We start from the raw sequence: 56,405 nt of genomic DNA, 5'->3' as shown, positions 1-56,405 counted from the left end.
CGTGCGACTGGAGCGCCCGCGCTGAAGCCGCCGCGAGGCCAGGGCCTCGCCTGTTAGGCTTGCGCCCCATGACGCCCGAGCCCGCGCCGCTGTCCGACGCCACCGCCCCGCCCTCATCCGCCTCGGCCCAGCCGGGCATCGCGCCGCAGGAGGTCCTGCTGCTCGCCAGCGTGTTCGTGATCGCCGCCTGCGGCCTGGTCTACGAGCTGGCCGCGGGCGCACTGGCCAGCTACCTGCTGGGCGACTCGGTGCTGCAGTTCAGCACCATCATCGGCGCCTACCTGTTCGCGATGGGCCTCGGGTCCTGGCTGTCGCGCTATGTCGAGCGCCAGCTGGTGGCGCAGTTCCTGAAGATCGAGCTGCTGGTGGGCCTGATCGGCGGCCTGATGCCGGCCGCGCTGTTCACCGCGCACAGCCTGCTGCCGCCCGACCAGTTGGCCGGCTTCCGCGTGCTGCTCTACGGCCTGGTGCTGCTGGTCGGCACCCTGGTCGGCCTGGAGATCCCGCTGGTGATGCGCATCCTGAAGCGCTTCTTCAGCAAACGCTACGCGCTGAAGGACCTGGTCTCCCAGGTGCTGACCTTCGACTACCTTGGCGCCCTGCTGGTGGCGCTGGCCTTCCCGCTGCTGCTGGTGCCGCAGCTGGGCCTGGTGCGCACCGGCGTGTTCTTCGGCATCCTCAATGTCGCGGTGGCGATCTGGGCGCTCTGGCTGTTCCGCGCCGAGCTGCGCGCCTTCCCGGCGCATGCGCTGGCCTGCGCGCTGAGCCTGGCCCTGCTGATGGCGGCCATGCTGGGGGCGGAACGCCTGAGCAGTTGGGCCGAGGACCGTTTCTACGGTGAGCACATCGTGCTCAAGCACCACAGCGACTACCAGCGCATCGTCGTGACCGACGGCCGCGCCGGCACGCGCCTGTTCCTGAACGGCAATCTGCAGTTCCATTCGCGCGACGAGTACCGCTACCACGAGGCCCTGGTGCACCCCGCGATGGCCGCCCATGGCGCGCCCAGGAAGGTGCTGGTGCTGGGCGGCGGCGACGGCATGGCGGTGCGCGAGCTGCTGCGCTATCCGACGGTGGAGACGATCACCCTGGTGGAGCTGGACCCGCAGATGACGCAGCTCTTCACGCACACGCCGCTGTTGCGCCGCCTGAATGCCGACGCGCTGGCCTCGCCAAAGCTGAAGATCGTCAACGCCGATGCCTTCGGCTGGCTGGAACGCAGCGAGGAGCGTTTCGACGTCATCATCATCGACTTCCCCGACCCCAGCAATTTCGCGCTGGGCAAGCTCTACACCGCCAGCTTCTACAAGCTCGTGGACCAGCACCTGAGCGCCGCCGGCTTCGCGGTGGTGCAGTCCACTTCGCCGCTGATCGCGCGGCGCAGCTACTGGACCGTCGTGACGACGATCGAGTCGGTGGGCCTGACGGCGACGCCCTACCACGCCCATGTGCCCAGCTTCGGCGAATGGGGCTTCGTGCTGGCCGGCCGCCGGCCCTGGCAGCCGCCGCGCGCCCTGCCCGAGGGCCTGCGCTTCCTGAGCCCGAACGGCATGGCCGCGCTGCTGGACTTCCCGCCCGACATGGCGCGGGTGCCGGCCGAGGTGAACCGCTTGTCGAATCAGGTTCTCGTTCAAGAGTTCGAAGCCGAATGGGGCAAGGTGCATTGATGCCCCTCCCCCTGCGCGCTTCCTCAAGGGGGCATGTCCGCAGGACCGGCAAGGCCGGATCCTCGGACGTCACTCGATCAACGAGCTTTTCCTGTCACGACTGGTTTTTCGTCCCATGCTGAGCCGGCGCGGACTGCTGATCGGCACTTCGGCAACGCTTCTCGGCGCTTGCAGCGACGCGCCGGTGCCGCTGCAAGGCGGCTGGGTCGGCGCCGGCCACGCGCGCGGCCATCGGCTGCGCGCGGCCCTGCCCGCGCCGGGTGACGGCCCGCTGCGCCGGGCCGAGGTGCTGATCGTCGGCGGCGGCATCGCCGGCCTGGCCTGCGCCCGCGCACTGAACAAGGCCGGCATTGATGACGTCGCACTGCTGGAGCTGGAGGACCAGGCCGGCGGCAATAGCCGTGCTCACCAGATGAGCGGCATGGCCTGTCCGCTCGGCGCGCATTACCTGCCGCTGCCCGGGCCGCAGGACCACGAGGTGGCCGAGTTGCTGGCCGAACTGGGCCTGTCGCGCCAGGAGCTGGGCCGCACCGTCTATGACGAACGCCATCTCTGCCACAGCCCGCAGGAGCGGTTGTTCTACCAGGGCCAGTGGCACGAGGGCCTGCTGCCGCCGGCCGAGGACGCCGCCACGCTGGCGCAGTACCGGCGCTTCGCAGGCCGGGTGGACGAGGCCGGCCGCACACTCGGCTTCGCGCTGCCGACGCGGCGCGCGCCCTGGAGCGCCGGCCATGCGGCGCTCGACGGCCAGACCTTCGCCGCCTGGCTGGACCGCGAGGGCCTGAGGGCGGCGCCGCTGCGCTGGTATCTGGACTACTGCTGCCGCGACGACTATGGCGCCGGCAGCGACGAGGTCTCGGCCTGGGCCGGCCTGCACTATTTCGCCAGCCGCCACGGCTTTTTCAATGCGCCGGGCGAGGGCGAGCGCGAGGCCGTGCTGACCTGGCCCGAGGGCAATGCCTGGCTGAGCGCACGCCTGGCCGCCGGGCTGGGCGAACGCCTGCACGCCGGCCGCACCGTGCTGCGCATCAGCCCCGGCCGCCATCGGGTCGAGTTGCTGGCCTGGAACGAGGCCGCCGACGCGCCGGAGCGCTGGGTGGCGCGCCAGGTGGTGCTGGCCACGCCGCTCTTCATCGGCGCGCGGCTGCTGGACGCGCCGCCGCCGGCGCTGCAGGCCGCCGCCCGGCAGATGCAGTACGCCCCCTGGCTGGTGGCCAATCTGCAGCTGAAGGGCCCCTTGCTGCCGCGCCTGGGCGTACCGGCGGCCTGGGACAACGTGACCTACGGCAGCCAGGCCCTGGGCTATGTGGACGCGATGCACCAGAGCCTGCGCCCCGATCCCGGGCCGACGGTGCTGACCGCCTATCGCGCGCTGCCGCGCCGGCAGCGCGCGGCCTTGCTGGGCGAGAGCTGGCAGGTCTGGGCCGGCCGCGTGCTGGACGAATTGCAGGCCACGCATGCCGATCTGCCGCAGCAGCTGCAGCGCGTCGACCTGATGCGCTGGGGGCATGCGATGAGCATCCCGGTGCCGGGCCTGCGCGGCTCGCCGGCCCTGGCCGCGCTGCTCGAAGCGCAGGGGCGGCTGCATTTCGCGCACAGCGACCTGGCCGCTTATTCGGTGTTCGAGGAGGCCTATACGCGCGGCGTGCAGGTCGCGGCGACGCTGCGCAAACGGCTGTCAACAAGCCCCCTTAGGGGCTGAATGATCGGTGCCACGGCCGGGCCGACCAAACAACACGCAAAGCGCCTTTTTGAAGCCCCGGAGCGGATCAGCCCCCTCGGGGCAGCCGATGGTGCGCCACGTGAGCCGGGGCAAAGGCGCGCACCAGGCTCGCCATCAGCGCCTCGGCCCGGGCACTGTTGTCGGCGCCGAGATTGCAGACGTAGACATCCAAGGTCACGCCGCCCAGTTCCGGCCAGGTGTGCACGGCCAGGTGCGATTCGGCCAACAGCACGACGCCGGTGATGCCGCACTGGTCCTGGCCCGGCGCCGGCATGAAGCGGTAAAACAGCTCGGCAACCCCCTCCAGGCCCGCGTCGGCCACGGCCGCGACGCACAGGGCGCGCAGCGCCTCGGGGTCCCGCATCGTGGCCTGGGCCGGATCGCAGCCGCGCAGGTCGGCGGTCAGATGCAGGCCTTGCATCGGCGGCGGGCGCGCTTCAGCCGCCGGTCACCGGCGGGAAGAAGGCCACCTCGGCGCCGTCGGGAATCAGGGCCGACTCGGCGGCGAGCTGCTGGTTCAGCGCGCAGCGCAGCGCCCGGCCGCGCGCCAGCGCGCTGGCATGCGGCTCCCCGCGCGCCAGCAGCTGGTCGCGCAGGGCGCCTAGGCTCAGATCGGGCTGCCAGGCCAGGGTCTCGCTGGGGCCCAGGGCTTCGCGCAAGGCGGCGAAGTAGCGCACGGTGATGGTCATGACAGCAGTTCGGAAAACGGGATGAAGCTCACGCCATCGCCCGGGGCGATGGACTGCCCGGGCGGGTTGTCCACCAGCCCGTCGCCCCAGACGGCCGAGGTCAGCACGCCGGAGCTCTGGTTGGGAAACAGGTCCAGGCCGCCGGCTTCATTGAGGCGCACGCGCAGGAACTCGCGGCGGCGGTCCGGCTTGGGCCAGGCGAAGTCGGCGCGCAGGCCGAAACGCCTGGGCGTCAGCGTCGCGGCGCCCTGCAGGCGCAGGATCAGCGGACGCACCAGCAGCAGGAAGGTCACGAAGCTGGACACCGGGTTGCCGGGCAGGCCGATGAACCAGGCCGGCCCGACCTGGCCGAAGGCCAGCGGCTTGCCGGGCTTGATCGCGATCTGCCACAGGTCCAGCCGCCCCTCGGCCTGCACGGCCGGGCGCAGATGGTCCTCCTCGCCGACCGAGACGCCGCCGGAGGTGATGATCAGATCGGCTTGGTTTGCGGCCTCGCGCAGCGCGCCGCGGGTGGCGTCCAGCCGGTCGGGCACGATGCCCAGGTCGATCACCTCGCAGCTTAAGGACTGCAGCAGGCCGCGCAAGGTGAAGCGGTTGCTGTTGTAGATCGCGCCGGGCTTCAGGGGCTCGCCGGGCATCACCAGTTCGTCGCCGGTGGAGAACAGGGCCACGCGCGGGCGACGCGCCACATCCAGGAAAGCGGCGCCGACCGACGCGGCCAGGCCCAGCGCCGCGGCATCGAGCCTGTGGCCGGCGGCCAGCACCCGGCTGCCCTGCAGCACGTCCTCGCCGCGGCGGCGTATCCATTGGCCGGCTTGCACCTCGGCATTGATGCGCACGCTGCCGAGGGCTTCACCGGGAACGGCCTCGCATTGCTCCTGCATCACCACCGCATCGGCGCCCAGCGGGATCTGCGCGCCGGTGAAGATGCGCGCCGCCGTGCCGCTCCGGTGCTGGGCGCCGACGACGCCGGCCGGCACGCGCTGCGCGACCGGCAGCACGGTGCCGGGCTGCGACACATCGGCCGCGCGCAGCGCGTAGCCATCCATCGCGGTGTTGTCGGCCGGTGGCACGTCGAGCTGCGACACCACGTCGGCCGCCAGCACGCGCCCCAGCGCCTCGAAGGTCGAGACGGTCTCGATCCGGCCCAGCGGCGCGACCGTGCCCAACAGGCGCGCGAGCGCCTCGTCGAGGCTCTGCAGCGGTGGCCGCTTTGCCGGATCAGACATGGGCTTCGATGAAGGTTTTCACGCGCGACACATCGGCCGGCAGCACCGTGACCCGCTTGGGCAGGGCCTCGATGTTCTCAAGCCCGGCCGGGCGCGGCGGCTCGATGTCCAGCGCCTCGCGGATCGTCGCGGCGAACTTGGCCGGCAACGCGGTTTCCAGCACCAGCATCGTGACGCCGGGCTGGCGCTTTTGCTGCAGCGCCACCTTCAGGCCGTCGGCCGTGTGGGTGTCGATCAGCCGGCCGTACTTCTGGTGGCACAGGCGGATCGTCGCCAGGCGGTCGGCATGGGTGCTGGAGCCCGAGACAAAACCAAAACCGGCGATGCGGGCCTTCTCCTCGGCGCTCAGCGTAAAGCCGCCGGCACCGAACAGCGCCCTGACCCGCGCACCGTCGCGGCCCAGCAGGTCGAACACGAAGCGCTCGAAGTTACTGGCCTTGGAAATGTCCATCGAGGGGCTCGAGGTTTCATGCGTCTGGTCCGTGCCGCGCGGGCGGTAGCTGCCGGTGCGGAAGAACTCGTCCAGCACGTCGTTCTCGTTGGTGGCCACCACCAGCTGCGCGATCGGCAGGCCCATCATGCGCGCCACATGGCCGGCGCAGACATTGCCGAAATTGCCCGAGGGCACGGTGAAGCCGACCTGCTGGTCGTTAGACTTCGTCGCCTGGAAATAGCCGGCGAAGTAGTAGACCACCTGGGCCAAGAGGCGCGCCCAGTTGATCGAGTTGACCGTGCCGATCCTGTGCTTGCGCTTGAAGTCCAGATCGTTCGAGACCGCCTTGACGATGTCCTGGCAATCGTCGAACACGCCTTCGAGCGCGATATTGTGGATGTTGGCGTCCTGCAGGCTGAACATCTGCGCCTGCTGGAAGGGGCTCATGCGGCCCTTCGGGCTCAGCATGAAGACATTGACGCCGGCCTTGCCGCGCATCGCGTACTCGGCGGCGCTGCCGGTGTCGCCCGAGGTGGCGCCCAGGATGTTGAGCGTCTCGCCGCGGCGTGCCAGCTCGTACTCGAACAGCTGGCCCAGCAGCTGCATCGCCATGTCCTTGAAGGCCAAGGTGGGGCCGTTGGACAGGGCCTGCAGCGCCAGGTCCGGCTCCAGGGGCTTCAGCGGCGTGATCTCCGGCGTGCCGAAGACCTCGGCCGTGTAGGTGCGACGCGCAATGGCGCGCAGGTCTTCGGCCGGGATGTCGTCGATGTAGAGGCTCAGGATCTCGAAGGCCAGGTCGGCATAGGACAGGCCGCGCCATTTCGTCAAGGTCGCGTCGTCGATCTGCGGATAGGCGACGGGCAGGTAGAGCCCGCCGTCCGGCGCCAGGCCTTCCAGCAGGATCTCGCAGAAGCGGCGCTCCGTCTGGTCGCCGCGGGTGCTCAGGTACTTCACGCGAGTTCTTCCTTGCGCAGCTTGACGATCGGCGCCAGCACCGTTTCCAGCGCCTGCATCTGCGCCAAGGCCTTGTTCATCCGGCCCTCCACCGTGTCATGGGTCAGGATGATCAGGTCGGTCTGGTTCTCGCCCTCGGCGGCCTCGCGCTGCAGCACCGCATCGATCGAGATGTCGTTCTCGGCCAGGATGGTCGTGACCCTGGACAGCACGCCCGCCTGGTCGGCCACGCGCAGACGCAGGTAGAAGGCGGTCTGCACCTCGTCCATCGGCAGGATCGGCGTGTCGTTCATCGCATCGGGGCGGAAGGCCAGGTGCGGCACGCGGTGCTCGGGGTCGGCGGTGTGCAGGCGGGTGATGTCCACCAGATCGGCCACCACGGCCGAGGCGGTGGGCTCGGAGCCGGCGCCCTTGCCGTAGTAGAGCGTCGTGCCGACCGCGTCGGCCTGCACCACGACGGCGTTCATCGCGCCCTCGACATTGGCGATCAGGCGATTCGTCGGGATCAACGTGGGATGGACGCGCAACTCGATGCCATTGTCACGGCGGCGGGTGATGCCCAAGAGCTTGATGCGGTAGCCCAGTTGCTCGGCGTACTTGATGTCGGCGGCCTGCAGCCTGGTGATGCCTTCGACATGGGCCTTGTCGAACTGCACCGGAATGCCGAAGGCGATGGCCGACATGATGGTGGCCTTGTGCGCGGCGTCCACGCCCTCGATGTCGAAGGTCGGGTCGGCCTCGGCATAGCCCAGGCGCTGCGCCTCCTTCAGCACCACGCCGAAGTCCAGGCCCTTGGCGCGCATCTCGGAGAGGATGAAGTTGGTGGTGCCGTTGATGATGCCGGCGATCCACTCGATGCGGTTCGCGGTCAGCCCCTCGCGCAGCGCCTTGATGATGGGGATGCCACCGGCCACCGCCGCCTCGAAGGCGACGATCACGCCCTTGGCATGTGCCGCGGCGAAGATCTCGGTGCCATGCACGGCCAAGAGGGCCTTGTTGGCCGTGACCACATGCTTGCCGGCGGCAATCGCCTCCAGCACCAGGGCCTTGGCCACGCCGTAGCCGCCGATCAGCTCGACGACGATGTCGATCTCGGGGTTGGCGATCACCTTGCGCGCGTCGTCGACCACCTCGCAGGCGTCGCCGACTATTGCGAGTGCGCGCTCGGTGTCCAGGTCGGCAACACAAGCGATCTCGATGCCGCGGCCGGCGCGGCCGCGGATCTCTTCCTGGTTGCGGCGCAGCACCTGGAAGGTGCCGCTGCCCACGGTGCCGATGCCCAAGAGGCCGACTTTGATCGCTTTCATCTGGAGATACTCAGTTCTGTTCGGTAGAAGGGGCGTCGCTCGCTCGCTCGATCAACGTCCGTGGCGCTTGCGGTAATGCGCCAGGAAGCGTTCGATGCGGCCCACCGCGTCATGGAGGTCATCCGAGTTGGGCAGGAACACGAGCCGGAAGTGATCGGGGGCCATCCAGTTGAAGCCCGTCCCTTGCACGATCAACACCTTTTCCTCGGCCAGCAACTCGTAGGCGAACTGCTGGTCGTCCTCGATCGGATAGATCTTGGGGTCCAGGCGGGGGAACATATAGAGTGCCGCTTTCGGCTTGACCACGCTGACGCCAGGGATCTGGCTCAGCAGCTCGTAGGCCAGGTCGCGCTGGCGGCACAGGCGGCCGCTCGGGGCGACCAGATCCTTGATGCTCTGATAGCCGCCCAGCGCGGTCTGGATCGCCAGCTGGCCCGGCGTGTTGGCGCACAGGCGCATCGAGGCCAGCATGTTCAGGCCGGTAATGTAGTCCTGGGCATGGCGCTTCTCGCCGGAGACGACCATCCAGCCGGCGCGGTAGCCGCAGCTGCGGTAGTTCTTCGACAGGCCGTTGAAGGTCAGGCACAGCACATCGTCGGCCAGCGAGGCGATGCTGGTGTGCTGATGGCCGTCGTAGAGCGTCTTGTCGTAGATCTCGTCGGCCATGATGATCAGCTGGTGCTGGCGCGCGATCTCGACGATCTCCCGCAGCAGGCTCTCCGGATAGAGCGCGCCGGTCGGGTTGTTCGGGTTGATGACGACGATGGCCTTGGTGTTCGGGGTGATCTTGGCCCGGATGTCGGCGATGTCGGGGAACCAGTCGCTGCCCTCGTCGCAGACATAGTGCACCGGGTTGCCGCCCGACAGCGCCACCGCCGCGGTGTAGAGCGGGTAGTCGGGCGCCGGCAGCAGCACCTCGTCGCCATCGTCCAAGAGCGCGTTGAGCGCCATCACGATCAGCTCGGAGGCGCCGTTGCCCAGGTAGACGTCGTCGACCGTGACGCCGTGGATGTTCTTTTCCTGGCAGTAATGGACCACCGCCTTGCGCGGCGCGAACAGGCCCTTGGAATCCGTATAGCCGGCGGCGGCCGGCAGGTTGCGTATCATGTCCTGGACGATCTCGTCCGGGGGTTCCAGGCCGAAGGCGGCGATATTGCCGATGTTCAGCTTGATGATCTTCTGCCCTTCCTCCTCCATCTGCCGCGCCTTGTCGAGCACGGGCCCGCGGATGTCGTAACAGACATTGGCCAGCTTGCTGGACTTGGCGATGGGCTTCAAGACTAGGACTCCTGTGGGCGCAAAAGGTCGCGAAAGAACACGGGATTTAAACACAGGGTTTGCCCCCAAACCCGGGCAAACCGGTACACAGCAGCATGAAGTTCCAACTCGACGAGCCGCAAGGCGGCAACAGCATCTCCCGGCACGACGGCCAGAACGTCTGGGTCAACGGCCGCCAGCATGGCGACAGCCTGCTCGTGCCCTGGCGCGGCGAGGTCCAGGCCTGGGCATTGAACCGCTTCGAAGACCTCAGCGAGGCCCATTTCGAGCGCATCCTGGCGCTCAGGCCGGAACTGGTGGTGTTCGGCAGCGGCGGCCGGATCCGCTTCGCCCGCCCGGCGCTCTACCGCGGCCTGATCGAGGCCCGCATCGGCATCGAGACCATGGACCTGGCCGCCGCCTGCCGCACCTATAACGTGCTGGCCAGCGAGGGCCGCGCGGTGTTGGCCGCGCTGCTGATCGAGAAAGCCTGAGCGGCGCGGGGCAATCCCCCTCAATGGCGACATCGGGCCTGCTTCGTGGGCCTTGGCATTCAACGTATAATTGGCGGCTATGCCCTCCCGGGCACAAATCTCTGAAGAACGCCACATGACGCCAGCGCTCAACAAACCTCTCCCGGAAATTGAAGCTCTTGCCACCGGCGGCGTGAAGTTCACACCGCAAGCCTTCCTCGGTCAAGCCGTGGTGCTGTACTTCTACCCCAAGGACAACACGCCGGGTTGCACGACCGAAGCGATGCAGTTTCGCGATCGCCACAAGGACTTCGTGAAGGCCGGCGCCGTGGTGCTGGGCGTGTCGCGCGACAACATGGCCTCGCACGACAAGTTCAAGCAGAACCTGGAACTGCCCTTCGAGCTGATCGCCGACACCGAAGAGAAACTCTGCCACATGTTCGGCGTGGTCAAGAACAAGATCATGTACGGCAAGAAGGTCAAGGGCATCGAACGCTCGACCTTCCTGATCGACGCCGGCGGGGTGCTGCGCGCCGAATGGCGCGGCATCAAGGTGGCCGGCCATGTGGACGAGGTGCTGAAGGCCGTCAAGTCGCTGAAAAAGGAAGCTGCCTGAGCCACGGCTCTAGGGACTCCGAGCTTGCCAGTATCCATGCAAAGCCGGCCCGGCAGCCCCGCCGCGCCGGCTTTGTTGCATCCAAGCCGCGTGTCGCTTGCCGTCCATGGCCCTCGAAGGCTTTGTGCATAATGGGCCCATGCCCTGGTGCCGTGAAACCGAACCCCAAGTGAAAAGCCGCTCAGCTCGCTGTGCGGCTTTTTGCTTTTTCACGCCGGGCATCTATCTTTTGCCTTTGACCTCCAGCCCGTGACCCCACGGGCTGCGCAACACCACATGCCACTGCCCAAGCCCCCGACCAAGCGCGCCAGCCTCCTCGAGCCCTCCGCCTTTGCCGCCACGCTGGCGGTCAGCAAAACCCCTCCCAAACCGAAGACCGCTCCGCCGCCGGCGCTGCCGCCCGCCGCGGCCGCCACGCGCCCGACGCGCAAGCCCGAGACCGCGCCCGTGCCGCCGGCCAGCCCCACGCTGGCCCTGGTCAGCCCGGCGCCCTCGCCCGCCGCCAAGCCGGTGCCCAAGGCCAAGACGCCCAAGCCCCGTACCGCCGGCAAGCCCAAGCTCTTCGTGCTGGACACCAATGTGCTGATGCACGACCCGATGTCGCTGTTCCGCTTCGAGGAGCATGACATCTACCTGCCGATGATCACGCTCGAGGAGTTGGACGGCCACAAGAAGGGCATGACCGAGGTCGCCCGCAATGTGCGCCAGGTCAGCCGCGACCTGGATGCCCTGGCCGCCAGCCTGCAGAGCAGCACCCTGGAGGAGATGAGCCACGGCCTGCCATTGGAGGGCACGGGCCACCGCGAGGCCGGCGGCAAGCTGTTCTTCCAGACCCAGTTGATCGACACGCCGCTGCCCCAGGGCCTGCCTCAGGGCAAGGCCGACAACCAGATCTTGGGCGTGGTGCAGGCGCTGAAAAAGCAGCAGCCGGATCGCGAGGTGGTGCTGGTGTCCAAGGACATCAATATGCGCATCAAGGCCCGCGCGCTGGGTCTGCCGGCCGAAGACTACCGCAACGACAAGACGCTGGAAGACAGCGACCTGCTCTACACCGGCGTACAGGCCCTGCCCGCCGACTTCTGGGATCGCCACGGCAAGACCATGGAAAGCTGGCAGCAGGGCGGCACCACCTACTACCGCATCAGCGGCCCCCTGGTGCCCTCGCTGCTGGTCAACGAGTTCGTCTATCTGGAGGCGCCCGGCGCCGCGCCGCTCTATGCCAAGGTCACCGAGATCACCGGCAAGACCGCGGTACTGCGCACCCTGAAGGACTACGGCCACCAGAAGAATGCCGTCTGGGGCGTGACCGCGCGCAACCGCGAGCAGAACTTCGCGCTGAACCTGCTGCTGGACCCCGACTGCGACTTCATCACCCTGACCGGCACCGCCGGCACCGGCAAGACCCTGATGACCCTGGCCGCCGGCCTCTCGCAGGTGCTGGACGAACGCCGCTACTCGGAGATCATCGTCACCCGTGTCACCGTGCCGGTGGGCGAGGACATTGGCTTCCTGCCGGGCACCGAGGAAGAGAAGATGGGCCCCTGGATGGGCGCGCTGGACGACAACCTGGAGGTGCTGGCGCGCGGCGACTCGTCGGCCGGCGAATGGGGCCGCGCCGCCACCAACGACCTGGTGCGCAGCAAGATCAAGATCAAGAGCCTGAACTTCATGCGCGGCCGCACCTTCCTGAACAAATTCGTCATCATCGACGAGGCGCAGAACCTGACGCCCAAGCAGATGAAGACCCTGATCACGCGCGCCGGCCCCGGCACCAAGATCGTCTGCCTGGGCAACCTGGCGCAGATCGACACGCCCTACCTGACCGAGGGCAGCTCGGGCCTGACCTTCGCGGTCGACCGCTTCAAGGGCTGGGCCCACAGCGGCCACATCACCCTGGCGCGCGGCGAGCGCTCGCGGCTGGCGGACTTTGCCTCGGACGTGCTGTGACCCACCTCCTACCGGCTGCGCCGACCCCCTCGAGGGGGCGCGCTCGCAGGACCGGCAAAGCCGGATCCTCGGGCGCCGCCTGGCTTGGCCCGTTCATCGCGACGAGAATGCCGCGCAGCGGCATCTGCAGCTGAAATGACTCTCTATGTATCGGATCTGGACGGCACCCTGCTCGACCCGCGGGCGGAGCTGTCGGCCATCACCCGTGCCGGCCTGACCCGCCTGCTCGATCAGGGCCTGAGCTTCACGGTCGCCAGCGCCCGCCATGTCTCCTCGATCGCCCGCATCCTGCAGGGCCTGCCGCTGAAGCTGCCGGTGATCTCGGCCAATGGCGCCTATATCAGCGAGATGGTCAGCGGCCGGCACGAGCTGGTCAACGCGATGGACCCGGCCTTGGCCCAGGCCATCTTCGCGCTGATGCGCAGGCGCGGCTTCATGCCCTTCGCCTCCACCCATGGGCCTCGGGGCGACCGGCTGTTCTGGCAATCGGTGCACAACGAGGCCCAGCTGGACTTCGTCGAGCAGCGCCAGAAGAACGGCGATCCGCGCCTCACCCACACCGAGGATCTGGGCGCCGAGCTGGTCGACCCCGTCGTGACCATGATCCTGGTGGAGCGCGAGGCGCCGATGCGCGCCCTGATGGCCGAGATCCAGGCCCTGGTCGGTGAAGACCGCATCGAGATCCATCTGGCCGACGACCTCTACCGCCCCGGCTGGCCCTGGCTGACCCTGCACGACCGCCGCGCCACCAAGGATCAGGCGATCCGTACCCTGGCCCAGCGCTACGGCCTGGCCGAGCGCGAGGTCGTGGTGTTCGGCGACCAGGTCAACGACATCACGATGTTCCGGGCCGCGCATCGCGGCATCGCCGTGGGCAATGCGATCGCCGATGTCAAGCAGCACGCCCATGCGGTGATCGGCCCGCACCATGAGGACAGCGTGCTGCGCTTCATCGAGGCCGACTGGCGGGCCTGAGCCAGGCCTCGCCCGCCGGCGCCGCGGCCATCAGCGCTGCAGCAGCTGGCCCAGCAGCCCGCCCAGATCGATATTGCCACCTTCGGGCAACTGGCCGTTGGGCGTCAGCCGGTCCACCACCTGGGGCAGCCATTGGCTCAGCTGGGCCGAGGCCTCGCCCTGCGACACGCCCGCCTGACCGGCCAGGCGCTCCAACACATCACCGCCCAGCGCCGTGCCCAGCTGCTCGCCGGAAACCGGCAGATTGGCCCCGGTCGACACCCAGGATTGCGCCTGCTCGCCCAGGCCCGCTGCCTGCAGCTGCTGCAGCAGCCCGCCGAGGCCGCCGGCCATGCCGCCCTGCCCCGCGCCATTGTTCAGCAGCCCGGCGATCAGGCTGACCCAGTCCACCCCGCCCTGCTGTTGTTGACCGTTCAAGGCCTGCTGGGCCGCCCCCAGCAAGGAATCCATCAAACCCATGATCGCGCTCCCGTGACGCGGCAATGCTCGCCGCCCGCCGATTGTGGGCCCTCGCGCGCCGGACAAGCGTGTCAATCCTCGGCCATGGTGCCGCCCGCACCGGCCGCCCCCTCGTGGCGGCGCAACTGGTAGAAGATGAAGGCCGCCAGCGCCGCCATCGCGCCGATCGCCAGATAGGTGGCCTGGAAGGCCGGCACCAGGGCCGCCGCGTCGCCGCGCCCGGCCACCCCGCTGCCGCCGGAGAACAGCAGCAAAAAGGCGCTGGAGGTGGCCACGCCCAGGCTCATCGACAGCTGCATCACCACCGACAGCAGGCTGTTGCCGCTGCTGGCCGTGCGCGCATCCAGGTCGCCCAAGGTCAGCGTGTTCATCGCGGTGAACTGCAGGCTGTTGACCATGCCGAACAGCCCCAGGTGCAGGGCCAGCCAGAGATGGCCGGTCTGGCGGTCCACCAGCGCAAAGCTGGCGATCATCGCACCCAGCAGCAGGGTGTTGACGATCAGCACGCGGCGGTAGCCGGCCGCACGGATCAGCTTGATGGCCAGGGTCTTGGTCAGCATCGCGCCCAGCACCGTCGGGATCATCGACAGGCCGGCCACGCTGGGCGAGAAGCCCAGGCCCAGCTGCAGGAACATCGGCATCAGGAAGGGCGTGGCGCCGCTGCCCAGGCGCGCGAACACATTGCCGATCAGGCCGATGCGGTAGGTCGGGATGCTGAACAGCGCGCGGTCGAACAGCGGATCGCTGGCGCGCGCCGCATGCAGCCAATAGGCCATCATGCAGACCAGGCCCGCCACCAGCATCACGATGCAGATCGCCGTGCCGATCACATGCTCGCCAAAGCCCTGCAGCGCCATCGACAGCAGCATCAGACCCAGGCTGAACAGTGCAAAGCCGCCCCAGTCGAAACCGCGCGGCGCGCTGCTCTTGAGCTGCGGCATGAAGCGCAGGCTGGCCAGCACGCCGACCAGGCCCACCGGCAGATTGATCAGGAAGATCCAGTGCCAGCTGGCGTACTGGGTCAGCAGGCCGCCCAGCGCCGGCCCGACCAGCGGCCCCAGCAGGCCCGGCAGCGAGATGAAGGTCATCACCGGCAGGAACTCGTCCTTCGGGAAGGCGCGCAGCACCGTCAGGCGCCCCACCGGCACCAAGAGCGCCCCGCCCACGCCCTGCAGCACCCGCGCCGCCACCAGCACCGCCAGCGAGGTGCTGAGCGCGCAGGCCAGCGAACCGAGGCTGAACAGGCCGATGGCCCAGACAAAGACGCGGCGGGTGCCGAAGCGGTCGGCGATCCAGCCGGAGGCCGGGATCAGCAGCGCCACCGTCAGCAGATACGACACGACGGCCGACTGCATGCGCAGCGGGTTCTCGCCCAGGTCGGCCGCCATGCCCGGCAGCGCGGTATTCAGGATGGTGGTGTCCAGGGTCTGCATGAAAAAGGCCAGGGCCACCACCCAGGGCAGGTAGCGGCGTGTGGCCGCGTCGAGCACGGGACGCTCGGATTCGGCAAGAGAGGACGGCATGGCGCAAGTATCGCGGCGCCGATGCGAAAACGCCCGCCCGGCTCTCGCCGGGCGGGCGCTGCGCGAAGCGCGTGCGGCTGCCGTCTACTTGCGCAGATAGTCGAAGAAGGCCTTGGGCGTGGAATCGCGACCCAGGAACTCGCGCACCAGCTCCGGCGCCGGCTTCTGGCCGCCATTGCCCAGCACGATGTCGCGGTAGCGGCGGCCGGTCTCCGGGCTCAGTTTGTCGGCCTTGAAGGCGGTGCGCAGGTCCATCGCCAGCACCAGGCTCCACAGGTAGCCGTAGTAGCCCGCGCCGTAGCCGCCGGCGATATGCGCGAAGCCGGCCGGGAACATCGTGCCCGGCACATAGCCCAGCGGCGTGGCGCCCTCCATCTTGGCCCACAGGGCCAGCGGCTCGGGCCGCTCGGGGCCGTACAGCGCCAGGTCATAGCTGGCGTAGAGATGCTGGCGGCCATAGAAGCTGCCCTTGGCGAACTCCTTGGCGGCCACGGCCTGATCGACCATCGCGTCCGGCACCGGCTTGCAGGCGGCGCAGACCTCCTGCATCAGCTTCAGCACCCGCTTGTCGAAGACCCAGTCCTCCAGCATCTGCGAGGGCGCCTCGACGAAGTCGTGCATCACCGCCGTGCCGCCCTGGCTGGCGTAGCGGGTGGCCGAGAGGTTGTTGTGCACCGCGTGGCCCAACTCGTGCAGCAGGGTCTCGACCTCGTCCAGGGTCAGGCCTTGCCGGTCGAAATTCACCACCAGCGCGGCCGTCGGCGTGCGCTTGACGCGCGTGCTGCTGCTGCGCAGCGGCCAGACCGCGGCATGGTTGTACTTGCCCTCGCGCGGGTAGAGGTCGACATACAGGGTCGCCAGCGCCTTGCCGCTGGCCACATCGCTGACCGCATAGGCCTGCGCCTCCGGATGCCAGAGCTCGGCGCTCACGCGGGTGTAGCGCACGCCCATCATCTTCTCGATCACGCGCATCGCGAAGGCCAGGCTCTCCTGCGGCGGGAAATAGGGACGGAAGGCCTCCTGGTCGACGCTGAAGCGCTGCTTGCGGATGCGCTCGGCATAGAAGCTGGCGTCCCAGCGTTGCACCTGGGTCGCCTCGGGCGCGCTGCCCAGATGCTGGGCCTTGGCCTGGCGCAGTTCCACCAGATCGGCGCGCTCGCCCTCGATCACGGTGTTCTTCACCTCGTCGAGGAAGCGCCAGGCGGTGGCCCCGTCCTTGGCCATGCGGCGGCGCAGGTTGAAGTCCACGTAGTTGCCGAAGCCGAACAGCTTGGCGTATTCGCCGCGCTTGGCCTCGATCTCGGCCAGCAGCTTCAGATTGGCCTCGCCGCCCTCGTTGACCTTGGCACGCCACATGCGCTCGCGCGTGGCCTCTGCTTCGGCGCTCTGCATCACCGGCACATAGCTCGGGTAGTCCACGCCCAGCACCACCCGGCCCTCGGCATCGCGCGGCGCCTTCTTCCACACGCCCTCCGGTACACCCTTCAGCTCGGCCTCGGCGAACACCACCTTGACGCCGGCGTCGCGGATGTTCTTCTCGAACTTCTGGGTCAGCTCGGCGGTCTGGTCGGCCAACTGCTTGGCGCGCTTGCGCTGCGCGGGCGGCAGGGCCACGCCACCGTCCTCGAACACGCCCGCGCCCACGCGCACCAGCTCGCGGTCGATCGCATCGGCCACGGGCGCGCGCTTGAGGGCCTTGTAGAGCTTCTCGTTCTGGTTGAAGCTGGACGAGAAATCGGCCCAGCGCAGCGAACAGGCCTGGGCCGCGTCGCGCACCGACTTGTCCGGATGCACGTTCAGCACGAACTCGATCGGATACTGCGTGTCTTCCTGGAAGGCATAGAAGTCGTCATAGGCGGCCAGCCAGCCGGCATCGACCTTGCGCGCCTGCAGCACCTTCAGGCGCCGGGCCGCGCTGGCCAGGCCGCTGTCGCAGGCGGACTTGATCGCCGCCGCATCCTTGTACTGGGGAAAGACGGGGCCGGGCAAGGCGGTCTGCGCCACGGCCTCCAGCGCCAGCAGCCCCAGCCCCATGCCGAGGCCGGCCAGCACGCCATGTTTTTTGCTGCTCATCAACGATCTCCTTGCCGCAGCCTGCGGCACGGACGGCATTGTGCCGGGCCGCCGGCGCCCGGCCCCGGCCTTGCGACGGACGACCGGCAGCGCGGCGCGAAGCGCGGTCAGGAGGAGAGCAGATCGCGGATCTGCTGCAGCGCGGCGGGATCCTCGATGGTCGTCAGGTCGCCCGGATCGCGGCCCTCGCAGACCGCCTGGATCGCGCGGCGCAGCAGCTTGCCCGAGCGCGTCTTGGGCAGCACGGTGACAAAGCGCACGCGGGCCGGCCGCGCCACCGCGCCGAGCTGCCGGTCCACCCGCCGCATGATCTCGCCCTCCTCGCGCAGCGCATCCTCGGGCGTCTTCCGCAACACCGCGAAGGCCATCGCGACCTGGCCCTTCAGCGCATCCGCCACGCCCACCACCGCGACCTCGGCCACATTCGGATGGCTGGCGATGCTCTCCTCGATCTCCCGCGTGCCCAGTCGATGGCCGGCCACATTGATCACGTCGTCGGTGCGGCCGAGGATGAAGTAGTAGCCGTCCGCATCGCGCAGGCCCCAGTCGAAGGTGGAATAGAGCTGGCGGCCCGGGATGCTGGACCAGTAGGTCTGCACATAGCGCGCATCGTCGCCCCAGATGGTTTGCAGGCAGCCCGGCGGCAGCGGATAACCCAGGGTCAGCACGCCTTTCTGGTCCGGTTCGGTGAGTTCCTCGCCGCTGTTCTCGTCCACCAGCTTGACGTCGAAGCCGTACATGGCCAGGCCCGGCGAACCGAACTTGCTGGGTGTGGGCGCCACGCCATGGGCCACGGTCAGGATGGGCCAGCCGGTCTCGGTCTGCCAGTAGTTGTCGATCACCGGCTTGGCGATGCCCTCGGCGATCCAGCGCGCCGTGGGCTCGTCCAGCGGCTCGCCGGCCAGGAACAGTGCGCGCAGCGACGAGAGGTCGTAGCGCTTCAGCAGGGCCTCGTCATGCTTCTTCAGCACCCGCACCGCGGTGGGCGCACTGAACATCGCGGTGACCCTGTATTTCTCAACCAGGCTCCACCAGATGCCGGCGTCCGGCCGGATCGGCAGGCCCTCATACATGATCGTCGCCATGCCGGCCAGCAGTGGCCCGTAGACGATGTAGCTGTGCCCCACCACCCAGCCGATGTCGCTGGTGGAGAAATAGGTCTCGCCCGGCCGGCCCTGGAAGATCAGTTTCATGCTGGCGGCCAGGGCCACCGCATAGCCGCCGGTGTCGCGCTGCACGCCCTTCGGTCTGCCCGTGGTGCCGCTGGTGTAGAGCGTGTAGCTCGGGTGGGCGGCATCGACCCAGGTGCAGGGCACCCGCGCGTCCAGATGCCGCTCGCGCAGCGCGGCGTAGTCGAGGTCGCGGCCCTCGACCCGCTCCAGCGCGGCCAGGCCGCGGTCCACCAGCAGCACCCGCGCGGGCCGGTGCCTGGCCAGGCGGATGGCCTCGTCCAACAGCGGCTTGTAGGGCACGACCTTGCCGGCGCGGCTGCCGGCATCGGCGCTGACGATCAGCTTCGGCGTCGCGTCGTCGATGCGGCTGGCCAGCGCGACGCTGGCGAAGCCGCCGAACACCACCGAATGGATGGCGCCGATGCGGGCGCAGGCCAGCATCGCGAAGGCGGCCTCGGGAATCATCGGCATGTAGATCAGCACGCGGTCGCCCTGCACCACCCCCTGGGCCAGCAGGATCGCGGCCATGCGCTCCACCTCGCGCTGCAGTTCGGCATAGCTGTAGACGCGCTCCTGCTCGACCTCGCTCGACACCCAGATCAGCGCTCGCGCCTCGGGCTGCCTGGCCGCATGGCGGTCCACCGCGTTGTGGCAGAGGTTGGTCCGCCCGCCCGCGAACCATTGCACGAAGGGCGGATGGCGCATGTCGCACACCTCGTCGAAGGGCCGCTGCCAGTCGATCAGCGCGGCCTGTTCGGTCCAGAAGGCGTCGCGCTCGCGCAGCGAGCGGGCGTGGAAATCGGCGTAGTTGCGGGTCGGCATGGCGCATGTCTCCGTTCTTGTGCTGGCCCGCATTCCAGGCAGGCCCACTGACGACAGCCTGACCCCGACGAGACTTTGTTCACGCGGGCAATACTCTTCGACACATCTTTGCGCAGGCGCAAGCCCCTGCACAGCGGGCTTGCCAGCAAAGCTGTGCTCCAATTCGGGTAAGTACTGAAACTGCCTTCGGGGCCTGCGGACTTACCCGCAAGCCCGGTCCATATCGCTTGACGCCCTTTGCAGCCGGCACCTAAGCTGCGCGCCGACACCATGTTCGACGCCAGCCGCGCCACCTCCCCCATCGTCCGACCGAATCGACTGCAGCGCTTGATGCAAGCGTGCGGCCTGGCTTTGGCCATCGCGGGTGGCAGCACGGCGGCACGGGCGCAGCAGCTGCCCACGGCCGCCCTGCCAGCACAGGCGGCGGCCTCGCAGGCCCTGCCGGGCCAGCAGGCCGCGGGCGACGCGGTCAGCCGCTTCCTGCAGCAGCGCGGCATCCTCGGCCAGGCCGGCAACGAAGGCTTGCTGAACCAGATGCGCGACAAGGCCTCGGACCTGGTGCTGGCCTCGATGAACTTCCTGGGCGTGCCCTACAAGCGCGGCGGCAACTCGGCCGACAACGGCTTCGACTGCTCGGGCTTCACCCGCCATATCTTCGAGATGAGCGTGGGCCTGGTGCTGCCGCGCCGCGCCGACGAGCAGGCCAAGCTCTCCAGCCTGGTGCCGATCAAGAAGGACGAGCTCAAGCCCGGCGACCTGGTGTTCTTCAACACCATGCGCCGCACCTTCTCGCATGTCGGCATCTATGTCGGCGAGGGCAAGTTCATCCACTCGCCGCGCGCCGGCGGCAAGGTTCGGGTGGAGGACATGCGCGAGGCCTATTGGGCCAAGCGCTTCACCGGCGCGCGCCGTGCGGACCTGAACAACACAGCGACCGAGGGCGGCACCGCGGCGGTGCTGAACTGAACCGGCGCCGTCCGGGGTGCGAGGCGCCTGGCGGGGGCCGTTCAACGCATGCCTTCCCGGGAAGCCGCGGGCGCCGAGCGCCCGTTCATGTCACCGCCCTTCTAGGCCAGGATTTCGGCCAGGACATCGGCCGGGACCACAGGCCCCGCGCGCCCATGCGGGTCACTTCATCGCCTTGAGTTCGGTCACGGTGGCCTTGCCCTTGACCATCTCGGCTTGGAACTTGACCTTGTCGCCAGGCTTCAGGCCGTCGAGCATCCTCTTGTCGGCAACATCGAAGCCCATCGTCATCGCGGGCATCGCCAGGTTCGGAATTTCGCCATGCCGCAGCACGATGAGGCCGGTGGCCGGGTCGAGCTTGCGCACTTCGGCGTCGACCAGAGGCATCGCGGCCTTGAGGGCCGAGGCCTTCATCGGCATGGTTTGCGCCGCGCCGGTGGTGCCGACGAGCATTGCGAGGATGGCGGTGGCGACTGTCTTCATGGTGAGCTCCTCTCGGGATTCAATGGCTTGATGCCGGTCGCATCGACCGGCTGGGATGTGTGCATGGGCTTGGCGGCGCGCCGGCGATGGACCAGATACCAAGCCGCCGGAATGACGAGCATGCTGAGCAACGGTGCGGTCACCATACCGCCGACCATCGGCGCGGCGATGCGGGTCATGAGCTCGGAGCCCGTGCCGCTGCCCAACAGGATGGGCAGCAGACCCGCCATCACCACGGCGACGGTCATCGCTTTCGGCCGCACGCGCAGCACCGCACCGTCGCGGATGGCGGCGAGCAAGGTGGCGTCGTCGTCGGGCTCGCCGGCCGCGATACGCCGGGCCAGCGCGTTCTTCAGGTAGATGAGCATCACCACGCCGAACTCGGCCGCCACGCCCGCGAGCGCGATGAAGCCCACGGCCGTCGCAACGGAGATGGCGTGGCCCAGCGCCAGGATGAGCCAGAAGCCGCCCACCAGCGAGAACGGCACGGCAGCCATGACCAGCGCGGTGTCGGCGAATGAGCGAAACAGCAGGTACAGCAGCACGAAGATCACGGCCAGCGTCGCCGGCACGACCAGCTTCAAGCGCTCGGTCGCGCGCTCCAGGTACTCGAACTGCCCGGACCATGAAACCGCGTAGCCCGCGGGCATGGCCACCTGCTTGGCCACTGCCGCCTGCATGTCGTTCACCGCCGAGCGCAGGTCGCGCCCCCGCACATCGACATAGACCCACCCGGACAGTCGCGCGTTCTCGCTGCGCAGCATCGGCGGCCCCTCCTCGATGGAGACGCGAGCCACGTCCTGCAGCAGCACCGTCGCGCCCTTCGCCGTCACGAAGGGCAACAGACGCAGACGCTCGAGCGAATCGCGGATTTCGCGCGGATAGCGGACGTTGACCGGATAGCGCTCGCGGCCCTGGATGACCTCACCCACATTGTCACCACCGATCGCGGTCGAGACGACTGACTGCACGTCCGCAACCGACAGCCCGTAGCGCGCCGCGGCCAGCCGGTCGACGTCCACGTCGATGTACCGCCCCCCCGTCAGACGCTCGGCAAGCGCGGACGCCACGCCGGGCACGGTCTTCACCGCCGCTTCGATCTGCGTCGTCAGCCGGTCGATGCTGGCCACGTCCGCTCCCGCGACCTTGATCCCGACCGGGCTCTTGATGCCGGTGGCGAGCATGTCGATGCGGTTGCGGATGGGCGGCACCCAGACATTGGAGAGGCCCGGCACCTTCACCACGCGGTCGAGTTCCTCGACCAGCTTGTCCGGCGTCATCCCGGCGCGCCACTGCTCACGCGGCTTGAACCGGATGCTTGTCTCGAACATCTCCAGTGGCGCGGGGTCGGTGGCGGTGTCCGCCCGACCCGCCTTGCCGAACACGCGCTCCACCTCGGGCACGGTCTTGATGAGCCGGTCGGTTTGCTGGAGCAGTTGCGAGGCCTTCGACACCGAAAGGCCGGGCAATGCCGACGGCATGTACAGAAGGTCGCCCTCGTCGAGCGCCGGCATGAACTCGCCGCCCAGACGCATGAGCGGCACGGCCATCAGGGCCAGCATCGCGGCGGCAAGCACCAGCGTCGCCCCGGGGAAGCGCAGCACCGCGTCGAGCGCCGGCCGGTAGACCGCCATCAGGACCCGGTTCACCGGATTGGATGCCTCATGTGGAATGCGCCCGCGGATGAAGTAGCCCATCAGCACCGGCACCAGGGTGACCGACAAGCCCGCGGCCGCGGCCATCGCGTAGGTCTTCGTGAACGCCAGCGGCGCGAACAAGCGCCCCTCCTGGGCCTCGAGCGCGAACACCGGCACGAAGGACAGCGCGATGACAACCAGCGAGAAGAACAGGGCCGGCCCCACCTCGATGCACGACTCGACCACCAGCTGCCAGCGCTCCGGTGCCGAGGGCGCGCGGCCATGCGCGGCCTCGAACGCCTCGATATGCTTGGCCAGGTTCTCGACCATGACGACCGAGGCATCGGTCATCGCGCCAATCGCGACGGCGATGCCGCCGAGCGAGAGGATGTTCGCGCTGACGCCTTGCCAGTGCATGACGATATAGGCGGCCAGAACGCCGACCGGCAGCGCGACCACCGCCACCAGCGCCGAGCGCAGGTGGAACAGGAAGATGGCGCACACGACGGCCACCACCACGAATTCTTCGATGAGCTTGGCGCGGAGGTTGTCGACCGCCCGGTCGATGAGCTTGGACCGATCGTAGGTTTCGACCACCTCGACACCTTGCGGCAGGCTGGGCTTGAGAGCCGTCAGCTTGGCCTTCACGGCCTCGATGGTCGTGCGCGCGTTCTTCCCCGAGCGCATGACGACCACCCCGCCGACGACTTCGCCCTGGCCGTCAAGCTCGGCGATGCCCCGGCGCATCTCCGGCCCGATCTGCACGGTCGCCACGTCGCGCAGCAGCACCGGGGTTGCACCGGACAAGGCCAGGGGAATGGCACGGAAGTCGTCGAGCGATGCCAGGAAGCCGCGCGAGCGCACCATGTACTCGGCCTCGGCCATCTCGACGACGGAGCCGCCGGAGGCTTGATTGGCCTGCCGCAAGGCCTCGATCACCATCGCCTGCGTGACGCCGAGCCCGCGCATCCGGTCCGGGTCCAGCACGACCTGGTACTGCCTGACCATGCCGCCGATGCTGGCCACCTCGGACACGTCGGCAACCGTCTTCAGCTCGAACTTCAGGAACCAGTCGTTGAGGGCTCTCAGCTGACCGAGGTCATGCTGGCCGCTGCGGTCCACCAAGGCGTACTCGTAGACCCAGCCCACCCCGGTCGCGTCCGGCCCAAGCGCGGCGCTCGCCCCTGCGGGCAGCCGGCTCTGGGCTTGGTTCAGATACTCGACCACGCGCGAGCGTGCCCAGTACGGGTCGGTCCTGTCGTCGAAGAGGATGTAGACGAACGAGTCGCCGAAGAAGCTGTAGCCGCGGACGGTCTTCGCGCCCGGAACACCGAGCATCGTCGTCGTCAGCGGATAGGTGATCAGGTCCTCGACCACCTGCGGCGGCTTGCCGGGGTAGGTGGTCCGCACGATGACCTGGGTGTCCGACAGGTCCGGAATCGCGTCGACGGGGATGTTCCGGACCGCCCAGACTCCGGCGACAACGAGGGACAGGGCCGCCATCAGCACCAGGAAGCGGTTGCCGACCGACCAGCGTATCAGCGCGGCAATCACTTGGCGGCTCCGACACGCTGCACGGACACCAGTTCATAGTCCGCCGGACCGCCCTTCCTGAACTCGAAGCGGACCATGTCGCCCGGTCTGATATCCCCGAAGGCCTTCGTGTCGGGCTTGCCGAAACCCATGGTCATCGACGGCCACTTCAATGCGGCGATGGGGCCGTGCGAGATGGTGATGCCGTCGGCCTCGATGCTTTCGACCCTGCCCTCGCCGGTGTAGACCCCCGGGGGCTGCGCGATGGGCAGGGACGCCGCCGACGCGGGTTCGATCGTGGCCGGAGCGGCCGCAGCGGCCATCGAGCCGGTCACCGAGCGCAGGCGTGCCTCGGAGTCGATGAGGAACTGGCCGCTGGCCACCACCTGCTCGCCTTCGTCGAGCCCCTGCGTGACCTCGATGTCGTCGCCGACCTCTTGCCCGAGGCCCACCTCACGGCTCTCGAACGCGCCGCTGTCCTTGCGCACCAGGACCACGGCGCGCTTGCCGGTGCGGATGACGGCTTCGGTGGGAACGACGAGGCGCGCCGCGCTCGGGCCGGCCACCTGCAGGCGAAGCAGCATTCCGGGGGTGAGCCTGGCGCCGCTGTTGTCAAGCTCGAAGCGAGCCTGCAGGGTTCGCGTGTTGGCGCTGACCTGGGGCAGGATCTCCGTCAACTCGCCAGCGAAGGCCTGGCGGCTGTCGGCCTGGAGCACCGCCTTGACCTTCCGACCGCGCGTCAGCCCCAGGGCCTGGGCTTCGGGCAGCTCAGCCACGACCCAGACCTTCTCCAGCCCGGCGATTCGGAACAGCGTCATGCCGGGCGAGACGGCCACGCCCTCGCGCACGCCGAGCTCGGCGACGACGCCGCTGACGGGAGCGCTGAGCGTGAACCGCGCCTGCGCGCTGCCGCTCTCCTCGCTCTGCCGGATCAGCGAGTCCGGAATGGACATCGCGCGCAGGCGGTCCCGCGCCGCGCCGACGAGCTCCTGCGACACGCCGGCCCGCTTCAGCGCAAGCAGCTCGTTCTGGGGGCCGAGCCATTCGGGCGCGAAGACCGTCGCCAGGGCCTGCCCCTTGCGAACCCGCTCCATCGGGGCACGCACCGCAAGACGCTCGACATAGGCGGCGACGCGCGTCTGGACGGCCACGTTCAGCCGCTCGTCGAACTGCACGGTCCCGATGGCGTCGAAGGAGGTCGACAGCATCGCCCGCCTGACCGTTGCCATGCGGATGCCGAGGTTCTGCTGCACGGTCGGGCTGACCCTGACGCCCGGTTCGCCGGAATCGCCGGAATCGCCCGCCTGGTCGGCATACATCGGTACCAGCTGCATGTCCATGAACGGGCTCTTGCCCGGCTTGTCGAAACGCTGGCCCGGCACCATGGGGTCGTGCCAGTAGAGCACCTGGCGCTCTCCCGCAGCGGAAGCCGATGCGGCCGCCGACGTCGAGGCTGCGCCGGCAGGACCGGCCTGGCGGCCGGCGTAGAAGCTGGCCAAGGCCAGCCCCGCCGCGCCGAGCAAGGACAGGGCAATCACTTGAACGCGCGTCATCGGGCGCCTCCGTTCACCAGGGGTTTGAATGCAAGCTGGACCCGGGCCTTCGCCAGCTCGCGCTGCAGGGACAGCAGCTTGCGTTGCGCCTCGACCTCGGCGTGGCGTGCTTCGAAGAGCGCCGTCAGGCTCGCCTGGTTCGAGCGGTAGCCGGCCAGCGCGGCGAGCGTCCGCTGCTGGGCCGGGAGCGCGACCGCGGTCTGGTAGCGCTGGACGCGGTCGGCGAGTCGCCGGGCATCGCTGCTCAGAACCCGGTATTCCGCCGTGGCGGCGCGCGCCGCTTCCGCGAGCGTGGCCTGTGCCTTGTCGACCAAGGCCAGCTTGGACGCGGTCTCCCGGTCCTGGCGCTGGGCCGGGGCAATCGGCAGCGGGATGCTCACGCCGAACGACACCATGTCGGAGTAGCCGGCGCGCCGGCCATAGGACAATTCCCAGGACCAGTTCGGCCTGCGATTGGACGCCACCACCGCGGCGTCCTGCCGGGCCACCTCGATGTCGCGCTGTGCCGCCACGACCGTCGGATGAGCGGCGACGAAGGCCTGTTCATCGACGGCGAGCAGCCCGGCCGGCGCGGCCAGTTCGTCCGCCGGCACACCCAGCCAGCGCTCCAGCGCCACATGCGCCGCGCTCTGCTGCTGCCGGATGTCGGCGGACTCGTCCTCGGCAACGCCGCGAGCACCGCTCATGGCCAGCACCTCCTGGCCGCTGCCCAGCGACGAGGACAGCCGGGCCTTCGCGGCCTCGAGTTCCTCATGGACATGGTGCTCCGACAGCGTCGTGAGGCGCAGCGCCTCGCCGGCGAAATACGCGTCTACATAGGCCAGCGCCGTCTGCACCCGGACCTCCGCCGCGACGACCTGGACCAGGACGCCCTCCCGGCCGACCATCGCATCCGCAGCGGCTTGGCGAGCGGCCCGCTTCTCGCTCGACACCCATTCCTGGGCGATGCCGACGCGCTGCATCGTCATGGAGTCGCGGGCCGTGCTGAAACGGTCGCCGCCCGTGACGGGCAGGTTGTCGACGCCGGCGCGCAGCGTCGGGTCGGGCAGTTGCCCGGCAGCCCGGGCGGCCTCGGAGGCGCTGACGACGCCCGCGCGGGCGGACCGTGCGGCCTCGGAACGCTGGACGGCCAGCTCGAGCGCCTGGTCGAGGGTGAGAGGTGCCGCCAGGGCCAGGGGCGGCAGCATCGCGACGGCCGTCGCGGCCGCGCGCAGGTATGGGGTGGACATGGGAACTCCGAAGATGAGCGGGGCATGTGCCAGCGGGCAGACAAGCCGCACCGGCGCCGGTCAATCGACGGAGGGTTCAGACGCGGAGTCTGAGCGTGGCAAGAAAGAGGGGATCCGGAGGCGGCCGGGCCTCGGGGCTTGCTGCAAGAGGCGCCGCGACGCATGCCCCGGCGTCGAGCACGATGGGCAGCACGAGGACCTGCACGAGCGCCGGTGGCGACGCCGTGGGCAGCTTGATGGCTTCGAAGGACTGCGCCGCGTCCGCCGAATGCTGGTGGCACAAGACCGGCTGCGCCTGGTCCATGCCCTCGCAGGGTTCGCCCGCGGCCATCATGTCGGCCATCGCGGCGGCATCGGCCTGCCCCGGGCAGACATAGTTCGCCAGCGCCAGCTGTGCGAACAGCAGCGACAGCACCACGAAGAAGGTGGTGGTCAGGCGGTGGATGGAACGACGCAGCATGGGCATGCCAAGTGTAGCGGCATCGGTTCGGGTGCTGCCGCGCCAGCTACCGGGGCAGGAACGAACCAGGCCGGGCAGCGCCCGGCCTGGTTTCATCGGCGCAGCGAACCCGCTCAGAACGCCGCGATGCCGGTCTGGGCCCGGCCCAGGATCAGCGCATGGATGTCGTGCGTGCCCTCGTAGGTGTTCACCACCTCCAGGTTGACCAGATGGCGGGCGATGCCGAACTCGTCCGAGATGCCGTTGCCGCCCAGCATGTCGCGCGCGACGCGGGCGATGTCCAGGGCCTTGCCGCAGCTGTTGCGCTTCATGATCGAGGTGATCTCGACCGCGGCCGTGCCCTCGTCCTTCATGCGCCCCAGGCGCAGGCAGCCCTGCAGGCCCAGCGTGATCTCGGTCTGCATATCGGCCAGCTTCTTCTGCACCAGCTGGTTGGCGGCCAGCGGCTTGCCGAACTGCTTGCGGTCCAGCACGTACTGGCGCGCCTTCATCCAGCAGTCCTCGGCCGCACCGAGCGCGCCCCAGGCGATGCCGTAGCGCGCGCTGTTCAGGCAGGTGAACGGGCCCTTCAGGCCGCGCACCTCGGGAAAAGCGTTCTCCTCGGGGCAGAACACCTCGTCCAGCACGATCTCGCCGGTGATCGAGGCGCGCAGGCCCACCTTGCCGTGGATGGCCGGTGCGGAGAGGCCCTTCCAGCCCTTCTCCAGCACGAAGCCGCGGATCTGTCCACCGTCATCCTTGGCCCAGACCACGAACACATCGGCGATCGGGCTGTTGGTGATCCACATCTTCGAGCCCGTGATCGAGTAGCCGCCGTCCACCTTCCTGGCGCGCGTGATCATCGAGCCGGGGTCCGAGCCATGGTTGGGCTCGGTCAGGCCGAAGCAGCCGATCCATTCGCCGCTGGCGAGCTTGGGCAGGTATTTCTGCTTGGTCGCCTCGTTGCCGAACTCGTTGATCGGCACCATCACCAGCGAGCTCTGCACGCTCATCATCGAGCGGTAACCGGAGTCGACGCGCTCGACCTCGCGGGCGATCAGCCCATAGGCCACGTAATTGAGGCCGGCGCCGCCGTACTGCTCGGGGATCGTCGGCCCGAGCAGACCCAGTTCGCCCATCTCGCGAAAGATGGTGGCGTCGGTCTTCTCGTGGCGGAAGGCCTCCAGCACGCGCGGCGCCAGGCGGTCCTGGCAATAGGCGCGCGCGGCATCGCGCACCGCGCGTTCGTCGTCGTTGAGCTGCTGCTCCAGCAGCAGGGGGTCGTCCCAGTGGAATTGAGCCTTGGCCATGATGTGATCTCCTTGTCTGTCTATCTGTTGGTCAATCGTCGTTGGCCGCAAGGCGCGGCAGGAATTCGTTGCCCTCGGCCAGCGGGGCGTGGCGGTAGCTGGCGGGCGTGCGGCTCAGCTTGATCGGCGACGCGATGCCACGATAGGCACCCTGCGGACCGGGCAGCTCAACAATCATCCCACGATGGGCCGTGTGCGGGTGCTTGAGCGCCGCGTCCACCGTGAGCACCGGTGCGCAGGGCACGCCCTGCTGCACCAGCGCATCGGCCAGTGCCGCGCCCTCGTGCGCGCGCATCAGCGCCTCCAGCTCGGCCTTCAGCGCCTCCCGGTTCACCGAGCGTGCGCCGGCGCTCGTGTAGCGCGGGTCCGCGGCCAGGGCCGGCGCGCCCAGATGCCGGCACAACTGGGCGAACTGGCGATCGTTGCCCACCGCCAGGAAGACCGGCTCGCTGCCGGTGGCCAGCATGTCGTAGGGATAGATATTGGGGTGGGCGTTGCCGCTGCGGCCCGGCACGCGCTGCTCGTCCATGAACCAGTTCGCGCCATGCGGATGCAAGAGCGACAGCCCGGCATCGAAGAGCGCCGCCTCGACGAACTGGCCGCGGCCGCTCTGCTGGCGCGCCTGCAGCGCCAGCATCACGCCCAGCGCGGCGTTCAGGCCGGTCACCATGTCCACCACCGGCAGGCCCACGCGCAGCGGCGCGCCGCCCGCCTCGCCGTTGACGCTCATCAGCCCGCACAGGGCCTGCAGCGCCGCGTCATAGCCCGGCAGCCCGCCCAACGGCCCGTCGGCGCCATAGCCGGAGACGCGGCAATGGATCAGGCGCGGGAAGCGCCGCGAGAGCTCATCCTGCCCCAGACCCCAGCGCTCCAGGGTGCCGGTCTTGAAGTTCTCGATCAGCACGTCCGCCTCGGCCAAGAGCTCCAGCAGGCGCGCGCGGCCGGCCTCGGCCGCCAGGTCCAGATGCATCAGGCGCTTGTTGCGGTTCAGGCCCATGTAGTAGGAGGCCACGCCGCCGGCATTGAAGGGCGGGCCCCAAGTGCGCGTGTCGTCGCCCTGCGGCGGCTCGATCTTCAAGACATCGGCGCCATGGTCACCGAGGATCTGGCCGCAATAGGGGCCGCCGAGGATGCGCGAGGCATCGACGACGCGGATGCCGGCCAGGGCGCCGGCGTTATTCATGCTGTTCATCGGAGCCTCAATCGATCTGCGCACCCGAGCTCTTCACCACGACCTGCCATTTGCCCATCTCGCTGCGGATGAAACCGCCCAGCGCCTCGGCGCTCGTGTTGGTCGCGAACTCCAGGCCCTGGGCCTGCAGGGACTGGCGCACCTCGGCCTGCTTCAGCACCTCGGTGAAGGCCTTGTTGAGCCTGGCCACCACCTCCCTGGGCACGGCGGCCGGCGCGACGATGCCGAAGAACACCGAGACATCGAAGCCGGCCACGCCCTGCTCGGCCACCGTGGGCAGCTCGGGCAGGGCCTGCGAGCGCGACAGGGTCGTCACGCCCAGCGCGCGCAGCTTGCCGGCCTTCACATGGGGCAAGGCGGTCAGCACATCGGTGAAGGTCATCGCCACCTGGCCGCCCAGCAGATCGTTGAGCGCCGGGCCCGTGCCCTTGTAGGGGATATGGGCCAGGTCGGTGCCGGCCAGCTGGTTGAACAAGACGCCGGCCAGGTGCGAGGAAGCGCCATTGCCCGAGGAGGCGAAGCTCAGCTTGCCGGGATTGGCCTTGGCATAGGCGATCAGCTCCTTGACGTTCTTGGCCGGCACGCTGGGATGCACCACCAGCACATTGGGCAGATGGCCCAGCTGATAGACCGGCGCGAAGCTCTTGACCGGGTCGTAGCCCAGCTTCTTGTACAGGCTCGCATTGATGGCCAGCGGGCCCGAGGTGCCGAACAGCAGGGTATGGCCGTCGGCCTCGGCACGGGCCACGGCCTCGGCGCCCAGATTGCCGCCGGCGCCGGGCTTGTTCTCGACAATCACCGTCTGGCCCAGCGGGCCCTTCAGCGCGGCGGCCAGGGTGCGCGCCATCGCATCGGTGGGGCCGCCCGGCGCGAAGGGCACGACCAGGGTCACGGGCTTGCTGGGAAAGTCGGCGGCGGCGGCGACGCCCGGGGCGGCGGCGCTCAGGGCCAGCGCGGCCAGCCCGGCCAGCCCGGCCAGCATCTTGGTGCAGCGATTCATCGGGACCATGTGTCGTCTCCTTGTCTTGTCGTCAGAACAGATCGATGGTGTCCAGGGCCTCGGCCGGGGCCAGGGCAGGTTCCAGCAGGCCGGCCAGCCAGGCCGGCTCCGCTTCCAGGCCGCGCGGCTGCGCCAGCGCGCGCTCGCGCAGCACCAGCTGGGCCAGGCGCTGGCGCCGCGGCGAGTTGAGGCGCGTCGCCTCCCAGGCCATCGCGATGGCCGTGGTGACGTGATAGAGCGCGCTGGCGGCCTGGCGGGCGCCATGGTCCAGCGCGCCGTTCGCCTCGGCCACCTGCCGGGCCAGCTGCAGGCTGCTATCCAGCTGCTGCTCGAAGGCCTGGCGGGCGCGCGGCGCCAGCCTCGTCTCGGCCAGCAGGCCCTGCAGATGCGATTGCAGCGCCGGCAGCGCCGCATCGCGGCGGATCGCGCGGATCACGTCCAGCGCGACGATATTGCTGGTGCCTTCCCAGATCGAGCCGAGGTGCGCGTCGCGCAGCAGGCGCGCATCGCTCCATTCCTCGATATAGCCGCAGCCGCCGCGCACCTCCATCGCGTCGCCGCAGACCTTGCGCGCATCGCGGCAGGCGCGGAACTTGATCAGCGGCGTCAGGATGCGCACCAGCGCGTAAGCGCCCTCCTCGCCGGCGTCCGAGCGGCGCAGCGCCTCGGCCGTCTGGAACAGCATCGTGCGGGCCTGCTCGGTGGGCAGCAGGAGCTTCAAGAGCTGGCGTCGCATCAGCGGCAGCTCGATCAGGCGGCGGCCGAAGGCCCGGCGGTGCTCGGCGATGAAGAAGGCCTCGCCGCAGGCGCGCCGCATCAGGCCGGCGGCGCGCATGCCGTTCGAGAGGCGCGAGTTGTTGACCATATCGGCCATCTGCTGGAAGCCGCGGCCGGGCTCGCCGATCAGCCAGGCGCGCGCGCCCTCCAGCCGGATCTCGCCGCTGGCCATCGAGCGGGTGCCCAGCTTGTCCTTCAGGCGCAGGATGCGGTAATGGTTCAGGCTGCCGTCGTCCAGCCGGCGCGGCAGCAGGAACAGCGACACGCCCTTGATGCCGTCCTCGGGCCGGCCGCTGCGCGCCAGCACCATCGCCAGCGCGGCGTCGGGATTCGAGCAGAACCATTTGTCGCCGCTGAGCAGCCAGCCGCCCATGCCATCCGGTTTTGCCTCGACCTCGGTGGCCGAGATGTCGGAGCCGGCGCCCTGCTCGGTCATGAACATCGCACCCTGGTGGAGGGCGTCGAAATCCTGCGTCGTCAGCCGCGGCAGGAAGCGCTCGACGAGAAGCGGGTCGCCAAACCTGCGCAGGGTGCGGCTCAGCGAATCGGTCATCGACAAGGGGCAGCACAGGCCGAACTCGGCCTGCACGAAGAGATAGCTCAGCGCGTACTTGGCGGCCGGTGGCAGCGGCCGCTCCCAGCCCAGCACGCCGGCGCGGTGCGACATCGCCGCCAGGCCGAACTCGCTGAAGGCCACCCGCTCCAGTTCCACATAGGCCGGATGCTTGACGATGGCCTGCAGGTCCAGGCCCTGGCGGCTGCGCAGGGCCAGGGTCGGCGGGTGCTTGTCGGCCGTCGACGCCAGCTCGTCCAGCAGGCCGCCGGCCAGGCCGCCCAGGCGCTGCAGATGCGGCTGCAAATGGGCGAACAGCGCGTCGCCCAGGTACAGCGGCAGCAGGGCCTGGTAGTCGGGATCGCTGGCGTAGAGATTGGCGCCATGCCGGTCGGGCACCGGGTGTTCGGAAGGCTGCTGGACCATCGTCGTCATCGCTGCTGTCTCCTGCTTTCTTTGAACCCAGTATTCGCGACGCTGCGATTCGTGTCCAATTCAGAAATCAACTTCGACGATATGAGTTTTGTATGGCCCTCGAATTCCGCCACCTGCGCTATTTCCTCGTGCTGGCCGAGGAACTGCATTACGGCCGCGCGGCCCAGCGCCTGGCGATCTCGCAGCCGCCGCTGTCGGTAAACATCCAGCAGCTGGAGGCGGCGGTGGGCGCCAAGCTCTTCGACCGCGACAGCAAGGGCGTGCGCCTGACGCCGGCCGGCCAGGCCTTCCGCGCCAGCGCCCGCGCGCTGCTGAACGAGGCCGAGGATGCCTGCGCACTGGCCCGCGAGGTGCAGGCCGGCGAGGTCGGGCGGCTGCGCCTGGGTTTCGTCGGCTCGACCCTGTTCCATGGCCTGGCGGCCTGGCTGCGCGAGTTCCAGGCCCGCTACCCCAGGGTCGAGATCGTCGTGGTCGAGCTGAACTCGCAGGACCAGATCGAGGCCCTGATGCACGAGGAGCTGGACCTGGGCCTGGTGCACACCAGCCGCCTGCCCCAGGCGCTGGCGCACCGGCCGCTGTACAGCGAGCCCTTCATGTGCTGCCTGCCGGCGGCGCATGCGATGGCGGCGCAGGCGACGAGTGTTGCGCTGGCCGGGTTGCGCGACGAGCCCTTCATCCTGTTCTCGCGCAAGGGTTCGCCGGACTATCACGCCCGCATCGTCGAGGCCTGCCGCCAGCAGGGCTTCTATCCGCGGCTTCAGCATGAGGGACGGCATTGGCTGTCGGTCGTCTCGCTGGTGGCCCAGGGCATGGGGGTGTCCATCGTGCCGGCCTCGTTCCGGCAGGCCGGCGTGCAGGGCGCGCTGTTCAAGCCCATTGCCGAGACCCTGGCGCCTTCCGAGGTGTTCGCCGCCTGGCGCAGCGACCAACCCTCGGCCCTGCGGGAACAGTTCCTGGCCCTCGCGCCCACCGGCTGAGCGGGACGCTCAGGGCAGGACGGCCGTGACCTCGATCTCGATCTTGGCGCGCTCCTCGATCAGGCCCGCCACCTGCACCGCCGTCATCGCGATCGCGTATTCCTGGCCCAGCACCTCGCGATAGGCCTGTCCCACCTCGCGGCCGCGCGCCATGTATTCGCGCTTGTCCAGCAGGTACCAGGTCATGCGCGTGATGTGCTCGGGGCCGGCGCCGGCCTCGGCCAGCACGGCCTTGATGTTGAGCAGGGTCTGGCGCACCTGGGCGACGAAGTCGTCGCTCTCGAACTCGCACTGCGCGTTCCAGCCGATCTGGCCGGCGACGAACACGCTGCGGCCCGTGGCCGCGACGCCGTTGGCATAGCCGCGCGGCGGCGCCCAGCCGGCCGGCTGCAGGACTTGCTTGGAGGATGAGGACATGTTCTTTGTCTCCTGTTACTGCTGGATTGCCGGGGCCACGCGCTCCAGCGCGGCCCGCAAATCGTCGGGAAAGGGCTGGGGGCGGTGCGTGTCCAGCGAGGTGCAGACCAGCACCTGCTCGAAACCGACCCGCTGGCCGTCGTCGCCATCGAAACTGATCTCGAGGATCAGCGAGCTGCGGCCCAGCTTCTTGATGCGCAGGATGCGCTGGACAAGCCTGTCGCCCATGCGGCTGATCCGCTTGAAATCGGTGCTGAGCTGCACAGTGGGCATGCCGATCCTGCGCGGACCCAGCAGCTGCGCATAGTCGATGCCCAGGCCCTGGGTGAACCAGTCCTCGATCAGCGCATTCAGCATCTCGAAATAGCGCGGGTAGAAGACGATGCCGGCCGGGTCGCAATGACCGAAGCGCACCAGTTCCTCGCGCTCGAAAACGGGCTTGTGGTCCACCATCTCAAACCCCCAAGTAGCGGTGCCACAGGCCATGGTCGGCATCGAGGGCACCGGAGTCGCCGGCCCAGACGATCTGACCGCGCTCGACGATGCTGTGATGGTCGGCCAGACGGATCAGGCGCTTGACATACTTGTCCACCACCAGGATGGTCTGGCCGGCCGCGCGCAAGGTGTCCAGGCAGCGCCAGATCTCCTCGCGTATCAGCGGCGCCAGGCCCTCGGTGGCCTCGTCCAGGATCATCAGCCTGGGGTTGGTGACCAGCGCCCGGCCAATCGCCAGCATCTGCTGCTCGCCGCCGGACAGCTGGTTGCCCATGTTCGCGGCGCGTTCCTGCAGGCGCGGGAACAGCGCGAACACGCGCTCGACGGTCCAGGGCTCCCTGGCGCCGCTGCGGTTGCCGGCAAAGGCCTCCAGATGCTCGCGCACCGTCAGGTTCGGGAACACCTGGCGGCCTTCGGGCACGATGGCCAGACCCAGGCGCGCGATGCGGTCGGCGCTCCAGCCGGTGACATCCTCGCCGGCGAAGCGGATGCGGCCGCTGCTGGGCGCCATCCAGCCGGTCAGGCATTTCAAGGTGGTGCTCTTGCCCATGCCGTTGCGGCCCAGCAGGGTCGCGACCTCGCCTTCGGCGATCTGCAGATCCAGGCCGAACAACACCTGGCTGCGGCCGTAGCAGGCTTCAAGCCCGGAGACTTCCAGCAGGCTCACAGCGCGGCCTCCAGTTCCTCGTCGCCCAGATAGGCCTTCTTCACCTCCGGGTGCGCGCGAATCTCGTCCGGCGCGCCGCTGGCGATGACCCGGCCGAACACCAGCGTCGAGATGCGGTCGGCCAGACGGAACACCGCGTCCATATCGTGCTCCACCAGCAAGAGGGTCAGGCCCTCGGCCTTCAGCGACTGCAGCAGCGCCACCATGCGCTCGGATTCGTCCGGCCCCATGCCGGCCATCGGCTCGTCCAGCAGCAAGAGGCGCGGCCTGGCGGCCAGGGCCAGGCCCACCTCCAGCTGGCGCTGCTCGCCATGGGCCAGGCCGCCGGCTTCGCGGCCGGCCTGGGGGCCGAGGCCGATGCGCGCCAGCAGCGCCTGGCCTTCCGCATAGGCCGCATCGTCCCGCAGCGCGGCGCGCCACCAGGACGGCCGGCCCGGACGGCGCGCCTGCACCGCCAGCACCAGGTTGTCCAGCACCGAGAAGCGTTTGAAGATACTGGTGATCTGGTAGGAGCGCACCAGGCCGGCCTGCACCCTCTGGGCCATGCCCAGGCGGGTCAGGTCTTGCCCGGCGAAGACGACCGCACCCGAGTCCGAGGCCAGCGCGCCCGAGATCTGGTGGATCAGCGTGGTCTTGCCGGCGCCATTGGGGCCGATCAGCGCATGCACCTCGCCCGCGCGCACCTCGAAGGAGGCGTCGTCGGTGGCGGCCAGCGCGCCGAAGCGCTTGACCAGGTGCTGGACCTTGAGCAGGGCTTGATCGTCAGACATGGGCCGCCCTCTTTTTCTTCCACAGACCGGCCAGGCCGCGCGGCGCGAACAGCACCACGGCCAGCAGCGCGATGCCCAGCGCCATCTGCCAATGCAGGGTGTAGCCCGACAGCAGCTCCTCCAGCAGCAGCAACGCGGCCGCGCCCAGCGCCCCGCCCCACAGCGCGCCGGCGCCGCCGATGATCACCATCACCATCAGCTGGCCCGACTGCGACCAGTGCATCAGGTGCGGCGTCACCAGGCCGTTCATGTTCGCCAGCAGCGCGCCGGCCAGGCCGGCGATCGCGCCGGCCAGCACGAAGGCCTGCCATTGCACCGCGAACACCCGTCCGCCCACCGCATTGATGCGGGTCTCGTTCTCCTTGGCGCCCTGCAGCAGCCAGCCGAAGGGCGAGTTGATCAGACGCTGCAAGAATCCCATCACGGCCGCGAACAGGGCCAGCACGACCCAGTAGAAGTTCGCATCGTCCTTGAGATCCAGCCCCAAGCCCGAGCGCGCCGGCAGCGGCAGGCCGTCCTCGCCGCCATAGGCCTTCAGCGACACCACCAGGTAATAGAACATCTGGGCAAAGGCCAGGGTGATCATGATGAAGTAGACGCCGCGGGTGCGCAGGCTCACCGCGCCGATCAGGGCGGCGGCCAGGCCCGACACCAGCATCGCCGCCGGCCAGGCGATCCAGGCCGAGGCGACGCCGGCGTCCATCAGGATGCCCACCGTGTAGGCCCCCAGGCCAACGAAGGCCGCGTGGCCGAAGCTGACCAGGCCGCCGAAGCCCAGGATCAGGTTGAGGCTGGACGCGGCGATCGCGAAGATCAGCACCCGGCTCGCCACGCCGATGTAGAACTCCAGCCCGAAGGCCGCCAGCAGCGGCGGCAGCGCAGCCAGCAGCGCGAGCAGGGGCAGGAGGACCCAGCGGCCCGGGCCGCGATGGTGAAGAAGGCTCGTACGCCCGTTCATTGAGCAAAACTCCCGACAAACAGCTCGGACCAAGACATTGCGCCGTCGTACCAAACGGAGCCCGAGGATCCGGCTTTGCCGGTCCTACGGGCTCGCCCCCTTGAGGGGGCGCGCGAAGCGCGTAGGGGGTGGGCCGTCATCGTCAGCCTCGCGCGGGGAAGAGACCCTGCGGCTTCCAGAACAGCACGGCCGCCATCAGCACATAGATCAGGATCGAGGCCAGGGCCGGCCCCAGATTCGACGCCACCTCGGCCGAGGCCAGCTGGCGCAAGAGCGCCGGCAGCAGGGTGCGGCTGCAGGTGTCGACCAGGCCCACCAGCAGCGAGCCGACCAGGGCGCCGCGGATCGAGCCGATGCCGCCGATCACGATCACGACGAAGGCCAGGATCAGGATGCTCTCGCCCATGCCCACCTGCACCGCCAAGAGCGGCCCCAAGAGCGAGCCGGCCAGCGCGCACAGCGCCGCGCCGAAGCCGAACACCGCGGTGAACAGCCAGCGGATATTGACCCCCATCGCGGTGGCCATCGCGCGGTTCGAGGCGCCCGCCCTGACCCACATGCCCCAGCGCGTGCGCGTCACCAGCAGGTAGAGCAGGCCCGCCACGGCCAGGCCCACGACGATGATCAGGAGGCGGTAGGCCGGGTACATCAGGCCCGGCAGCAGTTCCACCGGCCCGGACAGCGCGGCCGGCGTGTTCAGGAGCACCGGCTGCGCGCCCCAGACCATGCGCACGCCCTCGTTGCAGATCAGGATCAGCGCGAAGGTGGCCAGCACCTGGCTCAGGTGGTCGCGGGCATAGAGCCGGCGCAGCAGGCTCACCTCCAGCAGCATGCCGAAGGCGGCCGTGCCCACCAGCGCCGCGCCCAGGCCCAGCACGAAGGAGCCGCTGGCCTGCATCACGGCCGCCATCAGGTAGGCGCCCACCATGTACAGCGAGCCATGGGCCAGGTTGATCATGTCCATGATGCCGAACACCAGGGTCAGCCCGGCGGCCAGCAGGAACAGCATCAGCCCGAACTGCAGCCCGTTCAGGGCCTGCTCGGCAACGAGGATCCAGTCCATTCGCGTGGGCTCAACTCTTCATCTTGCAGCTGCCGGCATAGGCATCCGCATGATTGCTGAAGATCTTGCCCAGGGTCTTGTTGGTGACGCGGCCCTGGCCATCCTTGGTGATCACGCGCAGGTAGTAGTCCTGCACCGGATACTGGTTGTTGTTGAACTTGAAGGGGCCGCGCACCGAGTCGAACCTGGCGGCCTTCAGGGCCTTCAGCACCGCCGCCTTGTCCTCGATCCTGCCCTTGACGTCGCGCACCGCGGCGGCCATGGCCAGCGCCGCGTCATAGCCCTGGCTGGCGTACAGCGAGGGCAGGCGGCCGTAGTCCTTCTGGAAATCGGCGACGAACTTCTTGTTCGCCGCGTTGTCCATGTCGTGCGCCCAGTGCGAGCTATTGAACATGCCCAGCATCGGCTCGCCGACCGCCTTGATCACGTCCTCGTCAGCCGAGAAGCCGGGGCCGAACAAGGTGATGTCCTTGGACAGGCCGGCGCCGACGAACTGCTTGATGAAGTTGATGCCCATGCCGCCGGGCAGGAAGATGTACATCGCGTCCGGCTTGGCGGCGCGCGCCTGGGCCAGTTCGGCCGAGTAGTCCAGCTGGCCGAGCTTGGTGTAGATCTCGTCGGCAATCGTGGCATTGGCGCCCTTGTAGAAGCGCTTGAAGCCGGTGATCGCGTCCTTGCCCGCCGGGTAGTTGGGCGCCAGCACGACGACCTTCTTGAAGCCCTTGTCCATCACGGTCTTGCCGACCGCCTCATGCAGGTTGTCGTTCTGCCAGGCGATGTTGAAGAAGTAGGGGTTGCACTGCTCGCCGGCGTACTGCGAGGGGCCGGCGTTGGCGCTGATATAGGGCGTCTTGCTGTCGAAGACGCTGGGGCCGACGGCCAGCATGATGTTGGAGAACACGATGCCGGTCATGAAGTCCACCTTGTCGCGCTTGAGCAGGCGCTCCGAGGTCTGCTTGGCCACGTCGGGGTTCTGCTGATCGTCCGCGGTGACCACCTCCACCGGCAGCCCGCCGAACTTGCCGCCGGCATGCTTGACCGCCAGGTTAAAGCCGTCGCGGATGTCCACGCCCAGGCCCGCGCCGGGGCCGGACAGGGTGGACAGCATGCCGACCTTGACCTTGTCGGCGGCCCAGGCGCTCTGGCCGGCGGCGGCCAGTCCCAACATCATTGCGGCACACAGAACTGCGTTCTTCTTCATGATCATCGGGTTCTCCGGTTAGCCTTCTTGACGTAGACGAAAACGTTGCAGCTTGCCGGTCTCGGTGCGCGGCAGGCTGGCGCGGAACTCTATCGCACGCGGGTACTTGTACGGGGCGATCGCCGCCTTCACATAGTCCTGCAGTTCCTTCACCAGGGTCGGGTCTTGCGCCAAGGCCGCCTGCACGCCCTCGCGCAGCACCACATAGGCCTTGACGATCTGGCCGCGCTCGGCGTCCGCGACCCCGACGACGCCGCATTCCGCCACCTTGGGGTGGGCCAGCAACGCGCTCTCCACCTCGGGGCCGGCGATGTTGTAGCCGCCGGAGATGATCATGTCGTCGGTGCGCGCCTGGTAGACGAAGTAGCCGTCCTCGTCCATCAGGTAGGCATCGCCGGTGAGGTTCCAGCCTTCGTGCACATAGCTGCGTTGGCGCTCGTCGGCCAGGTAGCGGCAGCCGGTCGGGCCCTTGACCGCCAGCTTGCCCACCTGCCCGGACGGCAAGACCCGGCCCTCCTCGTCCATCACGCAGGCACGGTAGCCGGGCACCGGCCTGCCGGTCGCGCCGGGCTTGGCGCCAGCCTCGTCGTGCGAGATGAAGATATGCAGCATCTCGGTCGCACCGATGCCGTCGATCATTTCTATCCCGATGCTGTCCTTCCAGAGCTGGCGCGTCGCGGCCGGCAGGGCCTCGCCAGCGCTGACGCATTTGCGCAGGCTGGACAGCTCGTGCTCGGCCACATGCGCCGCCATCGCCCGGTAGGAGGTCGGCGCGGTGAAGCAGACCGTGGCCCGGTATTGCGCAATCGCCGGCAGCAGGGTGTCCGGCGAGGCCTTCTCCAGCAGCACGGTGGACGCGCCGACGCTCATCGGAAACAGCACCAGGCCGCCCAGGCCGAAGGTGAAGGCCAGCGGCGGGCTGCCGATGAAGACGTCGTCGGCTTGGGGCCGCAGGCAATGCACCGGCCAGCAGCGCAGAACAGCCAGCACATCGCGGTGGAAATGCATCGTGCCCTTGGGCTGGCCGGTGGTGCCCGAGGTGAAGGCGATGATGCAGCAGTCCTCGGCCGCCGTGTCCACATTGGTGAACTCGGGGCTCTTGGCCGCGGCGCGCGCCTCGATGCCGTCGGCGGCATCGCTCATGTAATAGGCCACCGTCCGGATCAAGCCCGGGCATTGTTCCTGGGCCAGCTGCAGCTCCTCGGCCAGGCGCGCATCGCACAGCGCATGGCTGACCTCGGCCTTCTGCACGATCTGGCACAGCTCCTTGGCGCGCAGCAGCGGCATCGTCGCCACCGCGATCGCGCCCACCTTCATGATCGCGAACCAGCAGGCCGCCATCTGCGGGCAATTGGCGCCGCGCAGCAGCACGCGGTTGCCGGGCACGACGCCCAGCTCCTCGACCAGCACGCGGGCGATGCGATTGGCCTGGGCCTGCAGCTGCGCATAGGTCCAGCGCACAGGCTGGCCCATATGGTGGCCCTGCATGCACAGGCGATCGCCCTGCCCTTCGTCCACCCAGCGGTCCAGCAAGTCGTAAGCGCAGTTCATGCGCTCGGGGAATTGCAGCTCGGGCAGCTCGAAGAGCAACTCCGGCCACTGGTCCTGCGGCGGGAGGTTGTCGCGTGCAAAGGTGTCCAGATGTGCCGTGTAAGCCATAGTTCGTTAGCCGTTCTTCAGAAGGTCTCGACCGATGATCAACTGCTGTACTTCGCTGGCGCCCTCGTAGATCCGCAGCGCGCGGATCTCGCGATAGAGCGACTCCACCATCTCGCCGCTGCGCACGCCGCGCCCGCCATGCAATTGCACGGCCGCATCGATCACGCGCTGCGCCCCCTCGGTGGCCATCAGCTTGGCCATCGCGGCCTCGCGGGTGATGGTCTGGCCCTGGTCGCGCTGCCAGGCGGCGCGGTAGACCAAGAGGGCCGAGCTGTCCACCGTGCAGGCCATCTCGGCGAGCTTGGCTTGAGTCAGGGGCAGATCAGCAAGAGTCGCGCCAAACATCGCGCGCTCGCGCGCCTGATGCAAGCCTTCCTCCAGCGCGCGGCGCCCGAAGCCCAGGGCCGCGGCGGCCACCGAAGTGCGGAACACGTCCAGCGTGCGCATCGCCACCTTGAAGCCCTCGCCCGGCGCGCCGATCATCTGGCTCCGGGGCACGCGGCAGTTCGTGAACCTCAGGCGCGCCAGCGGATGCGGCGCGATCACCTCGATGCGTTCGGCGATCTCGAAGCCCGGCAGCCCGGCATCGACGATGAAAGCTGAGATGCCTCTGGACCCGGGCGCTTCGCCGGTGCGGGCGAACAGCACATAGAAGTCCGCGATGCCCCCGTTGGAGATCCAGGTCTTCTCGCCGTTGATGATGAAATCGTCGCCATCGGCGACGGCGCAGCATTGCATCGCCGCGACATCCGAACCCGCCTCTGGTTCGGACAGCGCAAAGGCCGCCAGCGCCTCGCCGCGCGCCACGCGCGGCAGGTAGCGTTCGCGCTGCTCGGGCGTGCCCTGCAGCGAGATCGCGCCCGAGCCCAGGCCCTGCATCGCAAAGGCGAAATCGGCCAGGCCGTGGTAGCGCGCCAGGGTCTCGCGCAGCAGGCAGATCGCGCGGGTGTCGATCGCTTCACCTTCGCCCGCCACCGCGTGGTTCAGCCAGCCGCCCTGCCCCAAGGTCTTGACCAGGGCCTTGCATTCGGCATCCACGTCCTTTTCGCCATGCGCATGGTTCAGGTGCGCCGCGCACCAGGCATCGAGCGAGAACGCCAGCTCGCGGTGCTTCGCGTCGAAGAAGGGCCAGTCGAGGTGCTTCAGATGAGACATCTCAGTCCCCCTTGAATTCCGGACGCTGCTTCGCAACGAAGGCGTGATAGGCGCGATGGAAGTCCTGCGTCATCATGCAGATCGCCTGCGCCTGGGCTTCCGATTCGATCGCCTCGTCGACGCCCATCGCCCATTCCTGGTGCAGCATCTTCTTGGTCATCGCATGGCCGAAGCCGGGGCCGGCGGCGATCTCGCCGGCCCAGGCCAGCGCGTTCTCCTGCAGGGCCTCGGGCTCGACCAGGCGGTTCAGGAAACCCCATTGATGGCCCTCCTCGCCGCCCAGGCTGCGGCCGGAATACAGCAGATCGGAGGCACGGCCCTGGCCGACGATGCGCGGCAGGATGGAGCAGGCGCCCATATCGCAGCCGGCCAGGCCGACCCGGGTGAAGAGGAAGGCGGTCTTGCTGCGCGCCGTGCCGACGCGCAGGTCGGAGGCCATCGCGATGATGGCGCCGGCGCCGGCGCAGACGCCGTCGATGGCCGCGATCACCGGCTGCGGGCAGGCGCGCATGGCCTTGACCAGATCGCCGGTCATGCGCGTGAAGGCCAGCAGATCGGGCATGCTCATCTGCGTCAGCGGACCGATGATCTCGTGCACATCGCCGCCCGAGCAGAAATTGCCGCCGGCGCCCTGCACGACGATGGTCTTGACCTCGTCCACGTAGCTCAAGCCGCGGAACAGGTCGCGCAGCTCGGCATAGGACTCGAAGGTCAGCGGGTTCTTGCGCTCGGGGCGGTTCAGGGTGATCAGGCCCACCGCGCCCTGCTGTTCCCAGCGGAAATGTTCAGGCTTGAAATCCGCGAGGCTGCGGCGGTTGCCAGCCATCAGATGCTTGTCCATGATCTCTTTGCTCCTCACTTCTTCGCCGCGTCGGCGAGATGGGTCTTGAGCCCGGCCAGCAGCTCGTAGACCTGGTTTTTCTCTTCGATGCTCCAGCCGGCCAGCAGCTCGACGATCCAGCCCTCGTGGGTGGCGGCCATGCGCTTGAACTGGCGCTTGCCGGCCGCGGTCAGCTTGACGGTGAAGCTGCGCCGGTCGCTCGGGTGCGGTTCGCGCTGCACCAGGCCCTCGGCCTCCAGTTGGTCGGTGATGCCGGTGACATTGCCGCCGGTGACCATCAGGCGCTGCGACAGCTCGCGCATCGCCAGGCCTTCCGGGTGGCGCTCCAGCTGGGCCAGCAGGTCGAAGCGCGGCAGGGTGGTGGCGAACTCGTGCCGCAGGCGCTGGCGGATCTGGTCCTCGATGCGGGTGGTGCAGGCCAGCAGGCGCAGCCAGAGCTTGAGCGCCTGATGGTCGTGGTCCATCACGCGCGATTCGAGATCGGGGCCGAGGCCCTGTTCCGGATCCAGCATCACATCACCTCCCCGCCGGCCACGGCGATCGCCTGGCCGGTGATGCTGGCGGCATCGCGCCGCGCCAGCCAGGCCACGGCGGCCGCCACCTCCTCGGGCCGGACCAGCCGCCCCTGCGGATTGCCGGCGGCCAGCTCGGCGCGCGCGGCTTCCGCGCTGCGGCCGGTCTTGGCGACGATGGTCTCGACCGCCTGCGCGACGATGTCGGTCTCGGTATAGCCGGGGCAGACGGCATTGACCGTCAGATCGCCCTTCTTCGCCAGCTCCAGCGCCAGCGCGCGGGTCAGGCCCAGCACCCCATGCTTGGCCGCGCAATAGGCGGCCACATAGGCATAGCCCTTCAGCGCCGCGGTGCTGGCCACATTGATGATGCGGCCGAAGCCGCGCTCGCTCATGCCGGGCAGCACGGCGCGGCTGCACAGGAAGGTGCCGGTCAGATTCACCTGCAGCAGGCGCTGCCAGGTCTGCAGCGAGGTTTTCGCCAGCGGCGCGGTCTCGACCTGGCCGGCGTTGTTGACCAGGATGTCGACCGGGCCGACGGCGGCAAAGGCAGCCGCGACGCTGGCCTCGTCGCCGACGTCGCAGGCCTGGATCGCCACCTCGCCTCGCAGCGCGGCCTGCTGCGCCCGCAGGCGCTCAAGACTGCGACCCATCAGCGTGATGCGCAGGCCGTCGTCGAGCAGGCGCCGCGCCACCGCGGCGCCGATGCCGCTGCCGCCGCCGGTGATCACCGCATGGTGTGGCTGCGTTCCGTTCATACGCCCAGCGCCTTGTTGGCCGCCTCGGCGGCCGCAGCGCCACCGCCCATCGCGCGCTGCCGCTCGAACTCGCGCTCCAGCTGGGTCTTGCCGGCCTGGTACTGGACCGGCCAGTCCAGGCCCGGCCCGCCCAGATAGCCAATCTTGGCGGCCTCGCTCAGGGTCCAGGCCGGGTTGGCCAGATGCGGGCGGGCGATGGCGCAGAGATCGGCGCGGCCGGCCGCGATGATGCTGTTGACATGGTCGGCCTCGGAGATCGCGCCCACCGCGATGGTCGCGATGCCGACCCGGTTGCGCACGCCTTCCGAGAAGGGCGTCTGCCACATGCGCCCATAGGTGGGCTTCTCCTGCTTGCTGACCTGGCCCGAGGACACGTCGATCAGGTCGGCGCCCGCGGCCTTGAAGGCCGCGGCGATCTGCACCGCGTCGTCCGGGGTCGTGCCGCCCTTGACCCAGTCATGGGCCGAGATGCGCACCGACATCGGCCGGTCCTGCGGCCAGACCTCGCGCATCGCGGCGAACAGCTCCAGCGGATAGCGCAGGCGGTTCGCGAGAACCCCGCCGTACTCGTCGGTCCGTTGATTCGTCAGCGGCGAGATGAAGCTGGACAACAGATAGCCATGCGCGCAGTGCAGTTCCAGCCAGTCGAAGCCGGCCGCGGCGGCGCGCTGGGTGGCGGCGACGAAATCGGCCCTGACCCGATCCATGTCCGCGCGCGTCATGGCCTCTGACACCTGGCTGATGCCGTCCAGATATTGCTGGGGCGAGGCCGCGATCAGCGGCCAGTTGCCCGATTCGAGAGGCTGGTCGATGCCGTCCCAGGCCACCCGCGTCGAGCCCTTGGCGCCGGCATGGCCCAGCTGCATCGCGATCTTGGCCGTCGTGTGCGCGTGCACATGGTCGACGATGCGCTTCCAGGCCGCGCCCTGCGCGTCGTTCCAAAGGCCCGGGCAGCCCGGGGTGATGCGCGCATCGGGCGAGGTGCAGGTCATCTCGGCGAACACCAGGCCGGCGCCGCCGGCCGCGCGCGCGCCCAGATGCATCAGGTGATAGTCGCCGGGCAGGCCGTCCACGCAGCTGTACTGCGCCATCGGCGAGACGACGACGCGGTTCTTCAGCAGCGTGCCGCGCAGCCGGAAGGGCGTGAACATCGGCGGCACCGCGCGCCCGCCGTCCAGGCCGCTGCGCCGGCCCAGCCAGCGCTCAAAGCCCTCGACATAGGCCTTGTCGCGCAGGCGCAGGTTCTCGTGCGAGATGCGCTGCGAGCGGGTCAAGAGCGAATAGGCGAACTGCTCGGGCTCCAGGCGCGCATGGCGCTCGACGTTCTCGAACCATTCGGTCGAGTTGCGCGCCGCGTTCTGGATGCGCAGCACCTCGATGCTGCGGCTGGCCTCGTAGTCCCGCAGCGCCGCCTCCAGGTCGCCACCCGCCTGGCCGATGTCGCGCGCCAGCGCGATCGCATCCTCCAGCGCCAGCTTGGTACCGGAGCCAATCGAGAAATGCGCGGTGTGGGCCGCGTCGCCCATCAGGACCACCGGCGTGCCGGCCGCGTTGCGGTGCGTCCAGCGCTGGCAGACCACGCGCGGGAAGCGGATCCACTGCGCCGAGCCGCGCAGGTGCGAGGCGTTCGAGATCAGCTTGTGACCGTCCAGCACCTTGGCAAAGAGCTGCTCGCAGAAGGCGATGCCCTCCTCCTTGCTCATCGCCTCCAGGCCGGCGGCCTGCCAGACCGACTCCGGCGCCTCGACGATGAAGGTCGAGTGGGTCGCATCGAAGCGGTAGGCATGGGCCTGGAACCAGCCCCATTCGGTCTGCTGGAAATCGAAGGTGAAGGCGTCGAACAGCTTGGTCGTGCCCAGCCAGACGAAGCGGCAGGCACGCAGGTCGATGTCGGGCTGGTAGGTGGCGGCGTACTTGGTCCGCAGCCGGCTGTTCAGGCCGTCGGCCGCGATGATCAGGTCGGCGTCGATGTCGGCGTCGTCCTGCACATCGCTCTGGTAGCGGATCTCGACGCCCAGCTCCACGCAGCGCTGCTGCAGGATGTTCAGCAGCTTCATGCGGCCGATGCCGCAGAAGCCATGGCCGCCCGACACCATCGTGCGGCCCTGGATGTGGACCGCGATGTCGTCCCAGTGGTTGAAGGCGTCGAGGATCTCATCGGCGCTCTTGGGGTCGGCCTCGCGCAGCGCGGCCAGGGTCTGGTCGGAGAACACCACGCCCCAGCCGAAGGTGTCGCCGGCGCGGTTGCGCTCCAGCACCGTGACCTGATGCGCCGGGTTCTGCCGCTTCATCAGCAGCGCGAAATACAGACCGGCGGGGCCGCCGCCTATGCAGGTGATACGCATCTGGTTTGCTTTCTCCAATGCGACCAACTTTAGGCATTGATATTTTAGATGTCAAACAAATTCGAACCATGCCAAACTCGGGACTTACCCGCAAGGCAAACGCCCGCGGCAGCGCTTGCATAAAGCCTTGCGCCTTGTTGGAATTAACCGACACCACGGCATTTCAAGCCTTGTTAAGGTGCGCGCCGCTGTTGGAGTTGACGATGGATACAAGACGTCTTTGGGACATCTCCCCGCTGGTGGCCGGCGATTCGCCGATCTTCCCCGGCGACGAGCCTTATTCGCTGCGCTGGACCGCGCGCCTGGGCCCAGGCTGCCCGGTGAACCTCTCGGCGATCACGATGTCGCCCCATGTGGGCGCGCATGCCGATGCACCGCTGCACTACGCCGACGGCGTGGCCAGCGCCGCCGAGGTGGACCTGGACGCCTATCTAGGCCCCTGCCGCGTGATCCATGCGATCGCCTGCGGGCCGCTGATCAAGATCGAGCATCTGCAGCATGCGGCCGCGAACCTGCCGGCGCGCGTGCTGGTGCGCTGCATGGCCAAGGCCGACCGGGCCTGGAATCCGGACTTCACGGCCTATGCGCCGGAGACGGTCGAGTGGCTGGCCGCCCAGGGCGTGCGGCTGATCGGCCTGGACACGCCCTCGGTGGACCCGGCCAGCAGCAAGACCTTGGACAGCCACCAGCAGCTGCTGCGCCTGAACCTGCGCGTGCTGGAGAACCTGGTGCTCGACGAGGTGCCCGAGGGCGACTACGAGTTGATCGCGCTGCCGCTGAAGCTGGCCGGCGCCTGTGCATCCCCGGTACGTGCGGTGCTCCGTGCGCTTTGATGGAGTTGGACCAATGACGATGAAGACAAGAGACGAAGCCCTGGCCCGCGATGCGGCCGACCCGCTGCGCGGCCTGAAGGATCAGTTCGACCTGCCGCCCGGCGTGATCTACCTGGACGGCAACTCGCTGGGCGTGCTGCCCAAGGCCACCGCCGCCCGGGTGCAGCAGGTGGTGACGCAGGAATGGGGCCGCGACCTGATCAAGGCCTGGAACACGGCCGACTGGATGCATCTGCCCGAGCGGGTCGGCGACAAGATCGCGCGCCTGGTCGGCGCGGCGCCGGGCGAGCTGATCGTCGCGGACTCGACCTCGCTGAACCTCTACAAAGTGCTGGCCGCCGCGATCGGCATCGCCCGGCAGGACGCGCCGCAGCGCAAGATCGTCGTCTCCGAGCGCAGCAACTTCCCGACCGACCTCTACATCGCCGAGAGCCTGTGCCAGCAGCATGGCCTGACGCTGAAGCTGGTGGACGGCGTCGACGAGATCCCCGGCACGCTGGATGCCGAGCTGGCCGTGCTGATGCTCACCGAGGTCAACTACCGGACCGGCCACAAGCACGACATGGCCGCCCTCACCCGGGCAGCCCAGGCCGCCGGCGCGCTGACGATCTGGGACCTGTGCCATTCGGCCGGCGCCGTGCCGGTGGACCTGAAGGGCGCGAATGCCGATTTCGCGATCGGCTGCGGCTACAAGTATCTGAACGGCGGCCCAGGCTCCCCCGCTTTTGTCTGGGTGCACCCGCGCCACACCGACCGTTTCTCACAGCCGCTATCGGGCTGGATGGGCCATGCCGCGCCCTTCCAGTTCACGCCCGGCTACCAGCCGGCAGCCGGCGTGCGCCGCTACGTCTGCGGCACGCCGGCCGTGATCGGCACGGCCGCGCTGGAATGCGGCGTCGACACGCTGCTGGCGGCCGAACCGCTGGGCGGCATGGCGGCGCTGCGCGAGAAATCGCTGGCGCTGACCGAAGCCTTCGCGGCGCTGGCCGAGGCGCGCTGCGGCGAGCTGGGCGTCTACGTCGTCTCGCCGCGCGAGCCCAGCCGCCGCGGCAGCCAGGTCTGCCTGGCCTTGAGGGCGCCGCTGCAGGACGCCGGCTATGCCGTGGTCCAGGCCCTGATCGCGCGCGGCGTGATCGGCGACTTCCGCGCCGGCGATCCGGCGCGCCTCGCGCAGGTGCCGCACATCCTGCGCTTCGGCTTCACGCCGCTCTACATCGGCTTTGCCGAGGTCTGGGACGCGGTCGAACAGCTGCGCCAGGTGCTGGAAAGCGGCGAGTGGCGCGAGGCCCGTTTCAATGCAAAGGCGGCAGTGACATGACTTGTCCGATCCGTCACACCGAAAACGTCGTCCGCGAGGAAGGCGCTCAGCTCGACTTCTCCAAGGACATGAGCTACGGCGACTATCTGCACCTGGACCAGGTGCTCGCCGCCCAGCACCCGCTCTCGCCCGAGCACAACGAGATGCTCTTCATCATCCAGCACCAGACCTCGGAGCTGTGGATGAAGCTGATGCTGCACGAGCTGCATGCGGCCGTGGCCAACGTGGCGGCCGACCGCCTGCCCGAGGCCTTCAAGATGCTGGCGCGGGTCTCGCGCATCATGGAGCAGCTGGTCCATGCCTGGGACGTGCTGGCCACGATGACGCCGCCCGAGTACAGCGCGATCCGGCCCTATCTGTCCAACAGCAGCGGCTTCCAGAGCGCGCAGTACCGCCGCATCGAGTTCATGCTGGGCAACAAGAACGCCGCGATGCTCCAGCCGCATGCGCATCGGCCGGACCTGCTGGCCGAGGTGCAGGCGGCGTTTGAAGCCCCCTCGCTCTACGACGAGGTGCTGAAGCTGATGACGCGCCGCGGCATCGCGGTGCCCGCCAGCCACACCGCGCGCGACTGGACCCAGCCCTATGCCGCTGACGAGGGCGTCAAGGCCGCCTGGCTACAGGTCTACCGCGCGCCCCAGCAGCACTGGGATCTCTACCAGATGGGCGAGGAGCTGGTGGACCTGGAAGACGCCTTCCGGCTCTGGCGCTTCCGCCATGTCACGACCGTGGAGCGCGTGATCGGCTTCAAGCGCGGCACCGGCGGCACCGGCGGGGTCAGCTATCTGCGCAAGATGCTGGACGTGGTGCTGTTCCCCGAACTCTGGGCCCTGCGCACCGAGCTTTAAAATCGAAGCTTCCGCCCACGAGGCACAGTTCGCGACCAAGATCCGCAGGAGACCCCATGGACACCCGCAGCTCCCCCATCACCCTGCGCATCGAGCGCGTGCGCGACGCGCTGAAGGCGCAAGGCGCCCACGCCGCCCTGGTGCCCTCGGCCGATCCGCACCTCTCCGAATATCTGCCGGAGCGCTGGCAGGGGCGCGAGTGGCTGTCGGGCTTCACCGGATCGATGGGCACCCTGGTCGTGACCCTGGAGCGCGCCGCGCTGTTCGCCGACAGCCGCTACTGGTCGCAGGCCGAGCGCGAGCTGGCCGGCACCGGCATTGATCTGGTCAAGATCCCGACTGGCGCCGCGACGCATTACATCGACTGGATCTCAGAACAGCTGGCTCCGGGCCAGACCCTGGCGGTCGACGGCCAGGTGCTGGGCTTGGCCCTGGCCCAGCAGCTGCGTGCAGCGCTGAGCCGGACCGGCATCGCGATCCGCACCGACATCGACGTGATCGAAGCCGCCTGGCAAGGCCGCCCCGGCCTGCCCGCGGCCGCGATCTACGAACACCTGCCGCCGCAGGCCGCCGTCAGCCGCGCCGACAAGCTGGCCCAGGTGCGCACCGGTATGGCAGCCAAGGGCGCCAGCCACCATTTCATCTCCACCGTCGACGACGTGGCCTGGCTGCTGAACCTGCGCGGCGCCGACGTGGACTACAACCCGATCTTCCTGGCGCACCTGCTGCTGGACGCCGCCCAGGCCACGCTGTTCGTCGGCGCCGGCAAGGTGCCAGCCGAGATCGCGCAGCGCCTGGCGGCCGATGGCGTCCGGCTGGCCGGCTACGCCGAGGCTCCGCAGGCCCTGGCCGCCCTGCCCGCCGCGGCCACCTTGCTGGTCGACCCGAAGCGCATGACGCTGGGCCTGCGCGAGGCCGTGCCGAGCGCGGTCAAGGTGATCGAGGCCATCAATCCCTCGACCCTGGCCAAGAGCCGCAAGACCGCCGCCGAGGCCGCCTTCGTGCGCCAGGCGATGGAACAGGACGGCGCCGCGATGTGCGAGTTCTACGCCTGGTTCGAGGCCGCGCTGGCCCGCGGCGAGCGCCTCACCGAGATCACGATCGACGAGAAGCTGACGGCCGAGCGGGTCAAGCGACCCGGGTTCAAGGGCTTGAGCTTCCCCACCATCGCCGGCTTCAACAGCAATGGTGCGATGCCGCATTACCGCGCCAGCGCCGAGTCCCACGCCGAGATCAAGGGGGACGGCCTGCTGCTGATCGACTCCGGCGCCCAGTACCTGGGCGGCACGACCGACATCACCCGGGTCTGGCCGATCGGCTCCGTCAGTCCGGCACAAAAGCGGGACTACACCCTGGTGCTGAAGGGCATGATCAACCTCAGCCGCGCCGTCTTCCCGCGCGGCACCTTGAGCCCCATGCTGGACGCGCTGGCACGGGTGCCGATGTGGCAGCATGGCCTGGACTTCGGCCATGGCACCGGCCATGGCGTGGGCTATTTCATGAATGTGCATGAAGGCCCGCAGAGCATCTCCAAGGCCGTTCCCGACGCGAACATGGCGATGGAAGCGGGCATGATCACCTCCAACGAGCCCGGTGTGTACCGCCCCGGCCAATGGGGCGTGCGCATCGAGAACCTGGTGCTCAATGTGGTCTTCGAGACGCAGGAAAATGCTCAATTCGGTGACATGCTGGCCTTCGAGACCCTGACCCTGTGCCCGATCGACACCCGCTGCGTGGATGTCCGGCTGCTGGGCGCCGATGATCTGGCCTGGCTCAACAGCTACCACGCCGAGGTGCGCCGCCGCCTGGCGCCGCTGCTGAGCGGCGCGGCGCTGGCCTGGCTCAACACTCGTACCGAAGCCCTGCCTGCGACAAACTGAGGATAGAGCGGGGCCAACTGCGCTTTCGAACGCCCGGGCGCGCTGGAAGCGGGGCGCGGCGCCACCTAGACTTTATTCAAGGTTGGCGCGGCGTCGGCCGACAAGGAGAGCGCATCATGGACAGCAGAAAGAGCCTCGTCGAACGTCTGCATCAGCGCCTGGGCATGCGGATGCTGCATCGCTTCTCGGACAGCGCACTGCACACCGGACTGCTGGCGGCCATCGTGGCCATCGTGGCCCTCACCCTGGTGCAGGCCGTCACCACGGGCGTGGCCGTCTGGCAGCTCGACACCGTGGTGGTGCAGGGTCAGGCCAAGCGCTGACGGTCCCGACCTTCCTCACATCTGCCGGAACAGGTGCAGGTAGCTGCGGCTGACCGGCAGCACCTCCGGGCGGTCGCGCAGATGCAGGTCGGCCGTCTCGTTGGGCCCGCGGGTGACATGGCTGATCGCGTGCAGATTGACCACCACCGAACGGTGCACCTGGGCAAAGCACTGCGGGTCCAGCTGCTCGATCAGTTCGCGGATCGGCGTGCGTATCAGGGCCTCGCCCTCCTGCCACACCACCAGGGTGTATTTCTCGTCCGAGCGCATGAAGATGATCTGATCCACCGGGATCAGCTTCAGGGTCGAACCCACCGAGGCACGCAACCATTGCAGATAGGCCGGCTGGGCCTGCGCCGGGGCACCGGCCGGCGCACGCAGGCGCTCGGTCAGCTGGGCCAGCGCCGCTTCCAGCGCCATGTCCAGGCCGGGCGCCGCCGCGGGCCCGCGCGCCGCCAGGCGTTCCTTCAGGCGCCCCACGGTATCGGCCAGCCGCGCCGGCTCCACCGGTTTCACCAGATAGTCCAGCGCCCCCTGCTCGAAGGCCTGCACCGCGTACTGCTCATAGGCGGTCACGAACACCAGTTGGGCGCGCCGCGCCATCGCGCGCGCCGCCTCCACGCCGCTCAGGCCCGGCATGTGCACATCCAGGAACACGATCTGCGGCCGCAGCCGCTCGAACAGCTCGATCGCCTCGCGCCCGTTGCGCGCCTGCGCCACCACCTGCAACTCGGGCCAGGCCTGGGCCAAGCCGCGTGCTAGGCTGTCGCGCAACAGCGGTTCGTCATCGGCAATCAGGGCGGTGATCATGCGAGCCCCTCGCTCGGCGAGCACGCCGAACGATCCCCCGTGGGGATGCGGGCCGGCTCGGGAGCGGCCCTGCGCTCGGCCCGCAGGCCATGGATAGTCATGCTGGTCATGGTTGGAATTCGATCTCGGCCCGCAGGCCATGCGGCCGATTCTCGGTCAGGTCCAGGCGCGCAGAAGCGCCATAGACCACCTGCAGGCGTTCGCGCAGATTGCGCAGTCCGGTGCCGGACGAACCGGTGGACTGCGTCAGCCCCACGCCGCTGTCGCTGACCCACAGCCGGACCGGATCGCGCACATCGCCGCGACAGCCCGACACCTCGATCACGCCGCCCTCCTCGCTCGGGTCGATACCATGGCGCACCGCGTTCTCCACCAGGGTCAGCAAGGCCATCGGCGGGAAGCGCAGCGCCTGCAGTTCGGCCGGCACCTCGATGCGATAGGCCAGCCGGTCCGGCATGCGCAGGTGCATCAGCTCCAGATAGGCGCGCACCAGGGCCAGTTCGTCGCCCAGGCTGGCGGCCTCGTCCTGCAGCCGCGGCATCGCGGCACGCAGATAGGCGATCAGGCTGGACAGCACGGGCGCGGCCTGCGGCGAGCCGGTCTCGACCAGGGCACGCACATTCGCCAGGGTGTTGAACAGGAAATGCGGCTCCACCTGGGCCTGCAGCACACGCAGCCTGGCGTCCAGCGCACGCCGCTCCAGCTCGCTGCGCTCCAGTTCGAAGTGCAGGGCTTGGCTGCGCGCCTCGGCATCGCGCTGGCGGTACAGCGCGCCCATGGCCAGCAGCGGCCCGATCAGCAGGCCCGAACCCGCGATCCACAGAAAGCCCAAGAGCCGGCCCTCGCTGCTCAGCAGGCTGCCGATGTCGCCGCCCACCGACACCAGATAGACCAGCAAGGTGGCCAGCGGCACCGAGCCCGCCACCACCAGCACCTGATAGAACCAACGTCCCAGCCAGCCGGGCAGGCGCCGCGGCCATTGCCCGGCGGCCGAGAAGGCCAGCAGGGCCAGCAGGGCCACGAACATCGTGCGGCCCAGCAGCACCGGGATCGGCGTGATGAAGATCGGCGCCAGCAGCAAGGCCGCAAGCGCCGCCAACCCCAGCGCCAAGCCGACCCGCCAGGGCGTCAGCGAGGCGACAAAGCCCTGCCAGGCCTGGCGTCGGCTGGGCAGGAGCATGCGGGCGCCGGCGTCCGGCTGTGCCTTGATGAACATGGCCGGCACGATAGCCGGCCAGCGGTGCCGCACCAAGCCCCCGCAAGCCCTGGCGCGACGAATGACGGTATGACGGCCGCCAGCGGCGGCCGCGCCGTACGGCTCAGCCCATGTCCCGCTGCGACAAGGCACCCACACCGCACATCACGACGTCGCGTCCGGCATTGACGGCAAAGCGCAAGGCGTCGGCCGGCGAGGACCAGCCGTAGCCGCCCGCCAGGTTCTCGTCCCGAAAGGCCTCCCGGCGCGGCGCCTTGCCGCGCACCTGCATCACGACCACGGCGGCCACATAGCCATAGCTGCGGGGACGCTCGATCGCGCCGGCGTAGATGCGGAAATCACCCGCGTCAACTTCCTCAAAGTGCATTGCTGCTCCTTTGCGGCGCCCACCGCCGCTGTGTGTGGGCGTGACTATCGGACGTGCGGCTCCGGCTGGAAATACAACCGAAGGGGGCCCTCTTCCGGGGGAAAGAACGGCGCTGCCGGCGGGTCAGGACAGCGGGACGCCGGCCGAGGCTGGCCGGGCCCGTCGCTGGGCCGCCGCCAGGGCTTTCTCGGTTTCGGCCAGGTCATCGGCGATCTGGTCGATGCGGCTGCTTTCCCAGGGCCGCTCCTCGTACGCCATCGCCAGCTTCTGACGCAGCGAGGCATAGCGCTTCATCAACAGGTCGAGTTCCATGACAACACCTTTTTTGCTGCGGTGCAGTATGAAACATCGAGGAATCAGGCCCTGTAGGACAAGACCTCGGAAACGTCTTGAGACCGGGGCAGCCATGATCTCGGGCGAAGAACTTCGCAGTCCGCCCGGGCGGCGCGTGGAGATTGCTCCGGAAATGAAAAAGCCCAGCGCTCGGGCTGGGCTTTCAGGCCTTGCTTTACTACAAGGCGCTTCTTGGAGGAGAGGGGGGGGGGGCTTAAATTGCCCATCCAATAGCGATCAATGAAAACCAGAAGATCGGCCAGTGACACCGATAAACACTAGCATCTGCTCAAAACACTTGCACAAGCTAGCCCGAGGTCGTACATTCCAATCCAACTCATAAACGTGGGTATGAATGTGGGTAAAGGAACAAGACGCATGCTTCAGAAGTTGTCGGCCACACAGGTCGACAAGCTCAAGGAGCCTGGCTACTACGGCGACGGTGGCGGCCTTTGGCTGCAGATCAGCGCCGGCCTGACAAAGTCCTGGATCTACCGTTTCACCATTGCCGGCAAGGCGCGGGAGATGGGCCTCGGCCCAAAACACACCATCAGCTTGGCGGAGGCGCGCGACAAGGCTCTCGCCTGCCGCAAGCTCGTGCTTGAAGGGATCGACCCGATCGAGGAGCGGAAGTCCGCACGCCTGAGCAAAGTGGCGGAGGCGGCACGGGCCCTCACGTTCCAGCAGTGCGCCGAGGCCTACATCGATGGGCACCGGGCCGGTTGGAAGTCCGCCAAGCACGCCGAACAATGGGAGAACTCCCTCAAGAACTACGCGCATCCCGTGATCGGCGCGCTGCCCGTGGCCGCGGTCGACGTCGCCCTGGTTTTGAAGGTGTTGGAGCCGATCTGGTCCACGAAGACCGAGACGGCAAGCCGGCTGCGCAATCGCATCGAGTTGGTGCTGGATTGGGCCGCCGCCCGCCAGTACCGGCAGGGCGAGAACCCTGCCCGCTGGCGCGGCCACCTAGACAAGCTCTTGCCGAAGCCCAGCAAGGTCGCCAAGGTCGTGAACTTCCCCGCCCTGCCCTACCTGAAGATCAGCGAGTTCATGCAACTGCTGCGCGCCGAGAAAGGCATTTCCGCTCGTGCCCTGGAGTTCATTATTCTGACCGCCACGCGGACCACGGAAACGCTTGAAGCTACGTGGTCCGAGTTCGACCTGGCTGGCAAGACATGGACCATCCCGGCGAACCGAATGAAGGGCGCCCGTGAACATCGGGTGCCGCTGTCGTCGGCGGCCCTGGCACTGCTGCAGCAGATGCTGGAGATCAAGCAGTCGGACTACGTCTTCCCCGGCGCCCGCGAGAACAAGCCCTTATCGAACATGGCTTGCCTCGTTCTGCTGCGGCGCATGGAGCGCACCGACATCACAACCCACGGATTCCGATCCAGCTTCAGGGACTGGGCCGCCGAGCAGACCAACTTCCCACGCGAAGTCGCCGAGATGGCGCTTGCGCACACGATCAGCGACGAAACCGAAGCCGCGTATCGGCGCGGTGATCTGTTCGACAAGCGCGCCCGTCTGATGCAGGCATGGGCCGAGTACTGCGGCCGCATCCAAACTGGCACGACCGTGACCCCAATTCGCGCCAAGACGGCGTGAAGCAAAGCGGGCCTGCAAGGTGGTGGAACACCAAGCAGACCCTTACCACAACGTGCAACCACGGAAAGGACTTGCACATCATGGCTATCAAGAATATAGCGGCTTCGGCCGGACTCACATCGGCAAACGAGCCGACGGCCGACGAACCGGCCGAACGCGAGACGGCAGAACTTCGGCAACGCGTCTTCTCGCTCAATGCCTGCCTGGTGGATGTCGATTCAATGTCGATTGGCACGCTTGCGCGTATCCAGTCGATTGCAAAGCTGGCTCTTAACTTTATGGAGAGTCCCGATGCTTATCGGCACACCAACATCCTCGCCGACGCGTTTGAGGAAATCTGGGCTGCCGCCGAAACCGCTGAGATGTACCAAGTATCGAGAGTGGGTGAGGTCGAACTGCAGTCCGAGGGGGAAGAGCGCGGCATGAAGAGAGGTCGCGCATCCTATGCATATGCCAATGAACTGCGCGACGAGGGTCGCATGTATGCAAACTCGGGACGCCATTAGCGCCGCTTGACAATCACGGGACAGCGCCGTTTTAATGTGGACACGCTAGTCTTACTGTGTCACAAATTGAGTCTTTCGCTTGCCCGGCCGCAGCAGGGGCACTGCCCGAGACGGGCGATCAG

52 protein-coding genes (1 of these 52 running past the window's edge) are annotated in these 56,405 nt (G+C 68.6%); 16 read left to right on the top strand and 36 right to left on the bottom strand.

What is annotated here, in order from left to right; translation table 11 throughout:
• The 3 genes from AC07OQ_RS18685 to AC07OQ_RS18675 form a co-directional block, all read left to right on the top strand.
• Positions 1-25, top strand: partial view of a DUF3014 domain-containing protein gene (locus tag AC07OQ_RS18685; protein WP_495054645.1) — the end only. It extends 917 nt beyond the left edge of the window; 25 of the gene's 942 nt are visible here — the last part of the coding sequence; its start codon lies beyond the left edge, outside the window; its stop codon occupies positions 23-25.
• Between the two features lie 43 nt (positions 26-68).
• Positions 69-1,667 (top strand): polyamine aminopropyltransferase, encoded by a 1,599-nt coding sequence (locus tag AC07OQ_RS18680; protein WP_495054644.1) that lies wholly within the window; start codon positions 69-71, stop codon positions 1,665-1,667.
• 115 nt (positions 1,668-1,782) lie between these two features.
• Positions 1,783-3,369, top strand: a complete 1,587-nt coding sequence (locus tag AC07OQ_RS18675; RefSeq protein ID WP_495054643.1) for a flavin monoamine oxidase family protein — start codon at positions 1,783-1,785, stop codon at positions 3,367-3,369.
• Positions 3,370-3,436: 67 nt separating this feature from the next.
• On the opposite strand, the gene speD is transcribed toward AC07OQ_RS18675, so the two are convergent.
• Genes speD through AC07OQ_RS18645 form a run of 6 tightly spaced genes read right to left on the bottom strand, consistent with a single transcriptional unit; the run spans position 3,437 to position 9,280 of the window.
• Positions 3,437-3,811, bottom strand: coding sequence for an adenosylmethionine decarboxylase (gene speD, locus AC07OQ_RS18670; RefSeq protein WP_495054642.1), 375 nt, complete (start codon positions 3,809-3,811; stop codon positions 3,437-3,439).
• Positions 3,812-3,827: 16 nt separating this feature from the next.
• On the bottom strand, positions 3,828-4,079 hold the full coding sequence (locus tag AC07OQ_RS18665) for a MoaD/ThiS family protein (RefSeq protein ID WP_495054641.1): 252 nt from the start codon (positions 4,077-4,079) through the stop codon (positions 3,828-3,830).
• The gene (locus AC07OQ_RS18660; RefSeq protein WP_495054640.1) at positions 4,076-5,308 is read right to left on the bottom strand and encodes a molybdopterin molybdotransferase MoeA; all 1,233 of its coding nucleotides are present in this window, start codon (positions 5,306-5,308) and stop codon (positions 4,076-4,078) included. Before AC07OQ_RS18660 ends, AC07OQ_RS18665 begins: the two co-directional genes overlap by 4 nt.
• Positions 5,301-6,695: a threonine synthase gene (gene thrC / locus AC07OQ_RS18655; protein ID WP_495054639.1), complete on the bottom strand. Its 1,395-nt coding sequence runs from the start codon at positions 6,693-6,695 to the stop codon at positions 5,301-5,303. Before thrC ends, AC07OQ_RS18660 begins: the two co-directional genes overlap by 8 nt.
• Complete coding sequence (locus tag AC07OQ_RS18650; protein ID WP_495054638.1) at positions 6,692-8,002, bottom strand: homoserine dehydrogenase; 1,311 nt, start codon at positions 8,000-8,002, stop codon at positions 6,692-6,694. Before AC07OQ_RS18650 ends, thrC begins: the two co-directional genes overlap by 4 nt.
• 51 nt (positions 8,003-8,053) lie before the next feature.
• On the bottom strand, positions 8,054-9,280 hold the full coding sequence (locus AC07OQ_RS18645) for a pyridoxal phosphate-dependent aminotransferase (RefSeq protein ID WP_495054637.1): 1,227 nt from the start codon (positions 9,278-9,280) through the stop codon (positions 8,054-8,056).
• 95 nt (positions 9,281-9,375) lie between these two features.
• Here AC07OQ_RS18645 and AC07OQ_RS18640 point away from each other — a divergent pair, with 95 nt between their 5' ends.
• From AC07OQ_RS18640 to AC07OQ_RS18625, 4 genes are all read left to right on the top strand, one after another.
• Entirely contained in the window at positions 9,376-9,753 is a 378-nt protein-coding gene (locus AC07OQ_RS18640; RefSeq protein ID WP_495054636.1) for an Mth938-like domain-containing protein, read from the top strand.
• A gap of 115 nt (positions 9,754-9,868) precedes the next feature.
• The gene (locus AC07OQ_RS18635; RefSeq protein WP_495054635.1) at positions 9,869-10,348 is read left to right on the top strand and encodes a peroxiredoxin; all 480 of its coding nucleotides are present in this window, start codon (positions 9,869-9,871) and stop codon (positions 10,346-10,348) included.
• A 276-nt stretch (positions 10,349-10,624) separates the two neighbouring features.
• Entirely contained in the window at positions 10,625-12,295 is a 1,671-nt protein-coding gene (locus AC07OQ_RS18630) for a PhoH family protein (RefSeq protein ID WP_495054634.1), read from the top strand.
• Positions 12,296-12,430: 135 nt separating this feature from the next.
• Positions 12,431-13,270, top strand: a complete 840-nt coding sequence (locus tag AC07OQ_RS18625; RefSeq protein ID WP_495054633.1) for an HAD family hydrolase — start codon at positions 12,431-12,433, stop codon at positions 13,268-13,270.
• 30 nt (positions 13,271-13,300) lie between these two features.
• Here AC07OQ_RS18625 and AC07OQ_RS18620 read toward each other — a convergent pair whose 3' ends face one another.
• From AC07OQ_RS18620 to AC07OQ_RS18605, 4 genes are all read right to left on the bottom strand, one after another.
• The gene (locus AC07OQ_RS18620) at positions 13,301-13,720 is read right to left on the bottom strand and encodes a YidB family protein (protein WP_495054632.1); all 420 of its coding nucleotides are present in this window, start codon (positions 13,718-13,720) and stop codon (positions 13,301-13,303) included.
• An 80-nt stretch (positions 13,721-13,800) separates the two neighbouring features.
• The gene (mdtD, locus tag AC07OQ_RS18615; protein WP_495054631.1) at positions 13,801-15,252 is read right to left on the bottom strand and encodes a multidrug transporter subunit MdtD; all 1,452 of its coding nucleotides are present in this window, start codon (positions 15,250-15,252) and stop codon (positions 13,801-13,803) included.
• Between the two features lie 84 nt (positions 15,253-15,336).
• Entirely contained in the window at positions 15,337-17,325 is a 1,989-nt protein-coding gene (locus AC07OQ_RS18610; RefSeq protein ID WP_495054630.1) for a M3 family metallopeptidase, read from the bottom strand.
• 107 nt (positions 17,326-17,432) lie between these two features.
• A complete protein-coding gene (locus AC07OQ_RS18605; RefSeq protein WP_495054629.1) occupies positions 17,433-19,319 on the bottom strand; it encodes a propionate--CoA ligase in 1,887 nt (628 codons plus the stop codon).
• 237 nt (positions 19,320-19,556) lie between these two features.
• Between AC07OQ_RS18605 and AC07OQ_RS18600 the strand changes: the two genes are divergently transcribed.
• On the top strand, positions 19,557-20,285 hold the full coding sequence (locus AC07OQ_RS18600) for a C40 family peptidase (protein WP_495054628.1): 729 nt from the start codon (positions 19,557-19,559) through the stop codon (positions 20,283-20,285).
• Positions 20,286-20,447: 162 nt separating this feature from the next.
• Here the strand turns inward: AC07OQ_RS18600 and AC07OQ_RS18595 are convergent, their stop codons facing one another.
• The 9 genes from AC07OQ_RS18595 to AC07OQ_RS18555 form a co-directional block, all read right to left on the bottom strand.
• Positions 20,448-20,738, bottom strand: a complete 291-nt coding sequence (locus tag AC07OQ_RS18595) for a copper-binding protein (protein WP_495054627.1) — start codon at positions 20,736-20,738, stop codon at positions 20,448-20,450.
• 26 nt (positions 20,739-20,764) lie between these two features.
• Positions 20,765-23,959 (bottom strand): efflux RND transporter permease subunit, encoded by a 3,195-nt coding sequence (locus AC07OQ_RS18590; RefSeq protein ID WP_495054626.1) that lies wholly within the window; start codon positions 23,957-23,959, stop codon positions 20,765-20,767.
• Positions 23,956-25,491: an efflux RND transporter periplasmic adaptor subunit gene (locus AC07OQ_RS18585; protein ID WP_495054625.1), complete on the bottom strand. Its 1,536-nt coding sequence runs from the start codon at positions 25,489-25,491 to the stop codon at positions 23,956-23,958. Before AC07OQ_RS18585 ends, AC07OQ_RS18590 begins: the two co-directional genes overlap by 4 nt.
• Positions 25,488-26,720: a TolC family protein gene (locus AC07OQ_RS18580; protein WP_495054624.1), complete on the bottom strand. Its 1,233-nt coding sequence runs from the start codon at positions 26,718-26,720 to the stop codon at positions 25,488-25,490. The genes AC07OQ_RS18585 and AC07OQ_RS18580 overlap by 4 nt, the downstream gene beginning before the upstream one ends.
• A gap of 76 nt (positions 26,721-26,796) precedes the next feature.
• Positions 26,797-27,180, bottom strand: coding sequence for a hypothetical protein (locus AC07OQ_RS18575; protein ID WP_495054623.1), 384 nt, complete (start codon positions 27,178-27,180; stop codon positions 26,797-26,799).
• A gap of 113 nt (positions 27,181-27,293) precedes the next feature.
• A complete protein-coding gene (locus AC07OQ_RS18570; protein ID WP_495054622.1) occupies positions 27,294-28,469 on the bottom strand; it encodes an acyl-CoA dehydrogenase in 1,176 nt (391 codons plus the stop codon).
• 31 nt (positions 28,470-28,500) lie between these two features.
• Entirely contained in the window at positions 28,501-29,661 is a 1,161-nt protein-coding gene (locus AC07OQ_RS18565) for a CaiB/BaiF CoA transferase family protein (RefSeq protein WP_495054621.1), read from the bottom strand.
• Positions 29,662-29,668: 7 nt separating this feature from the next.
• Positions 29,669-30,670 (bottom strand): Bug family tripartite tricarboxylate transporter substrate binding protein, encoded by a 1,002-nt coding sequence (locus tag AC07OQ_RS18560; protein WP_495054620.1) that lies wholly within the window; start codon positions 30,668-30,670, stop codon positions 29,669-29,671.
• 22 nt (positions 30,671-30,692) lie between these two features.
• Positions 30,693-32,426 (bottom strand): acyl-CoA dehydrogenase family protein, encoded by a 1,734-nt coding sequence (locus AC07OQ_RS18555; protein WP_495054619.1) that lies wholly within the window; start codon positions 32,424-32,426, stop codon positions 30,693-30,695.
• Between the two features lie 92 nt (positions 32,427-32,518).
• Between AC07OQ_RS18555 and AC07OQ_RS18550 the strand changes: the two genes are divergently transcribed.
• Complete coding sequence (locus AC07OQ_RS18550) at positions 32,519-33,403, top strand: LysR family transcriptional regulator (RefSeq protein WP_495054618.1); 885 nt, start codon at positions 32,519-32,521, stop codon at positions 33,401-33,403.
• Positions 33,404-33,412: 9 nt separating this feature from the next.
• Here AC07OQ_RS18550 and AC07OQ_RS18545 read toward each other — a convergent pair whose 3' ends face one another.
• The 13 genes from AC07OQ_RS18545 to AC07OQ_RS18485 form a co-directional block, all read right to left on the bottom strand.
• Positions 33,413-33,820: a RidA family protein gene (locus AC07OQ_RS18545; RefSeq protein WP_495054617.1), complete on the bottom strand. Its 408-nt coding sequence runs from the start codon at positions 33,818-33,820 to the stop codon at positions 33,413-33,415.
• Between the two features lie 15 nt (positions 33,821-33,835).
• Positions 33,836-34,273, bottom strand: a complete 438-nt coding sequence (locus AC07OQ_RS18540) for an acyl-CoA thioesterase (RefSeq protein WP_495054616.1) — start codon at positions 34,271-34,273, stop codon at positions 33,836-33,838.
• Position 34,274: 1 nt separating this feature from the next.
• On the bottom strand, positions 34,275-34,976 hold the full coding sequence (locus AC07OQ_RS18535; protein WP_495054662.1) for an ABC transporter ATP-binding protein: 702 nt from the start codon (positions 34,974-34,976) through the stop codon (positions 34,275-34,277).
• 2 nt (positions 34,977-34,978) lie between these two features.
• Positions 34,979-35,752 (bottom strand): ABC transporter ATP-binding protein, encoded by a 774-nt coding sequence (locus AC07OQ_RS18530; protein WP_495054615.1) that lies wholly within the window; start codon positions 35,750-35,752, stop codon positions 34,979-34,981.
• Positions 35,745-36,710: a branched-chain amino acid ABC transporter permease gene (locus AC07OQ_RS18525; protein ID WP_495054614.1), complete on the bottom strand. Its 966-nt coding sequence runs from the start codon at positions 36,708-36,710 to the stop codon at positions 35,745-35,747. The genes AC07OQ_RS18530 and AC07OQ_RS18525 overlap by 8 nt, the downstream gene beginning before the upstream one ends.
• 142 nt (positions 36,711-36,852) lie before the next feature.
• Positions 36,853-37,773, bottom strand: a complete 921-nt coding sequence (locus AC07OQ_RS18520) for a branched-chain amino acid ABC transporter permease (protein WP_495054613.1) — start codon at positions 37,771-37,773, stop codon at positions 36,853-36,855.
• Positions 37,774-37,783: 10 nt separating this feature from the next.
• Entirely contained in the window at positions 37,784-38,974 is a 1,191-nt protein-coding gene (locus AC07OQ_RS18515; protein WP_495054612.1) for an ABC transporter substrate-binding protein, read from the bottom strand.
• Positions 38,975-38,992: 18 nt separating this feature from the next.
• Positions 38,993-40,633, bottom strand: coding sequence for an AMP-binding protein (locus AC07OQ_RS18510; protein ID WP_495054611.1), 1,641 nt, complete (start codon positions 40,631-40,633; stop codon positions 38,993-38,995).
• A 6-nt stretch (positions 40,634-40,639) separates the two neighbouring features.
• Positions 40,640-41,788, bottom strand: coding sequence for an acyl-CoA dehydrogenase family protein (locus AC07OQ_RS18505; protein ID WP_495054610.1), 1,149 nt, complete (start codon positions 41,786-41,788; stop codon positions 40,640-40,642).
• A gap of 1 nt (position 41,789) precedes the next feature.
• Positions 41,790-42,629 carry an enoyl-CoA hydratase family protein gene (locus AC07OQ_RS18500; RefSeq protein ID WP_495054609.1) on the bottom strand — a complete coding sequence of 280 codons (840 nt, stop codon included), beginning with the start codon at positions 42,627-42,629 and terminating at the stop codon, positions 41,790-41,792.
• 14 nt (positions 42,630-42,643) lie between these two features.
• A complete protein-coding gene (locus AC07OQ_RS18495) occupies positions 42,644-43,141 on the bottom strand; it encodes a MarR family winged helix-turn-helix transcriptional regulator (protein WP_495054608.1) in 498 nt (165 codons plus the stop codon).
• Complete coding sequence (locus AC07OQ_RS18490; RefSeq protein ID WP_495054607.1) at positions 43,141-43,899, bottom strand: SDR family NAD(P)-dependent oxidoreductase; 759 nt, start codon at positions 43,897-43,899, stop codon at positions 43,141-43,143. Before AC07OQ_RS18490 ends, AC07OQ_RS18495 begins: the two co-directional genes overlap by 1 nt.
• Positions 43,896-46,244: a bifunctional salicylyl-CoA 5-hydroxylase/oxidoreductase gene (locus AC07OQ_RS18485; RefSeq protein WP_495054606.1), complete on the bottom strand. Its 2,349-nt coding sequence runs from the start codon at positions 46,242-46,244 to the stop codon at positions 43,896-43,898. The genes AC07OQ_RS18490 and AC07OQ_RS18485 overlap by 4 nt, the downstream gene beginning before the upstream one ends.
• 203 nt (positions 46,245-46,447) lie before the next feature.
• On the opposite strand from AC07OQ_RS18485, the gene kynB reads away from it, so the two are divergent.
• The 5 genes from kynB to AC07OQ_RS18460 all read left to right on the top strand — a co-directional run bounded on the left by kynB (position 46,448) and on the right by AC07OQ_RS18460 (position 51,446).
• Positions 46,448-47,077 carry an arylformamidase gene (kynB, locus tag AC07OQ_RS18480; protein WP_495054605.1) on the top strand — a complete coding sequence of 210 codons (630 nt, stop codon included), beginning with the start codon at positions 46,448-46,450 and terminating at the stop codon, positions 47,075-47,077.
• A 19-nt stretch (positions 47,078-47,096) separates the two neighbouring features.
• The gene (kynU, locus tag AC07OQ_RS18475) at positions 47,097-48,395 is read left to right on the top strand and encodes a kynureninase (RefSeq protein ID WP_495054604.1); all 1,299 of its coding nucleotides are present in this window, start codon (positions 47,097-47,099) and stop codon (positions 48,393-48,395) included.
• Positions 48,392-49,243, top strand: a complete 852-nt coding sequence (gene kynA / locus AC07OQ_RS18470) for a tryptophan 2,3-dioxygenase (RefSeq protein ID WP_495054603.1) — start codon at positions 48,392-48,394, stop codon at positions 49,241-49,243. The genes kynU and kynA overlap by 4 nt, the downstream gene beginning before the upstream one ends.
• 56 nt (positions 49,244-49,299) lie before the next feature.
• Positions 49,300-51,123 carry an aminopeptidase P family protein gene (locus AC07OQ_RS18465; RefSeq protein ID WP_495054602.1) on the top strand — a complete coding sequence of 608 codons (1,824 nt, stop codon included), beginning with the start codon at positions 49,300-49,302 and terminating at the stop codon, positions 51,121-51,123.
• Between the two features lie 116 nt (positions 51,124-51,239).
• On the top strand, positions 51,240-51,446 hold the full coding sequence (locus tag AC07OQ_RS18460; RefSeq protein ID WP_495054601.1) for a hypothetical protein: 207 nt from the start codon (positions 51,240-51,242) through the stop codon (positions 51,444-51,446).
• A 15-nt stretch (positions 51,447-51,461) separates the two neighbouring features.
• On the opposite strand, the gene AC07OQ_RS18455 is transcribed toward AC07OQ_RS18460, so the two are convergent.
• The 4 genes from AC07OQ_RS18455 to AC07OQ_RS18440 all read right to left on the bottom strand — a co-directional run bounded on the left by AC07OQ_RS18455 (position 51,462) and on the right by AC07OQ_RS18440 (position 54,151).
• On the bottom strand, positions 51,462-52,256 hold the full coding sequence (locus AC07OQ_RS18455; RefSeq protein ID WP_495054600.1) for a LytR/AlgR family response regulator transcription factor: 795 nt from the start codon (positions 52,254-52,256) through the stop codon (positions 51,462-51,464).
• A 106-nt stretch (positions 52,257-52,362) separates the two neighbouring features.
• Positions 52,363-53,472 carry a sensor histidine kinase gene (locus AC07OQ_RS18450; RefSeq protein ID WP_495054599.1) on the bottom strand — a complete coding sequence of 370 codons (1,110 nt, stop codon included), beginning with the start codon at positions 53,470-53,472 and terminating at the stop codon, positions 52,363-52,365.
• A 103-nt stretch (positions 53,473-53,575) separates the two neighbouring features.
• On the bottom strand, positions 53,576-53,839 hold the full coding sequence (locus tag AC07OQ_RS18445; protein WP_495054598.1) for a hypothetical protein: 264 nt from the start codon (positions 53,837-53,839) through the stop codon (positions 53,576-53,578).
• Positions 53,840-53,962: 123 nt separating this feature from the next.
• Positions 53,963-54,151 (bottom strand): hypothetical protein, encoded by a 189-nt coding sequence (locus AC07OQ_RS18440; protein ID WP_495054597.1) that lies wholly within the window; start codon positions 54,149-54,151, stop codon positions 53,963-53,965.
• A gap of 399 nt (positions 54,152-54,550) precedes the next feature.
• On the opposite strand from AC07OQ_RS18440, the gene AC07OQ_RS18435 reads away from it, so the two are divergent.
• Together AC07OQ_RS18435 and AC07OQ_RS18430 are read left to right on the top strand one after the other, a co-directional pair.
• Positions 54,551-55,777 carry a tyrosine-type recombinase/integrase gene (locus AC07OQ_RS18435; RefSeq protein ID WP_495054596.1) on the top strand — a complete coding sequence of 409 codons (1,227 nt, stop codon included), beginning with the start codon at positions 54,551-54,553 and terminating at the stop codon, positions 55,775-55,777.
• Between the two features lie 80 nt (positions 55,778-55,857).
• Entirely contained in the window at positions 55,858-56,283 is a 426-nt protein-coding gene (locus tag AC07OQ_RS18430; protein ID WP_495054595.1) for a hypothetical protein, read from the top strand.
• Positions 56,284-56,405 lie beyond the last annotated feature (122 nt).

It is taken from the genome of Roseateles sp. GW821-FHT09B06 (assembly GCF_059418245.1).
This window is presented reverse-complemented; position numbering and strand designations above follow the sequence as displayed.

Coding starts and splice junctions, on each gene's coding strand:
- AC07OQ_RS18680 (WP_495054644.1), top strand. CDS start 69: ATGACGCCCGAGCCCGCGCCGCTGTCCGACGCCACCGCCCCGCCCTCA.
- AC07OQ_RS18675 (WP_495054643.1), top strand. CDS start 1,783: ATGCTGAGCCGGCGCGGACTGCTGATCGGCACTTCGGCAACGCTTCTC.
- speD (WP_495054642.1), bottom strand. CDS start 3,811: ATGCAAGGCCTGCATCTGACCGCCGACCTGCGCGGCTGCGATCCGGCC.
- AC07OQ_RS18665 (WP_495054641.1), bottom strand. CDS start 4,079: ATGACCATCACCGTGCGCTACTTCGCCGCCTTGCGCGAAGCCCTGGGC.
- AC07OQ_RS18660 (WP_495054640.1), bottom strand. CDS start 5,308: ATGTCTGATCCGGCAAAGCGGCCACCGCTGCAGAGCCTCGACGAGGCG.
- AC07OQ_RS18650 (WP_495054638.1), bottom strand. CDS start 8,002: ATGAAAGCGATCAAAGTCGGCCTCTTGGGCATCGGCACCGTGGGCAGC.
- AC07OQ_RS18640 (WP_495054636.1), top strand. CDS start 9,376: ATGAAGTTCCAACTCGACGAGCCGCAAGGCGGCAACAGCATCTCCCGG.
- AC07OQ_RS18635 (WP_495054635.1), top strand. CDS start 9,869: ATGACGCCAGCGCTCAACAAACCTCTCCCGGAAATTGAAGCTCTTGCC.
- AC07OQ_RS18630 (WP_495054634.1), top strand. CDS start 10,625: ATGCCACTGCCCAAGCCCCCGACCAAGCGCGCCAGCCTCCTCGAGCCC.
- AC07OQ_RS18625 (WP_495054633.1), top strand. CDS start 12,431: ATGACTCTCTATGTATCGGATCTGGACGGCACCCTGCTCGACCCGCGG.
- AC07OQ_RS18620 (WP_495054632.1), bottom strand. CDS start 13,720: ATGGATTCCTTGCTGGGGGCGGCCCAGCAGGCCTTGAACGGTCAACAA.
- mdtD (WP_495054631.1), bottom strand. CDS start 15,252: ATGCCGTCCTCTCTTGCCGAATCCGAGCGTCCCGTGCTCGACGCGGCC.
- AC07OQ_RS18610 (WP_495054630.1), bottom strand. CDS start 17,325: ATGAGCAGCAAAAAACATGGCGTGCTGGCCGGCCTCGGCATGGGGCTG.
- AC07OQ_RS18605 (WP_495054629.1), bottom strand. CDS start 19,319: ATGCCGACCCGCAACTACGCCGATTTCCACGCCCGCTCGCTGCGCGAG.
- AC07OQ_RS18595 (WP_495054627.1), bottom strand. CDS start 20,738: ATGCTCGTCGGCACCACCGGCGCGGCGCAAACCATGCCGATGAAGGCC.
- AC07OQ_RS18585 (WP_495054625.1), bottom strand. CDS start 25,491: ATGACGCGCGTTCAAGTGATTGCCCTGTCCTTGCTCGGCGCGGCGGGG.
- AC07OQ_RS18580 (WP_495054624.1), bottom strand. CDS start 26,720: ATGTCCACCCCATACCTGCGCGCGGCCGCGACGGCCGTCGCGATGCTG.
- AC07OQ_RS18575 (WP_495054623.1), bottom strand. CDS start 27,180: ATGCTGCGTCGTTCCATCCACCGCCTGACCACCACCTTCTTCGTGGTG.
- AC07OQ_RS18570 (WP_495054622.1), bottom strand. CDS start 28,469: ATGGCCAAGGCTCAATTCCACTGGGACGACCCCCTGCTGCTGGAGCAG.
- AC07OQ_RS18565 (WP_495054621.1), bottom strand. CDS start 29,661: ATGAACAGCATGAATAACGCCGGCGCCCTGGCCGGCATCCGCGTCGTC.
- AC07OQ_RS18560 (WP_495054620.1), bottom strand. CDS start 30,670: ATGGTCCCGATGAATCGCTGCACCAAGATGCTGGCCGGGCTGGCCGGG.
- AC07OQ_RS18555 (WP_495054619.1), bottom strand. CDS start 32,426: ATGACGACGATGGTCCAGCAGCCTTCCGAACACCCGGTGCCCGACCGG.
- AC07OQ_RS18550 (WP_495054618.1), top strand. CDS start 32,519: ATGGCCCTCGAATTCCGCCACCTGCGCTATTTCCTCGTGCTGGCCGAG.
- AC07OQ_RS18545 (WP_495054617.1), bottom strand. CDS start 33,820: ATGTCCTCATCCTCCAAGCAAGTCCTGCAGCCGGCCGGCTGGGCGCCG.
- AC07OQ_RS18540 (WP_495054616.1), bottom strand. CDS start 34,273: ATGGTGGACCACAAGCCCGTTTTCGAGCGCGAGGAACTGGTGCGCTTC.
- AC07OQ_RS18530 (WP_495054615.1), bottom strand. CDS start 35,752: ATGTCTGACGATCAAGCCCTGCTCAAGGTCCAGCACCTGGTCAAGCGC.
- AC07OQ_RS18525 (WP_495054614.1), bottom strand. CDS start 36,710: ATGAACGGGCGTACGAGCCTTCTTCACCATCGCGGCCCGGGCCGCTGG.
- AC07OQ_RS18520 (WP_495054613.1), bottom strand. CDS start 37,773: ATGGACTGGATCCTCGTTGCCGAGCAGGCCCTGAACGGGCTGCAGTTC.
- AC07OQ_RS18515 (WP_495054612.1), bottom strand. CDS start 38,974: ATGAAGAAGAACGCAGTTCTGTGTGCCGCAATGATGTTGGGACTGGCC.
- AC07OQ_RS18510 (WP_495054611.1), bottom strand. CDS start 40,633: ATGGCTTACACGGCACATCTGGACACCTTTGCACGCGACAACCTCCCG.
- AC07OQ_RS18505 (WP_495054610.1), bottom strand. CDS start 41,788: ATGTCTCATCTGAAGCACCTCGACTGGCCCTTCTTCGACGCGAAGCAC.
- AC07OQ_RS18500 (WP_495054609.1), bottom strand. CDS start 42,629: ATGGACAAGCATCTGATGGCTGGCAACCGCCGCAGCCTCGCGGATTTC.
- AC07OQ_RS18495 (WP_495054608.1), bottom strand. CDS start 43,141: ATGCTGGATCCGGAACAGGGCCTCGGCCCCGATCTCGAATCGCGCGTG.
- AC07OQ_RS18490 (WP_495054607.1), bottom strand. CDS start 43,899: ATGAACGGAACGCAGCCACACCATGCGGTGATCACCGGCGGCGGCAGC.
- AC07OQ_RS18485 (WP_495054606.1), bottom strand. CDS start 46,244: ATGCGTATCACCTGCATAGGCGGCGGCCCCGCCGGTCTGTATTTCGCG.
- kynB (WP_495054605.1), top strand. CDS start 46,448: ATGGATACAAGACGTCTTTGGGACATCTCCCCGCTGGTGGCCGGCGAT.
- kynU (WP_495054604.1), top strand. CDS start 47,097: ATGAAGACAAGAGACGAAGCCCTGGCCCGCGATGCGGCCGACCCGCTG.
- kynA (WP_495054603.1), top strand. CDS start 48,392: ATGACTTGTCCGATCCGTCACACCGAAAACGTCGTCCGCGAGGAAGGC.
- AC07OQ_RS18465 (WP_495054602.1), top strand. CDS start 49,300: ATGGACACCCGCAGCTCCCCCATCACCCTGCGCATCGAGCGCGTGCGC.
- AC07OQ_RS18460 (WP_495054601.1), top strand. CDS start 51,240: ATGGACAGCAGAAAGAGCCTCGTCGAACGTCTGCATCAGCGCCTGGGC.
- AC07OQ_RS18455 (WP_495054600.1), bottom strand. CDS start 52,256: ATGATCACCGCCCTGATTGCCGATGACGAACCGCTGTTGCGCGACAGC.
- AC07OQ_RS18450 (WP_495054599.1), bottom strand. CDS start 53,472: ATGTTCATCAAGGCACAGCCGGACGCCGGCGCCCGCATGCTCCTGCCC.
- AC07OQ_RS18445 (WP_495054598.1), bottom strand. CDS start 53,839: ATGCACTTTGAGGAAGTTGACGCGGGTGATTTCCGCATCTACGCCGGC.
- AC07OQ_RS18440 (WP_495054597.1), bottom strand. CDS start 54,151: ATGGAACTCGACCTGTTGATGAAGCGCTATGCCTCGCTGCGTCAGAAG.
- AC07OQ_RS18435 (WP_495054596.1), top strand. CDS start 54,551: ATGCTTCAGAAGTTGTCGGCCACACAGGTCGACAAGCTCAAGGAGCCT.
- AC07OQ_RS18430 (WP_495054595.1), top strand. CDS start 55,858: ATGGCTATCAAGAATATAGCGGCTTCGGCCGGACTCACATCGGCAAAC.